General features: G+C 69.8%; 45 protein-coding genes (1 of these 45 running past the window's edge). 28 read left to right on the forward strand and 17 right to left on the reverse strand.

The features are described from left to right. The 7 genes from ACZ619_RS41370 to ACZ619_RS41400 all read right to left on the reverse strand — a co-directional run. Positions 1 to 436: DODA-type extradiol aromatic ring-opening family dioxygenase (locus tag ACZ619_RS41370; protein ID WP_469610767.1), on the reverse strand; the 436-nt coding region annotated here is incomplete at its 3' end. 88 nt (positions 437 to 524) lie between these two features. Beyond that, positions 525 to 2,168, reverse strand: coding sequence for a tannase/feruloyl esterase family alpha/beta hydrolase (locus ACZ619_RS41375; protein ID WP_469610769.1), 1,644 nt, complete (start codon positions 2,166 to 2,168; stop codon positions 525 to 527). Positions 2,169 to 2,210: 42 nt separating this feature from the next. Next, positions 2,211 to 2,678, reverse strand: a complete 468-nt coding sequence (locus tag ACZ619_RS41380; protein ID WP_469610771.1) for a nuclear transport factor 2 family protein — start codon at positions 2,676 to 2,678, stop codon at positions 2,211 to 2,213. Positions 2,679 to 2,798: 120 nt separating this feature from the next. Next, positions 2,799 to 4,454 carry an IS1182 family transposase gene (locus ACZ619_RS41385; RefSeq protein WP_469610773.1) on the reverse strand — a complete coding sequence of 552 codons (1,656 nt, stop codon included), beginning with the start codon at positions 4,452 to 4,454 and terminating at the stop codon, positions 2,799 to 2,801. 120 nt (positions 4,455 to 4,574) lie between these two features. After that, positions 4,575 to 5,288 carry a VOC family protein gene (locus ACZ619_RS41390; protein WP_469610775.1) on the reverse strand — a complete coding sequence of 238 codons (714 nt, stop codon included), beginning with the start codon at positions 5,286 to 5,288 and terminating at the stop codon, positions 4,575 to 4,577. A gap of 254 nt (positions 5,289 to 5,542) precedes the next feature. Continuing rightward, positions 5,543 to 6,958 carry an amidase gene (locus ACZ619_RS41395; protein WP_469610776.1) on the reverse strand — a complete coding sequence of 472 codons (1,416 nt, stop codon included), beginning with the start codon at positions 6,956 to 6,958 and terminating at the stop codon, positions 5,543 to 5,545. Positions 6,959 to 6,990: 32 nt separating this feature from the next. Beyond that, positions 6,991 to 8,694, reverse strand: coding sequence for a tannase/feruloyl esterase family alpha/beta hydrolase (locus ACZ619_RS41400; RefSeq protein ID WP_469610778.1), 1,704 nt, complete (start codon positions 8,692 to 8,694; stop codon positions 6,991 to 6,993). Positions 8,695 to 9,504: 810 nt separating this feature from the next. Between ACZ619_RS41400 and ACZ619_RS41405 the strand changes: the two genes are divergently transcribed. The 3 genes from ACZ619_RS41405 (at position 9,505) to ACZ619_RS41415 (ending at position 13,162) form a co-directional block, all read left to right on the forward strand. After that, positions 9,505 to 10,539, forward strand: coding sequence for an alpha/beta hydrolase (locus ACZ619_RS41405; RefSeq protein WP_469610780.1), 1,035 nt, complete (start codon positions 9,505 to 9,507; stop codon positions 10,537 to 10,539). Between the two features lie 90 nt (positions 10,540 to 10,629). Continuing rightward, the gene (locus ACZ619_RS41410) at positions 10,630 to 12,282 is read left to right on the forward strand and encodes a tannase/feruloyl esterase family alpha/beta hydrolase (protein WP_469610782.1); all 1,653 of its coding nucleotides are present in this window, start codon (positions 10,630 to 10,632) and stop codon (positions 12,280 to 12,282) included. A gap of 265 nt (positions 12,283 to 12,547) precedes the next feature. Continuing rightward, positions 12,548 to 13,162 (forward strand): TetR/AcrR family transcriptional regulator, encoded by a 615-nt coding sequence (locus ACZ619_RS41415; RefSeq protein WP_469610784.1) that lies wholly within the window; start codon positions 12,548 to 12,550, stop codon positions 13,160 to 13,162. A 149-nt stretch (positions 13,163 to 13,311) separates the two neighbouring features. Here the strand turns inward: ACZ619_RS41415 and ACZ619_RS41420 are convergent, their stop codons facing one another. The 3 genes from ACZ619_RS41420 to ACZ619_RS41430 all read right to left on the reverse strand — a co-directional run bounded on the left by ACZ619_RS41420 (position 13,312) and on the right by ACZ619_RS41430 (position 18,409). Further along, a complete protein-coding gene (locus ACZ619_RS41420; protein ID WP_469610786.1) occupies positions 13,312 to 14,172 on the reverse strand; it encodes a 3-hydroxybutyryl-CoA dehydrogenase in 861 nt (286 codons plus the stop codon). An 11-nt stretch (positions 14,173 to 14,183) separates the two neighbouring features. Further along, the gene (gene icmF / locus ACZ619_RS41425; protein ID WP_469610787.1) at positions 14,184 to 17,408 is read right to left on the reverse strand and encodes a fused isobutyryl-CoA mutase/GTPase IcmF; all 3,225 of its coding nucleotides are present in this window, start codon (positions 17,406 to 17,408) and stop codon (positions 14,184 to 14,186) included. Between the two features lie 191 nt (positions 17,409 to 17,599). Further along, complete coding sequence (locus ACZ619_RS41430) at positions 17,600 to 18,409, reverse strand: coniferyl-alcohol dehydrogenase (RefSeq protein ID WP_469610789.1); 810 nt, start codon at positions 18,407 to 18,409, stop codon at positions 17,600 to 17,602. A 937-nt stretch (positions 18,410 to 19,346) separates the two neighbouring features. Between ACZ619_RS41430 and ACZ619_RS41435 the strand changes: the two genes are divergently transcribed. Next, positions 19,347 to 20,258: an alpha/beta hydrolase fold domain-containing protein gene (locus tag ACZ619_RS41435; protein WP_469610791.1), complete on the forward strand. Its 912-nt coding sequence runs from the start codon at positions 19,347 to 19,349 to the stop codon at positions 20,256 to 20,258. A 145-nt stretch (positions 20,259 to 20,403) separates the two neighbouring features. Here ACZ619_RS41435 and ACZ619_RS41440 read toward each other — a convergent pair whose 3' ends face one another. Further along, positions 20,404 to 22,560 (reverse strand): glycoside hydrolase family 36 protein, encoded by a 2,157-nt coding sequence (locus tag ACZ619_RS41440; RefSeq protein ID WP_469610792.1) that lies wholly within the window; start codon positions 22,558 to 22,560, stop codon positions 20,404 to 20,406. 160 nt (positions 22,561 to 22,720) lie between these two features. On the opposite strand from ACZ619_RS41440, the gene ACZ619_RS41445 reads away from it, so the two are divergent. The 8 genes from ACZ619_RS41445 to ACZ619_RS41480 all read left to right on the forward strand — a co-directional run bounded on the left by ACZ619_RS41445 (position 22,721) and on the right by ACZ619_RS41480 (position 35,349). Continuing rightward, positions 22,721 to 23,794: a LacI family DNA-binding transcriptional regulator gene (locus tag ACZ619_RS41445; protein ID WP_469610794.1), complete on the forward strand. Its 1,074-nt coding sequence runs from the start codon at positions 22,721 to 22,723 to the stop codon at positions 23,792 to 23,794. A gap of 198 nt (positions 23,795 to 23,992) precedes the next feature. After that, positions 23,993 to 25,018: a LacI family DNA-binding transcriptional regulator gene (locus tag ACZ619_RS41450; RefSeq protein ID WP_469610796.1), complete on the forward strand. Its 1,026-nt coding sequence runs from the start codon at positions 23,993 to 23,995 to the stop codon at positions 25,016 to 25,018. A gap of 340 nt (positions 25,019 to 25,358) precedes the next feature. Next, the gene (locus ACZ619_RS41455; protein WP_469610798.1) at positions 25,359 to 26,684 is read left to right on the forward strand and encodes an ABC transporter substrate-binding protein; all 1,326 of its coding nucleotides are present in this window, start codon (positions 25,359 to 25,361) and stop codon (positions 26,682 to 26,684) included. After that, a complete protein-coding gene (locus ACZ619_RS41460) occupies positions 26,684 to 27,670 on the forward strand; it encodes a carbohydrate ABC transporter permease (RefSeq protein WP_469610800.1) in 987 nt (328 codons plus the stop codon). The genes ACZ619_RS41455 and ACZ619_RS41460 overlap by 1 nt, the downstream gene beginning before the upstream one ends. Then, on the forward strand, positions 27,667 to 28,554 hold the full coding sequence (locus ACZ619_RS41465; protein ID WP_469610802.1) for a carbohydrate ABC transporter permease: 888 nt from the start codon (positions 27,667 to 27,669) through the stop codon (positions 28,552 to 28,554). The genes ACZ619_RS41460 and ACZ619_RS41465 overlap by 4 nt, the downstream gene beginning before the upstream one ends. A 32-nt stretch (positions 28,555 to 28,586) precedes the next feature. Continuing rightward, entirely contained in the window at positions 28,587 to 30,572 is a 1,986-nt protein-coding gene (locus tag ACZ619_RS41470) for a hypothetical protein (RefSeq protein ID WP_469610804.1), read from the forward strand. 49 nt (positions 30,573 to 30,621) lie between these two features. Continuing rightward, complete coding sequence (locus ACZ619_RS41475; RefSeq protein WP_469610806.1) at positions 30,622 to 32,706, forward strand: beta-galactosidase; 2,085 nt, start codon at positions 30,622 to 30,624, stop codon at positions 32,704 to 32,706. An 18-nt stretch (positions 32,707 to 32,724) separates the two neighbouring features. Next, a complete protein-coding gene (locus tag ACZ619_RS41480) occupies positions 32,725 to 35,349 on the forward strand; it encodes an RICIN domain-containing protein (RefSeq protein WP_469610808.1) in 2,625 nt (874 codons plus the stop codon). A gap of 227 nt (positions 35,350 to 35,576) precedes the next feature. Here ACZ619_RS41480 and ACZ619_RS41485 read toward each other — a convergent pair whose 3' ends face one another. Then, on the reverse strand, positions 35,577 to 36,428 hold the full coding sequence (locus ACZ619_RS41485) for an alpha/beta fold hydrolase (RefSeq protein ID WP_469610809.1): 852 nt from the start codon (positions 36,426 to 36,428) through the stop codon (positions 35,577 to 35,579). A 336-nt stretch (positions 36,429 to 36,764) separates the two neighbouring features. Between ACZ619_RS41485 and ACZ619_RS41490 the strand changes: the two genes are divergently transcribed. Continuing rightward, on the forward strand, positions 36,765 to 37,661 hold the full coding sequence (locus ACZ619_RS41490; protein WP_469610811.1) for an SDR family oxidoreductase: 897 nt from the start codon (positions 36,765 to 36,767) through the stop codon (positions 37,659 to 37,661). Between the two features lie 50 nt (positions 37,662 to 37,711). On the opposite strand, the gene ACZ619_RS41495 is transcribed toward ACZ619_RS41490, so the two are convergent. Together ACZ619_RS41495 and ACZ619_RS41500 are read right to left on the reverse strand one after the other, a co-directional pair. After that, entirely contained in the window at positions 37,712 to 38,401 is a 690-nt protein-coding gene (locus ACZ619_RS41495; RefSeq protein ID WP_469610813.1) for a TetR/AcrR family transcriptional regulator, read from the reverse strand. Between the two features lie 389 nt (positions 38,402 to 38,790). Next, complete coding sequence (locus tag ACZ619_RS41500; protein ID WP_469610815.1) at positions 38,791 to 39,777, reverse strand: alpha/beta hydrolase; 987 nt, start codon at positions 39,775 to 39,777, stop codon at positions 38,791 to 38,793. A gap of 424 nt (positions 39,778 to 40,201) precedes the next feature. On the opposite strand from ACZ619_RS41500, the gene ACZ619_RS41505 reads away from it, so the two are divergent. Then, on the forward strand, positions 40,202 to 40,573 hold the full coding sequence (locus tag ACZ619_RS41505) for a transposase (RefSeq protein ID WP_469610862.1): 372 nt from the start codon (positions 40,202 to 40,204) through the stop codon (positions 40,571 to 40,573). Positions 40,574 to 40,752: 179 nt separating this feature from the next. Here ACZ619_RS41505 and ACZ619_RS41510 read toward each other — a convergent pair whose 3' ends face one another. Both ACZ619_RS41510 and ACZ619_RS41515 read right to left on the reverse strand, forming a co-directional pair. Next, positions 40,753 to 41,577: a carotenoid biosynthesis protein gene (locus tag ACZ619_RS41510; protein WP_469610817.1), complete on the reverse strand. Its 825-nt coding sequence runs from the start codon at positions 41,575 to 41,577 to the stop codon at positions 40,753 to 40,755. 195 nt (positions 41,578 to 41,772) lie between these two features. After that, the gene (locus ACZ619_RS41515) at positions 41,773 to 42,543 is read right to left on the reverse strand and encodes an SDR family NAD(P)-dependent oxidoreductase (RefSeq protein ID WP_469610818.1); all 771 of its coding nucleotides are present in this window, start codon (positions 42,541 to 42,543) and stop codon (positions 41,773 to 41,775) included. Positions 42,544 to 42,694: 151 nt separating this feature from the next. On the opposite strand from ACZ619_RS41515, the gene ACZ619_RS41520 reads away from it, so the two are divergent. The 3 genes from ACZ619_RS41520 to ACZ619_RS41530 all read left to right on the forward strand — a co-directional run bounded on the left by ACZ619_RS41520 (position 42,695) and on the right by ACZ619_RS41530 (position 46,147). Then, a complete protein-coding gene (locus ACZ619_RS41520; RefSeq protein ID WP_469610820.1) occupies positions 42,695 to 43,303 on the forward strand; it encodes a TetR-like C-terminal domain-containing protein in 609 nt (202 codons plus the stop codon). 869 nt (positions 43,304 to 44,172) lie between these two features. Beyond that, positions 44,173 to 45,030 (forward strand): mycofactocin-coupled SDR family oxidoreductase, encoded by an 858-nt coding sequence (locus ACZ619_RS41525; protein WP_469610822.1) that lies wholly within the window; start codon positions 44,173 to 44,175, stop codon positions 45,028 to 45,030. A gap of 142 nt (positions 45,031 to 45,172) precedes the next feature. Further along, positions 45,173 to 46,147, forward strand: a complete 975-nt coding sequence (locus tag ACZ619_RS41530) for an alpha/beta fold hydrolase (RefSeq protein WP_469610824.1) — start codon at positions 45,173 to 45,175, stop codon at positions 46,145 to 46,147. 297 nt (positions 46,148 to 46,444) lie between these two features. Here the strand turns inward: ACZ619_RS41530 and ACZ619_RS41535 are convergent, their stop codons facing one another. After that, the gene (locus tag ACZ619_RS41535) at positions 46,445 to 46,942 is read right to left on the reverse strand and encodes a FadR/GntR family transcriptional regulator (protein ID WP_469610826.1); all 498 of its coding nucleotides are present in this window, start codon (positions 46,940 to 46,942) and stop codon (positions 46,445 to 46,447) included. Between ACZ619_RS41535 and ACZ619_RS41540 the strand changes: the two genes are divergently transcribed. The 11 genes from ACZ619_RS41540 to ACZ619_RS41590 all read left to right on the forward strand — a co-directional run. After that, a complete protein-coding gene (locus tag ACZ619_RS41540; RefSeq protein WP_469610828.1) occupies positions 46,935 to 47,249 on the forward strand; it encodes a methylmalonyl-CoA mutase family protein in 315 nt (104 codons plus the stop codon). The two genes, ACZ619_RS41535 and ACZ619_RS41540, sit on opposite strands and share 8 nt — an antisense overlap. 233 nt (positions 47,250 to 47,482) lie before the next feature. Beyond that, positions 47,483 to 47,995 (forward strand): ATP:cob(I)alamin adenosyltransferase, encoded by a 513-nt coding sequence (locus ACZ619_RS41545; protein WP_469610830.1) that lies wholly within the window; start codon positions 47,483 to 47,485, stop codon positions 47,993 to 47,995. A 539-nt stretch (positions 47,996 to 48,534) separates the two neighbouring features. Continuing rightward, positions 48,535 to 49,746, forward strand: a complete 1,212-nt coding sequence (locus ACZ619_RS41550) for a CaiB/BaiF CoA transferase family protein (protein ID WP_469610864.1) — start codon at positions 48,535 to 48,537, stop codon at positions 49,744 to 49,746. Continuing rightward, positions 49,743 to 50,186, forward strand: coding sequence for a Zn-ribbon domain-containing OB-fold protein (locus tag ACZ619_RS41555; RefSeq protein ID WP_469610832.1), 444 nt, complete (start codon positions 49,743 to 49,745; stop codon positions 50,184 to 50,186). The genes ACZ619_RS41550 and ACZ619_RS41555 overlap by 4 nt, the downstream gene beginning before the upstream one ends. Continuing rightward, the gene (locus ACZ619_RS41560; protein WP_469610834.1) at positions 50,183 to 51,388 is read left to right on the forward strand and encodes a thiolase family protein; all 1,206 of its coding nucleotides are present in this window, start codon (positions 50,183 to 50,185) and stop codon (positions 51,386 to 51,388) included. Before ACZ619_RS41555 ends, ACZ619_RS41560 begins: the two co-directional genes overlap by 4 nt. 67 nt (positions 51,389 to 51,455) lie before the next feature. After that, positions 51,456 to 52,925, forward strand: a complete 1,470-nt coding sequence (locus ACZ619_RS41565) for an aldehyde dehydrogenase family protein (RefSeq protein ID WP_469610836.1) — start codon at positions 51,456 to 51,458, stop codon at positions 52,923 to 52,925. Next, entirely contained in the window at positions 52,922 to 54,151 is a 1,230-nt protein-coding gene (locus ACZ619_RS41570; protein WP_469610838.1) for an amidohydrolase family protein, read from the forward strand. The genes ACZ619_RS41565 and ACZ619_RS41570 overlap by 4 nt, the downstream gene beginning before the upstream one ends. Next, complete coding sequence (locus ACZ619_RS41575) at positions 54,151 to 54,936, forward strand: SDR family NAD(P)-dependent oxidoreductase (RefSeq protein ID WP_469610840.1); 786 nt, start codon at positions 54,151 to 54,153, stop codon at positions 54,934 to 54,936. The genes ACZ619_RS41570 and ACZ619_RS41575 overlap by 1 nt, the downstream gene beginning before the upstream one ends. Before the next feature lie 17 nt (positions 54,937 to 54,953). Next, the gene (locus ACZ619_RS41580) at positions 54,954 to 56,186 is read left to right on the forward strand and encodes a cytochrome P450 (protein ID WP_469610842.1); all 1,233 of its coding nucleotides are present in this window, start codon (positions 54,954 to 54,956) and stop codon (positions 56,184 to 56,186) included. A 44-nt stretch (positions 56,187 to 56,230) separates the two neighbouring features. Beyond that, entirely contained in the window at positions 56,231 to 56,665 is a 435-nt protein-coding gene (locus tag ACZ619_RS41585; protein WP_469610843.1) for a nitroreductase family deazaflavin-dependent oxidoreductase, read from the forward strand. Positions 56,666 to 56,904: 239 nt separating this feature from the next. After that, positions 56,905 to 57,671 carry the 5' portion of a TIGR03619 family F420-dependent LLM class oxidoreductase gene (locus ACZ619_RS41590; RefSeq protein ID WP_469610845.1) on the forward strand. It continues 142 nt past the right edge of the window, so 767 of the gene's 909 nt are visible here — the first part of the coding sequence; it begins with the start codon at positions 56,905 to 56,907; its stop codon lies off the right edge, out of view.

A 57,671-nucleotide genomic window follows, 5' to 3' on the forward strand; every position in this document is an offset into this window, starting at 1 on the left:
CGTCCGGGCTCAGCAGGACGTTGCCCAGCGGGCTGCCACGCCACCCGGAGGTGACGGCCTCGCCCAGGTCGAGGGCGTGCACCGAGCCTCCTTCGTCCGAGAAGCTGGCCTCGAAGCCGTCGTCGAGCAGGGACGAGATCAGGTGCCCGCTCAGACCGGGTGCGCCCCGCACCCGGTACAGCGGCATGTTGTCGGCCCATCCCTGGTAGAACGCCGCGCGGCCGACGCACCACTGCGGGAAGAGGTCGTAGAAGTAGCTGTTGAAGTGATCCGTGCCCACGAGGACGAGGCAGTCCGGCCGGAGATCGAGCAGATCCCGGCGGACCCTCTCGTAGGCGCCGTAGCAACGGGCACGGACGTCGTCCTCGACCAGCTCGGGCCGGCTCACCATCATCGACGAGTGCGAGACTGCGTAGCCGGCGACCAGCTCGGCCATGTGGGGCTCCGATCGTTTCGTCCTCAGGGCTTCGGTGCTGCCCTGCCTGTCATGTGCGTGAGTTCCCTCGCGTCAGGAGCCGTCGCCCTCAGAGTCGCCGGCCGGTGTAGCTGGCGGCGTCCGCGGGGTCTCCCGCGCCTCGGTAACGGGTGACCGTCGGGTACGGGTAGACCGGTCGCCGCGCCTCGACGGCCAGGCTCGCCGGGTCCATCCGCTCGGCGATGATCTCCTCGGGCGGCGCTCCGTGTTCGACCCAGCGCATCAACGCCGCCATGCCCGCCGCCAGGGTGAGCCCCGGACCGCTGCCGAGGCAGTTCCCGTGGCTGTCGCCGTCGGTGACGAACAGCCGGGCGAAGCGTGCGGTCGGCTCCTCCCCGCCCATGGCCTCCACGACAGCCTGGAAGTACGCGACGACGGACTGATAGATGAGGAGTTCGTCGTCCGCGGCCTGGGTGAGGATCAGCTTGGCGCCGCTGTCGCGGAACGCGGAGAGGTCCGGGTCGGCGGAGTCGATCTCCCCGAGTTCGGCCACGCCCCGGTCGAAGAGTTCCGCGAAGCGTTCGGTGGTCAGTGTGGTCCAGTCGAGGTCCCGGTCCCGGGTCACCCAGCGGAAGTGCGACGGTCCGAACATCAGGGGCAGCGGCTTCGTTTCGCCGTCGGCCTCGGTGGTCATGCACAACCCTGCCCCGGCCGTGGAGGTGGGTACGCAGGGCCGCGGCCCGTACCAGAGGAACGAGCCGTCCGCGCGGCGCGGGCCGTCCCAGATCCGGCGCATGACCTCGGCGTCGGCCTCGGTGATCGCTCCGGTCTCGGTGCGGGCGCCCACCAGCTTGTGGGGGTCGAACTCGCAGGGGTCGAAGGCGCCGACGATCCCGTCCCGCAGGCCGTCCACTCCGTCGTTGGCCTCGATCGCCGCCGCCCGGAAGGCGTCCAGCTTCGCCGGCACGAGCGGGTTGCGATGCTCGTTCATCACGAGCGCGGGCCACAGCGTGGCCGCCATCGTCCGCGTCCAGTTGATCGCCGGGTCGGACGACCAGACGCCGTCGTAGTCCCGCGGGTGCCGCTGCGCCGAGGCCAGCGCCTGGCGTCCGCCGCCCGAGCACCCCTGGAGAGGCGGGGATCCGTGCAGCGCCTCGGTGACCGCCTTGCCGACCAGGGTCATCTCGTGCGTACTGCGGTCCACCCAGTTGCGGATCAGTTCCCAGTCGAGTTCCGCGGTGTCCTCGCGCAGTCCCCAGTCGACCGTGCGCCGGTCCCGGTTCGCCCCGTCCGTGGCCGCGACGGCGAACCCGTTCCGCACCGCCGCGGGCAGCGTCGGGCCCCGCACGAAGGGCGCCTCGATCCACGGCGGCACGGTCCGGTTGCCGCCGCCGGTGGCCCCCAGGAACCGGCCGTTCCAGGCCAGCGGCACCCACACCATGATCTCGGCGGTATGCCCGCCGGGACCGTGCTGACGCACCCGGACATCACAGAAGGGCGGCAGATTCGTGATGGTCACGTAGGCGGGGACGAAGACCCCGGCGGGAACGTCGACCTCCATCGGCGGCGGGTCGAACTCACCGCTGCGGTTGACCGTCGCCGACACCACCTCGGCGCCGTGCAGGCCGCCGACTGCGGACCGCAGGTTCTCGACGGTGCAACGGGCGGCGGCACCTTCCGCCTCCGGCACCCCCTCCATCGCGACCCACTGGGTCGGGTCGTACTCGCCGATCGTCACGTCGTCCCAGGGCATGGGGGTCCTTCCTTTCCGTGGGGGAATACCGAGCACCTGCGGCTACTGGTCCCGGTAGGCCTCGTTGAAGTCCGAGAAGTCCTCGTAGCAGCGGATCCGCTCGATGAGCCCGTCCCGGAAGTCCATCAGGATGGCCAGCTGATGGTTCGCGATCATCAGGTCGGTCTTCCTGATCCGCAGAGGTGCCTCGATCAGCATGACGACGCGGTTCCCGTTCGCGACGAACTCCGGCGCCCTGTTCATGGGGAAGCCTCCCTGGACGTGGTCGCGCTCCAGTGCGCCGAGTTCGCGGACGGCGTCCTTCCCCACGACGCGGGTGCGGCCCCGGCGCGGCGGGGAGTACGTGGTGGTGCCGCCGTACACGGGCGTGTCCACCGGGAACGAGAACTCGAACACCACGTCGTCCGCGGCGAGATCCCACTCCATCGGCCCGCGGTCCTCGGGACCGAGGCCGAGTCCGTGGAACCTGCGTGCCGTCTCGACGTTCCGTTGCGCCAGTTCGTCCATCATCGCCCGTACCTGCCTGTCGTCGGCCGACCGGGAGGAACCCGTCGGGTGGTCTGTCGCTGCCGGGGCCGGTCGCGCCCGCTTAGACCCAATGCCGTGACTCTGTTGGCGATCTTGTGAGGGTCAGCTGGTGGCGGTGCAGAGGGCGTGGAAGTGGCTGGGTGCCCGCTGCTTTCGGGTCGGACTGGAGATCCAGTCGGCGATCCGGGTGACGTTGCAGGCCAGAGCGGTCAGGACGTGCTGGACGTGGGTCTTGCGCAGGCCCCGGTAGCGGGTTCTGCGGAGGCCGCAGGTGCGGATGTTCTGGGAGAGGGTGGCCTCGATGCCGGCCCGGATCGCGTAGCGGTCCTGCCACTGCCGGGTCCGTTGGTCGAGGCGGTTGGCCTGCTGGATGTCGTGCAGTTCGCGGGTGGGCAGCAGGGCGAGCGAGCGCGGACGGACTTCGGAGTTGGTGCACTGGGCCCGGTCCGTGCAGGCCCGGCATGCGGCCTCGCCGAAGCGGACCTGGATGTAGTCGTGGCCGGAGATCCGCAGTGGCTTCCAGGTCCGGCTGGTCTGCCCGCGGGGGCAGACGACCTGGTGGCCGTCCCAGTCGACGGTGAAGGATGCCTTGTCGAACCCGTTCTGTGCTTTGGTCTGGTGGCTGGGGTCGGGAGCGACCGGGCCGAGCAGCGTGATGTGGTGGACGCGCAGGGCGCGTTCGATCCGCTGCGCGGTCACGTAGGCGGCATCGACCACGTGCTCGCCCGGTGCCAGGCCGGACGCGGCGAGGTCGTCGTGCATCTGGTCGGTGAGCTCGCCGTCCTGGACCGGGGCGATCGTCGTGGCCACGTGCACCACAACCTCCGGCAGGCCTGACGTGCACGTTTCCGTGAAATGGGTGCGATAGCCGGACCACGCGGTGTCCCGCTTGACGCAGTAGTGCGCGTCGGTGTCGTACGGGGAGTCGAACCGCAGCGACGCCGGAGGCAGAGCGTGGCCGTCGCGCCAGCGCAGGCGTCCGCGTGCATCCCAGTAGTAGTGGTGCACCCACACCCGGCGCAGGATCTCCACCTGCGGCAACGCGCGCAGCCGGGGCGGGGCGTCTGGCGCCCAGGCTGCGGCCAGGACTTTGCATCCGTCCCGGCCGAAAGCCTCGGCCAGGGCGGTGACTCCGGCTTTCCCGCCAGGGACCTTGCCGATCTCGACCTTGCGTCCGTAGCGCTTGTCCCACTCCGGCTCCACCAGCGGCAGCAGCCAGTCCGGGGCTGCTTGGGCGAGTTGATCGAGTGCAGCCCGCAGGCTCTCGCCGGCCAACTCCAGGCGGCTGAGCCTGCGGACGGCGGCGAGCACGTGTGTGGCATCGGTGCGCTGGCGGCCTCCGGCCTTGAGCAGCCCGGCTTCGACCAGCCGGTTCAGCATCACCTGCAGCAGCCGGTCGGCCGCATCCCTCTCGGTCAGCCGGGCCCGGAACTCGCACAGCACCGAATGATCGAACCCGGGATCGTCCAACTCCATGCCGAGGGCGTATTTCCAGTCGATCCGAGTGCGGACCGCATTTGCGGCAGCGCGGTCGGACAGGTTCTCCGTGAACTGCAACACACTGACCAGCGCCAACTGCCCAGGCGACAGGCCAGGGCGCCCATCACGCGGGTACAGTTCCGCGAAGTCCTCGTCCTCGAACACCACGTCCAACCGGTCCCGCATCAGCATCGCCGGCGCCCCCTTCGGACACGCCGCCCACGCTGTCAGCACCGTCCGCGTCGGAATCCGCTGATAACTCCTCGGCCGCAACGACATCCCCGGGCCCCTCCCCGAGACACCACCCCGCCTCACTCCAGCGAACCGCAGAACAGACGTCGCGTCAGCACCCCTCACAAGATCGCCAACAGAGTCACGGCATTGCGCTTAGACCGTGTCCTAAGACCGTGTCCTACGTGGTGAGGCGGTCGTGGTGAACCCCCAGGGCACGCCCAGGCTGGTCGCCGGATCGGTGACCAGCGCGTCGTCCGACCGCGACCGGATCCGCACGCCCTGCGCCGTGAGGTGGGCCTCGGCGCGGTCGAGGTCGACGACCTTCCACGTGATGGCGTGGTAGGTGTCACGGCTTGGCGGACTCGGGTCCGCCGACGCGGGCGGGAATTCCTCCCAGTCCGCCTGTGCCGGGCTCCCGGGGTCCGGCACCGCGAACTCGAACACGGCGTCCGCGAGGTGCACATAGGAACTCGTCGCCGCGCGCAGTTCGTCGCGGCCCTCGTGGATCACCGTGCCGCCGAGCACGTCCACCGCCAGAGACAGGACGCGTGCGGGGTTCCGGGTCACCAGCGTGTGGTGGGCGCAGTACTCGACACCGAGCGGGTCGCGGTCGGAGACCGGCGCGAGCGACCATCCCGGTTCGAGCCGCTCGTCGGCCGCGACGTGGCTGACACGTGTGGGGTCCGCGCCGTGGCCACGGGAGGTGGGCACGAACTGGTAGGTGAGCCCGGCGTCCTCCTCCAGGGTCACGAAGGTGGGCCGCCCGGCGAGGGAGCCCGGCGCGGGTGTTCCGGGCGAGAGCGGCGATTCGTCACCCGCCGCGACCTCGCCCCCGGGACCGGCGACGCGGATACCGGCGGCCTTCAGCGCGCGGTACACGTCGGCGATCTCGTCCTGGTCGACGTACCAGCCGGCGAGGGCGAGATGGGGCAGGCCCGCAGCGGACGTCTCTCGCGTTCAACGCGCTCCTCCTCGTCCCCGACGGTGCCGAGACCAGCTACTACGCGGTGCAGGGCGAAGAGTCGATCCTCGGACAACAGGTTGGGCAGAGCCTCCTGGCGCATGCAGTGAACCTTTCGTCACGTGGAGTACTGGACGAACTGAATGGCGACGGCCGAATCAGGACGATCTCGTCAGGCCAAGCCAATGCCAAAGCCGTCGGCCCACGATTGAACAGCGCGTGCAACGGCCAGGATCCTCGGCTCGCTGTTCGGCGGACCCATGATGTGAAGCCCCGCGGGCATACCGGCCACAAGTCCGACGGGGACGGTAAGGGCGGGGAAACCCATCCAGTTCGCGAGCCTGGTGTGGGCGCACTGCTGATCCATCACCCACTGCGGCAGCTGGTTCCCATGATCGGTGAACTCGGTGAACTCCGCAGCGGTTGGCGCGACGAAGCGCACGGTGGTGCTGACGATCAGGTCGTGTTCCTCGAAGACCCCGGCAAAGGTGTTCCAGACCCGATCGCGCATCTCGACGGATTCGGCGAAGCGCTCGTTGTCGACCGGTGCCGGGCTCGTTGGGGTCACGCTCATCATGAAGCTCCAGAAGCCGTCTACATGCCCGGCCCATGAGTGGGTCAGCTCACTGAGTCGCGCTCCCTCGGACACGAGGGCGTCCACGGCACTCCTCACCAACTCGGACAGACCAGGAGTGTCCTGGTTCGACGGTGCGTAACCGAAGTCGTCGGTCCACGCCAGCCGAACGCCGTCCACGCCACCGTCCAAGAGGCCGGTGAAGTCGGGTGGCGCATCCGGCAGGGCGTAGCAGTCCCGGCCGCTCGGACCGGAGACGACGGCGAAGAAGACAGCGGCATCGCGGGTGTCCCGGGTCATCGGGCCGAGTTGGCGATGGGTCCACGGAGCGAGGTTCTCCCAGTCGACGACGGGAACGCGTCCACGCGTCGCGATCATGCCCACGAGACCGCACAGCGCGGCGGGGGCGCGCACGGAACCGGCGCCGTCCGCGGCAACTCCGATCGGAGAGAGCCCGGCGGCGGCCGCGGCGGCAGGCCCGCCGCTGCTCAGGCCCGGGATGCGGTCCAGATCCCACGGGTTCGAGACGCCGTCCTGCCCCGCCTTCGTCTGACCGAGCGGAATCGCCCCTGCGAGGCGCAGCCGTTCGGTCACGATTTCATTGCGGAGGCCGGTCCGCTGCTCCAGGCCGCGTTCGGGTCGCAGGGTCGAGTACGTATGGAACGGCCAGCCGGCACGTTCGACGACCTCCTCCAACAACACCGGGACGCCGTGCAAGGCCCCGAGTGGCCGACCGCTGAGCACGGCTGACTCGGCCTTCTTGGCGGCAGCGACGGCCTCGTCCGCGTGCACAGCGCTCACACACCCGAGGATCGGGTTGAGGGACTCGATCCTGTTCACGAAGTGGTGGACCACCTCGACCGGGGATACCTGTCGGCTTTCAATCAACTCACGCAACCGCCAGGCCGGCAGCCACGTCAGATCATCGGTATCCGCGGGTGCCGTGGTGGGCAGGCGGGCGAGGTCCTGGGACGACTTCTCTTCCGCCGGGGTGTCACTCTGTATCGATGCCATGTCATCTCCTCGTGTCGCTCCGGCCGCCGGTTTCACAGGTCGAAGGCCCGCAGGATGTCCTCAGCGACCGGAGCAGCGTGGTAGCTGCCTGCGTCGTCGGGATCGCCCACGCCGTCGTAGCGGGTGCGCGACGGGTAGGGGTAGACGGGGCGGGTCGCTTCGATGGCGCTGCCATCGAGGGCCCAGCGCTCCGCAGTGAGGGCTTCGGGCGCCTCGTCATTCTCGACCCATGCCATCAGGGCGGCCATGCCACGAGCGAGTGTGAGGCCCGGGCCGCGGCCATAGCAGAAGTTGTGCATGTCGCCGTCGGTCACGAAGAGACGAGCGAAAGGCTTGATGTCGTCCAGCCCGCCCATGGCCTCGATGACGCGCCGGTAGTAGTGGACACTCCCCTGAAACAGGATCACTTCATCGTCGCCCGCATGGGTGAGAAGAAGTTTTCCACCTGCGTCGCGGAAGGCAGTGAGGTCCGGGTTGTCGGTGGCGATCTCGGTGAACTCCGCGCAACCACGGTCGAAGAGTTCCTCGAACTCGGCGAACGTCAGCGCGGTGCCGGTGAAGTCCGGATCTCTCAGAACCCACCGGTACACCAACGGTGAAAGGCCGAACGGCGCCGAGGCCAACTCACCGTCGACCTCCGCGGTCACACACAGGCCGACCGGGATTCCCATCGCCGGGTGCGCACCCCAAGACCGCGTCCCGGGACGCGGTCCGAACCACAGACGCTCCCCGTTCGCTCGTCGGGGGCCATCCCAGATCATGGCCATCACCTGGGCGTCCCGCGCGGTGATCTCCCCAGCCGGCGTCGGCGTGCCGATCACTTTACGGGCGTCGAATTCCAAGGTGTCGAAGGCGCCGAGGAATCCCTGGGCGAGGCCGTCGGCCCCATCGAGGGCCTCAAGAACAGCAGAGCGGAATGCATCCAACTTTGCTTCCGGAAGTACGTCGCCCATCTCGTGCATCACGGTTGCCGGCCAGAGCCCGGCCGGCACAACGCGGGTCCAGTTGATCACCGGGTCCTCGGACCAGATCCCGTCGTAGTCGCCCGGGTGATACTGCGCCGAGGCCATGGCCTGTCGTCCGTTCACGGAGTCGCCGACCAAGTACGAGTACTGAGGCCCTGTTCCGTGGAGTGCAGTGATCACCGCCTTGGCAATCACCGTCATCGCGTGTAGGCCGCGATGTGCGAGATTCCCGATCAGTTCAGTGTCCAGGCTGCCGTCGGCGCGCACTGCCTCGCGTGCACTGGTGTCGACCCGTGTTCCATCGATCGTTCCTGTGGCGAAGCCGTTGCGCAGCGCGAACGGAGGCTGGACATGACGCTGCACGTGATCGCTCAGCGTCATGGTGAAGTCGCCGCCCGCGGTGCAGCCCAGGAACCGACCGTTCCAGCCGAGTGGCACCCAGACCATGGCCTCCTGGACCTGGCCGCCTGGCGTCACGACCTCGATCCGGACATCGCAGAAGGAAGGCAGCCCAGTGACGGGCGGGGCATCCATCGTGACTCCGGGCGGCAAGGCAACGAAGCGTGGTGCGGGCACGTCGAACTTACCGGTGCGGTTCACCTCTGCCGAGAGAACGCGGACTCGTCCGATGACCTCGTACACCTCGTCGAGAGCTGTCTGGATCGCCCCGGCCGAGCACCGCTCAGCGACTCCTTCATCATCGGCCGGAATCGACTGCGGATCGATCCATCGGTCCCAACCACTTACCGCTGTCTTCGCGCTCTGGGTCATGCGGCGTGATGATGTCAGACATGTAAACTCGCGTCTAGATACTGTGTCTAGAAAATAGGCAGCGCGGCCATTCGGGTCAAGAGCTGCCGAACGGCCGGAACCTGCAGACGGCAAGGCGGTTCGAGTTCACGCGCGCCCGATCACCGCGGTCCTGATCCTGGCGGCCGAGCATGCTCTCGGCCTCCGCCCGGGCCGCCCCCAGGTGTGGCTGCTGTCTGCCCGTACACCCGTCGTCGTCCTCGCCCACCCGCCGGGGGACACGATCTCGCCCAGTTTCCGTGATGCCAGCGGCAGCCGCCGGGCGGGAACGGGCAACTTCTCCTGACCCCTGAGTAGCGGCCCGCTGCCCGCCCTCGCCCTCGCTCCTCAGGCTCACCGTCTCCATCCTGGGCGATCGCACCCGCCAGGAACACCTCATCCGCACTCTCGTCCTGTCTGCCCCACGAGATCCCCGTCGCCGCTGTAGACGTGTTCTGACGGCTGATGTACGAGACCGGCCGCCCGGCGCCCAGCAGCCCCGCACTTCCGACGGCCCGCTTACCGAGGCCGCCCGCCTCGACGGCGCCGGCAAGAGGGGCGTCCTCGGCTCGTTGCACCAGCCTGTGGCCCAGCGCCCTGGTCAACACCGCCACCCAGTTGTCGAAGCGCAGTCCAACCGCGAGACAGTTGCGGAAACTTGACCATCCGTTGGTGATGACGCAACCGGATAGCGCATCTAGCATCTGGACACACTGTGCAGCCACTGAGGCCGCTGTCCAGCACTCCGTGTACTCATGGGAACAGCGAGTCAGTAGGACGAAAGGTGCCCGTATGCATGACGTGACCCGCCCCCGGATCGACGCGGAACTCAACGAATGGATATGGCGTGACGTGCCCGAGGGTGAATTGCCCCAGGTGTTCCAGACGATCGACGTGGAAGCCGTTCCGGCGATGCGTGAGGCGGCACGGTCGGGATGGCTGAGCGACGAGGAACTGCGGCACGGCGGCCGCCTCGACTTCGAGGAACGGGAGATCCCGGGGTACGAGGACGGACCGAAGGTCCCCGTGCTCGTCCTGCGCCCGTCGGACGCTCCGGGCCCGCTCCCGGCGCTCGTCTACACGCACTGTGGCGGCAAGCTGTTCAGCCAGCCCCGCAACCTCCGGGGCCTCGGCCTCGTGGAGATGGTCGCGGAACACCGCATCGTCATGGTCGTGGTCGGGATGCGGACCGCCCCGGAGGATCCGCATCCTGCCCAGGTCAACGACTCCTACGCGGCCCTGCGATGGACGGCGGAGAACAACGAGCAGCTGGGCATCGACCGCGACCGCCTCGGAGTGATCGGGATCAGCGGCGGCGGAGGGGTGGCGGCGGCGACCGCCCTGTTCGCCCGCGACCACGGCGGCCCGGCCATCAGCCACCTGCTGCTCCTCTCCCCGATGCTCGACGACCGTGACATCACCGTCTCGAACTGGTTCGACCTGGTGTGCCATCCGCACGACTCGAACGCAGCGTGCTGGACGGCGATGCTCGGCGACGCGAAGGGCGGGCCCACGGTCGACGCCTACGCCGCCCCCTCACGGGCCGCGTCCTTCGCCGGCCTCCCGCCGATCTACATCGAGACCGGGTCGGCCGACACCTTCCGCGACGAGTCACTGGACCTGGCGGCACGGGCCGGTCAGGCCGGTGTTCCCGTCGAACTGCACTCATGGGGCGGATATCTGCACTCCATGGAGTGCTTCGCGCCCGTACCGCTCTCCGACGCGATACGGCAGGCACGACGCTCCTACCTGCAGCGCATTTTCGGGGGCCCGGGAACCGGCTTCGTCGAGATCCGGCGACCGGACGCGGCGGTCCGCCAGGGCTGACCCGCGCAGCCCCCCCTCTCCCCCTCACTCGGGTTCACCCCTGGTCACAACGCTCTGTACGCAATGCCGCGTACGGGATGGAGCAGTTCCATGGTTCACTTCACCGACACCCCGCCCGTCGTCAAGACCGGGCTCGCGCACTGGATCGACCTCCGGGGGGTGGTGGAGACAGCGGGTGTCACCGACCGGTGCTCCGTGGCGATCCTCGGCGAGCGGCTGCGCCACCTGGACGGTCTGGAGGTCGTGTCGGCGACCGTGAACCGGACCGGGGAGTTCCACCCGCCTGCCCTGGCCCCCGAGTTCCTGCCCCCGGGCATGGCGGAGACGGGCATCCGTGGTCTTCCCGACTTCTGCGACGTCCGGCTGCGCTGTCACGGGCCGGGGGGACACGCGGCCGAGATCTTCGTCTGGGTGCCGCTCGCCTGGAACGAGCGATTCATGGGCACCGCGGGCGGCGGCAGCCTCACCGGCCCCGTGTGGCTGGACGTGCCGTACCTGCGCAACATGACGATGGCCCACGCCCTGCGCAACGGCTTCGCGACGGCGGCGACGGACGGCGCCAACCGGGACACCCGCATCATGGACTGGCCCCTGGACCCGGACACGCGCGAACTCGACCGGGAGCTGATGCTCAACTGGATCCACCGCAGCACCCACGACATGACGGTGGCGGCCAAGGCGGTGGTCGAGATCCTGCACGGACGTGCTCCGCGCTACGCCTATCTCGCCGGCGGGTCCGGCGGCGGCCGCCAGGTGCTGGCCTCTGCCCAGCGGCATCCCGAGGACTACGACGGGATCTGGTCCGTCGACCCGGCCGTGAACTGGAACAAGGTGATCGCGGCCGGCATGTGGCCCGCGGTCGTCATGAAGGAGCAGGGCAATCCGCTGCCGCCGGCCAAGCTCGAAGCGTTCCGCACGGCCGCGGTCGAGGCGCTGGACGGTGCCGACGGCCACCGGCGCGGCTTCATCCGCTCGTTCGACCCGTCCGACTTCGATCCGTTCGAGGTCGTCGGCCGCGAGACCACGGCCGGGACGATCACGGAGGCCGACGCCGAGGTCATGCGCCTCATCTGGGACGGTCCCCGGCGCGGCAACGGGGAGCGTCTGTGGTTCGGGATGCGCCCCGGCACATCGAGCTGGAACGAGATCGGCCAGTGCGCGACGACCGAGGAGGACGGCCGGCTGACACCTGTCCCCTGGGCCCTGGGCCTCGCGCACCTGCGTTGGATCACCCGGGATCCGGACTTCGACTGGACCACGGTTACCTACGAGCGCTACGAGGAACTCTTCGACCTCGGCGTCCGGGACCTGGCCGAGGCGGCGTCCGACGACCCCGACCTGTCCGGGTTCCGCGCGTACGGCGGAAAGCTCCTCCTCAGCCAGGCGGCCGACGACGAGGCTCTGTCGCTGCGCAACACGTTCGACTACTACGAGCGGGTCGTCTCGGCCGTCGGCGATCTGGAACAGACCCGGTCCTTCGCCCGCTTCTTCGCCACCGACGGCGACGTCCACACCTTCTGTACCGGGCCGGGGCCGGGAATCTCGGTCGCGGCCGGCATGGCCGCGCTGATGAGGTGGGTCGAGAACGACCAGGCCCCGGACGTCATCGTCGCCGAACGCGTGGATCCGGCGACGGGCAAGGTCGTCGCCACCCGGCCGGCCCATGCCTTCCCCTACGTCACGTCCTACTCCGGTACGGGCGATCCCGGCGACGCCGACAGCTACGTGGCCGAGAAACTCTGACGGTCGGTGCGGCCGGGGCACCCGGGCGGAGCAGCGTGGAGGCGCCCGGCACCTTGCTCCCCTGTCCGCCGTAGGCGCTCTCCGCCGACGGCGGGCATCGGCGTGTTCCCGCGCTCGGAAGGGCCTGGCGTTCCGCGCAGCCGCTCGGAAGGCCGGCCGAGCACATGCCCGGCCCTCTCACAGTGGACAATCGTCCGACCAGGGCGAAACGCTGCCCACAGCCCGCCGGCTGCCGAAGAACACGAACACCGACATCGAGGACCGTATGACACCGAGCCCCAGGCCCTCCAGCCTCCAGGAGCAGAAGCGCGACTTCACCCGTTCCCGCCTGCTCGACTCCGCGCTCACCGTGTTCAGTTCAAAGGGCTACCAGGAAGCCACCGTCGATGACATCGTTTCCACCACGGGCTGCAGCAGGGCCACGTTCTACCTTCACTTCACCAACAAGGCGCAGGTCGTCATCGCGTTGCTCCACAGGGAGACGCCGGACGTGGCAGGGGCCTACCGGACGCTCAACGAGTCGCTCGTCACCGGGATGAGCCGCGAGGAACTGCGCAGCCGCCTGGCCTCCGGGCTCAAAGCCTGGAACCTGCATCCGGGCGCCGTGCGCGCACTGCAGACCGCGACGCTGTGCGAGCCCGAGGTGGCGGACTGGATGGCGGCGCAGCACGCGCAGATGCTGGAGGCCCTCGACGGTTACTTCTCCCTGTTCCCGCGGAAGGAACGCGCCGAGCGCCGGGCCCGCTGCCTGACCCTCAGCTACATGACGCTCGCGGCGCTCGGCGTGACCACACAGCACCGGGACGAGGTGTCCGACAAGGCGCTTCTGGATTACCTCCTGGACCTGTGGGAGATGGTCTTCCTGAACCCGTCCGCGTGAGCATCACCGGTCCGCGCCCCTGATCGACTGCCGGCCGACGGGCGTCCCGCTCCCTCACCGCGGAGAGGCGGGACACGAGGCCGGTGGCACTCCGGGCGCCGAGGGCCATCGGCGCCGGACAGGACGGGTGCGGTCAGGCCCGTCCGGACTCAGGTGTCGTAGGTGTAGAAGCCCCGGCCGCGCTTGCGGCCCAGGTGGCCTGCGGTGACCATGCGGCGCAGCAGGGCCGGCGGGGCGTACAGCGGTTCCTTGAACTCCTCGTGCATGGACTCGGCGATGGCCTGGGCGGTGTCGAGGCCGATGAGGTCCAGCAGGCGCAGCGGACCCATGGGGTGGGCGCAGCCGAGTTCCATGCCCTGGTCTATGTCCTGCGGGCGGGCGCCGCCCGACTCCACCATCCGGACCGCGCTGAGCAGGTAGGGGATCAGCAGGGCGTTGACGACGAAGCCCGCACGATCGGGCGCCTTCACGGTCTGCTTGCCGAGCTGCGCGGCGAAGTCCCGGGTGCGGCGCTCGGTGTCCGCGCCGGTGGTGAGGGCGGGGATCACCTCGACCAGCTGTTGCACGGGCACAGGGTTGAAGAAGTGCATCCCGATGACCTGGGCGGGCCGCTCGGTGGCGACGGCCAGGTCGACGACCGGGATGGAGGACGTGTTGGTGGCCAGGATCGCCTCGGGGTCCTCAACAGCCTTGTCCAGGGCCCGGATGACGTCGGTCTTGATGCCGCGGTTCTCGGCGACGGCCTCGACGACGAACTGCCGGTCGGACAAGTCGCCGAGATCATGGGTGAACGAGAGCCGGGCCAGGGCCTGGTCCCGCTCGTCCTCGCCGAGCTTGCCGCGTTTCACGCCGCGGTCGAGGGAGTCGGTGATGCGACGGCGGCCGGCCTCCGCGGCATCGGGCGTGGCTTCGGCGACACGGACGTCGAGGCCGCGGCGGGCGGCGACCTCGGCGATGCCGGAGCCCATGAGGCCGCAACCGACCACTCCGAGACGGGTGACGGATTCCATGGAAAGTCCTCTCAGACGTTGCGGCGGTACTGGCCGCCGACCTCGAAGAAGGCGTCGGTGATCTGCTGGAGGGAGCAGACCCGGGCGGCGTCCATCAGGACCGCGAAGACGTTGTCACCGCTGACGGCCGCGTCCTTGAGCGCGGCCAGCGCCGCATGAGCCGGCTCCTGGTGGCGGGCCTGGAAGTCGTGGACGCGCCGCAGCTGGGCCGCTTTCTCCTCCTCGGTGGCGCGGGCCAGTTCGACGGCGCCGGGTTCGGCGGTGTCGGCGTGCGGGTTGCGGAAGGTGTTGACGCCGATGATCGGCAGGGTGCCGTCGTGCTTGCGCTGCTCGTAGAGCATCGACTCGTCCTGGATACGGCCGCGCTGGTAGCCGGTCTCCATGGCGCCGAGGACACCGCCACGCTCGCTGATCCGCTCGAACTCCTTCAGGACCGCCTCCTCCACCAGGTCGGTGAGTTCGTCGATGATGAACGACCCCTGGAGCGGGTTCTCGTTCATGGCCAGGCCCCACTCCCGGTTGATGATCAGCTGGATGGCCAGGGCCCGGCGGACGGAGTCCTCGGTGGGGGTGGTGACGGCCTCGTCGTAGGCGTTGGTGTGCAGGCTGTTGCAGTTGTCGTAGATCGCGATGAGCGCCTGCAGGGTGGTGCGGATGTCGTTGAAGTCCATCTCCTGCGCGTGCAGGGAGCGGCCGGAGGTCTGGACGTGGTACTTCAGCTTCTGGCTGCGCTCGTTCGCGCCGTACTTCTCCTTCATCGCGACCGCCCAGATACGGCGGGCGACCCGGCCCAGGACCGCGTACTCGGGGTCCATGCCGTTGGAGAAGAAGAACGACAGGTTCGGGGCGAAGTCGTCGATGTGCATGCCGCGGGCGAGGTAGGACTCGACGTAGGTGAAGCCGTTGGCGAGGGTGAAGGCGAGCTGGCTGATGGGGTTCGCCCCGGCCTCGGCGATGTGGTAGCCGGAGATCGACACCGAATAGAAGTTGCGGACCTGCTGGGCGATGAACCACTCCTGGATGTCGGCCATCATCCGCAGCGAGAACTCGGTGGAGAACAGGCAGGTGTTCTGGCCCTGGTCCTCCTTGAGGATGTCCGCCTGCACCGTGCCCCGCACCGTCGCCAGGGCGTGCGCCCGCAGTCCGGCCGCCTCCTCCAGCGACGGGTCACGGCCCTCCGTGTCCCGGAACCGGTCGGTCTGCTGGTCGATCACCGTGTTCAGGAAGAACGCCAGAATCGTCGGCGCGGGCCCGTTGATGGTCATCGAGACCGAGGTGGTGGGCGCGACGAGGTCGAAGCCGTCGTAGAGCGCCTTCATGTCGTCCAGCGTGGCGACCGAGACCCCGGAGGTGCCGACCTTGCCGTAGACGTCGGGGCGTTCGTGCGGGTCGCGGCCGTAGAGGGTGACCGAGTCGAAGGCGGTGGACAGACGGGTGGCGGGCTGTCCCTCGGAGAGCAGCTTGAAGCGGCGGTTGGTGCGGAACGGGTCACCCTCGCCGGCGAACATCCGGGCCGGGTCCTCGCCGTCGCGCTTGAACGGGAAGACTCCGGCGGTGAAGGGGAAGCTTCCGGGCAGGTTCTCCGCACGCCAGAACCGCACCAGCTCGCCGTGGTCGGTGAAGCGCGGCAGGGCGACCCGGGGAATCTTGTTCCCGGAGAGGGACTCGCGGGTGAGCTTGGTGCGGATCTCCTTGTCCCGGACCTTCACGACCTGTTCGTCGCCGGAGTAGGAGGCGATGATCGCCGGCCACTTCTCGATCTGCTCGGTGATCTCGTACGGCAGTTGCCGCCGGGCGCCCGCAAGCAGCTCCCGCACGTTCCCGGCGTCGGAGTCGGCCGCGACGAGCTCGCCCTCGACCGCTTCCAGACGCTGCACGCGCCGTGCCGCCTCGGCGAATCGACCGGTCTCGGCATGATAGGCGCGCACGGAGTCGGTGATCTCGGCGAGGTAGCGCACCCGCTCCGCCGGGACCACCTGCCGGATACCGGACGAGTGGCGTACGTCGACCGGGGCCAGCGTGCCCTCGGACAGCGGCAGCCCCTTGTCCGCGAGGACGGTCTTGAGGTGCTGGTGGAGCGCGGTGACGCCGTCGTCGTTGAAGGTGGCCGCCGAGGTGCCGAACACCGGCATGTCCTCCGGACGCTGCCCGAACGCCTCGCGGTTGCGGACCAGTTGACGGCCCACATCACGCAGAGCGTCCTTGGCACCGCGCCGCTCGAACTTGTTGATCGCCACCACGTCGGCGAAGTCGAGCATGTCGATCTTCTCCAGCTGCGAGGCGGCACCGAACTCCGGCGTCATCACATACAGCGAGCTGTCGACGAACGGCACGATCGCCGCGTCGCCCTGCCCGATACCCGGCGTCTCCACGACCACCAGATCGAACCCGGCCGCCTTCACGACATCGATCACGTCGGACAGGTGCTCGGGCAGCTCATGGCTGCCACGGGTCGCCAAGCTCCGGAAGAACACCCGGTTCCCGTCCAGGGAGTTCATCCGGATCCGGTCACCGAGCAGCGCACCGCCGCCCCTGCGACGGGTCGGGTCGACCGCGATCACCGCGACCCGCAGCTTGTCCTGCTGATCGACCCGGAACCGGCGCACCAACTCGTCCGTGAGCGAGGACTTTCCGGAGCCGCCGGTGCCGGTGATGCCGAGCACCGGCACAGCCCTGTCGGTGGCCCGCAACCGCTGCAGGAACTCCGGCGGCAGCTTGCCCAGTTCGGCGCCGGTGATCGCGCGGGCGATCGCGAACCGGTCGCCCGCGAGCACCCCGTCGGCGTCGGCCGGCTTGCCGTCCCACAGGTCGAAGTCGCAGTCCCGCACGACCGAGTTGACCATCCCGGCCAGGCCCATCCGCTGGCCGTCCTCGGGGGAGAAGATCGTCACCCCGCTCGCCCGCAGCCGGGCGATCTCCTCGGGCACGATGACACCGCCCCCACCACCCACCACCCGAACATGATCGGCACCCTGCGCACTCAACGACTCGACCAGGTACTCGAAGTACTCGACGTGCCCGCCCTGGTAGGACGAGACCGCCACGCCGTGCGCGTCCTCCTCCAGCGCCGCGTCCACGACCTCCTGGACCGACCGGTTGTGCCCGAGGTGGATCACCTCGGCGCCCTGCGACTGGAAGATCCGCCGCATGATGTTGATCGAGGCGTCATGCCCGTCGAACAAGGCCGAGGCCGTGACCAGGCGGACAGGGTGCGCGGGCCGGTGCAAGGTACTCATGGGATGCCTTCCCGAACAGGACCTGCGGAGCAGCTACCAGTTGAAATAGTAGGACGTCCAAGTAAATAACTGTAGGTGATCGCTCGGATGTGAATATGACCACAGCGGCGCCCGACTGCCCGGGGGGAGAGAGATCGTGTCTCCGACCGTCGGTAGTGCGGCCCGCCCGCAGCGGGCCGCACGCGGCCGGGTCACAGAGGCGGCAGCTTGACCTGAACCATCTCGTTGGTCATGCCTGCGATGAACCCACCGTCGACCAACAGGTCGGTCCCGGTCACATGGCGAGCCGCGCCCGAGCACAGGAACGCCATGGCGTGCGCCTGCACCTCCGGAGTCGCGGTACGCACCGCAAGCCCCTTCGCCAACTGCGTCAGCTGCTCGTCCGCGACGTCGACGAGCGCCTGCCACATGGGCGTCACCTTCGCGTGCGGGCTGACCGAATTGATCCTGATGCCCCGAGGCGCGAGTTGGACCGCCTTGAGCATCGTGTAGAGCGTGACGGCGCGCTTGGACCATCCATAGCCGTCGTTGGCGTCCTGCGGCGCGCGTTCCTCGGACCACGCCACGCCTTCCTCGAAGGTCACCATCTCCAGCATCGGCCGGATCTCGTCGACGTGCTCGCGCCAGCTGACGCCGGCCGTCGAGGACACCGTCACCACGGCGGAGCCTTCCGGCATCAGTGGAAGAACGGCCTCCGTCAGATGACGCGTACCGAAGAAGTTGCAGACCAGCACCTTGACCGGCGGCGCGGTGCCGCCGAGGCCCGCGCAGTTGAAGAGCACGTCCACAGGACCGCCGATCTCGGCCACCGCCCGATCGATGGACTCACGATCGAGCAGATCGACGCCCACGAACCGAGCCCCGACCTCGGTCTCGTCGACGTCCATCGACACGACCTCGGCGCCCAGTTCGACAAGCAGCTCGGCCGTCGACCTGCCGATCCCCGAGGCCGCTCCCGTCACGACCACACGCCGCCCGTCGTACCGCGGCAAATCCAGCATGTGCACAGCTTCTTTCCACAGTTCACCGGCCCGACGGCCGCTCCGCCCCGGCGGCGGGCGCAAAGACCACCACACAATCCCCAACGGCGCCACCTCTTCCGAGCGGACGGACAAACGCCGCGGATCCCCATGGCCGGCTCGCCGCCCGGGCGGACCGTGACGACGGCCACCGGGCGTCGCCGCCAACGGCTGCGGCGTGTTCCCACGTGCGTGCGGTTGCGGAAACGCGACAGGCAGGCGCGCCACCGCACTGGGCGGTGCCACCCCTGCCTGTCGCGGTGGCAGCACGGCGCCGGCCGATCCGAGACCCGCGAGCGTGAACGAGAAGAGTGCGGTGTGTCGTCGCATGACGATGTCCTCCTTCCTGGTGGTGAGTGACCTCACGGGACGGGCCGAGGTGCGCAGATGCCGGGTTCGGCTGCTTTCTGGACCACTGCGGTCACCCGGTTGTTGCAGGTCGCGGCAGAGTGACCGCACGCCTCACCATCACGGGCTTGGCAAGCCCCACCCATTGAATTACGTTCATGAGACAATAGGCCGGAGAGGGGGTGGGGCCACAAGCGGCACCGCACCCATTACGGGAGCGGTAGTGGTCAGTTGCGTTCAAGACATCGAGTGGCGCGCATCACGAAAGGCCCCCACAGGGCGGGTGGGCACCCGACCGAACGGGGGCACGCCACCTCGACCGCGGCACCCGAAGCGGGCAGACATGCACGCCTGCCACCCCGCACGCCCACCCCGCCACAGCGATCCGCTTGCGCAGACAGCGCCCGTACGCCAGGACTCCCGCCCCTCACCCACCGCGCTCACTCCAGGACATACAGGAAGCGCTTGCCAACGGTCGATCGGCATCTTAGGATTACGATCATCATTCAAACACCGCACGGCGTCGCTTGATGTTGGAGCAAAGCCGTGCACATGCAAAAGGAGCATCATCATGGCCGTCAGCCCAGAAGCACACGAATTCGTCAAGTTCCTGGACAGTGTCCGCGCCAAGGCGGAGGCTCCGGGCCTTGACCTGGCCGTCCTGCGCGATGTCGTCGACTCGTACCAGCGGGCGTCGACCGAGCCGGAAGGCGTCACCTACGCCGAGGTGGACGCCAACGGCGTCCCCGCCCTCTGGGCCATCCCCGAAGGCGCCGCCCCCGACAAGGCCCTGCTCCACTTCCACTTCGGCGGAGCGGTGGCGGCCTCGATGCACTCGGACCGCAAGGCGGCCGGCCACATCGCGAAGGCCGCCGGTGTCCGCTCCCTGGTCGTGGACTTCCGCCTGGCACCGGAGCACCCCTACCCGGCCCAGCTCGACGACATCGAGGCGGCCTACCGGTGGCTGCTCTCGCAGGGCTACGAGCCGCGGAACATCGGCAGCACCGGTCACTCCATCGGCGGTGCGTTCGCGGTGCTGCTGGCCCTCCGCCTCCTCGCCAAGGGAGAGGAGGCCCCGGGCGCGATTCTCAGCATCTCGCCCCTGGCCGACTTCACCCTGCAGTACGCCTCCATGGAGGAGAACGCGGACAACGACAAGATGCTGACCAAGGACTTGATGGAGTTCGGCCGCCAGGTCTATCTCCAGAACCCCGACCTGAAGTACACCGATCCTGAGGTCAGCATCGTGTTTGCCGACCTGACCGGTCTGCCGCCCACGCTCCTGTACTACGGCGAGCACGAGCTGCTCTCCGACGCGGGTGCCGAGTTCGGGCGCCGGCTCGCGGAATTCAAGATCCCCTCCGAGGTCCACGTGATGCCCGAGGGACAGCACTCGTTCATCCTGGCCGCAGGGCGCGTGCCCGAGGTGGACGAGGCGATCACTCACATGGGGCAGTGGCTCAAGCAGCACCTCGGCGCCTGAGCGGACACGGTCCGACTGATGCGGCGAGGGTGGCGGATCATCGCCGCATCAGTCTGGGCAGGTTGTCTCGCACGAGCGTGGCCACCGACGACAGGACGACGCCTTCGCAGGTGACGGTCTGTCGGCTGCTGCTGCTGCCCGGACCCTACGCCTCCGGCGTCGGATCGAGCCGGATGAGTACGGCGGTGCCGGGGCGTGGCAGGAAGACCGTGAGCCGTCCGGTCGCCGCCTCCCAGGCCACCGTGGCGTCGGACCGCAGGGGGTGGACCACCGCCGGACGAATGCCGGTACCGCGCAGATGGTGCAGCGTCACGGTGCGGGAGCCGTCGGCGGGGTCGTGCCGTTCCCGTGGATCCGGGGCACCGCCGTGTGCACCGATGACCGCAGGCCGGCGCCACACGGTGAGATGGGTGGCGGTACGGCCGCGCAGACCGGAGGCGATCCAGGTGTCGTCCCAACGGGGAAGTCCCAGCGGCCAGAACGGGGAAGCGCCGGGGATCTGCGCACGCATGGCCTTGTAGGCGGAGATGCCCGAGCGGACCAGTTCGAACTGCTCCGCGTTCATGCGGTCGAGGAAGCCGGACAGGTGGATGCGGCCCTGCATCGCGCCGGTGAGGGTGAAGGCGATCTCGTCGAGGCCGAACTCCGGCTGGGGGTAGGCCCAGACGGCGGCCTGTTCGGGGGCCACCGCGGTGGCGGCCGCAGCCGCGATGGGCGGACAGCACAGGGGGTCCTGCTGGTCGCTGGTGGACTGGAGCTGGGTGACGGCCAGTTGGGCGTAGTCCATGCGCAGCCCGCCCGAGGCGCAGTTCTCCAGCACCAGAGCGGGGTATCTGTCGAGCAGCGAGCCGAGCCAGTCGAGGTACGCGCGGTGGTGTCCGAGCAGTCCGGCGCCGGCGCCCGCGGTGCCGGTCTCGGTGCCGGGACCGATGTTGATGTTGTAGTCGAGCTTCAGATAGCCGACGCCCCAGTCGCCCACGAGCCGGTCGACGACCTGGTCGAGGTGGGCGCGGGCGGCCGGGTGGCGCAGGTCCAGCTGGTGGCGGCCGTGTTCGGTGACCCGGATCCCGCCCCGCTGGAAGAACGCCTCGGGCGGCAGGGTCCGGGCCAACGGGCTGCGGACTCCGACGACTTCGGGCTCAAGCCAGAGTCCCGGGGTCATTCCGTGCCGCCGAATGGTGTCCAGGATCTGCCTGATGCCGCCGGGAAAGCGGCTGCCGGAGGCCTGCCAGGCGCCGACGGCGTCCCACCAGCCCTGGGCGTCGTCGTCGTACCAGCCCGCGTCGATGACGAAGACCTCGGCCCCGGACAGGGCCGCCGCCTCGACGAGCGGCATGAGCTTGTCGGTGGTCGGATCACCCATCAGGGTGTTCATGTAGTCGTTGTAGACGACGGGGAGCACGGTGTGATCGGGGTGTGCGCGGCGTATCAGGCGGCGGTAAGCGGTGAGTTCGCCGAACGCGGCGTCGAGGCCACCGCTCCCGACTCCGACCAGGGCGGCCGGGACCGTGGTGAACTCCTGGCCCGGCGCCAGTGTCTCGCGCCACTGGTGGTGCGCGTCGTCCGGCCCGAACAGCGCCACATAGGCGGCGCCTTCCCGTTCGCCGATCTCGTAGCGCCAGCCCGCGCCGGACTCGATCTGCCAGAGCCAGGCACGCCCGGTCGGATCGGTGAGGGCGGCGACCGGCAGGTGCCGTCCGGTGGACCAACTGCCCTGTGAGCAGCGCTCGAAGCAGCCGCGTCCTTCGTGGCCGTGAGCGGACCGGGCGAGGTCGACGACGTGGTCCCGGAACGCGGCGTGCCGCCAACGGCATTCGGCGAGCCAGTCGTTGTCCGCCCAGTGGAGGGTCAGGCCCTCCACTCCGCCGGTGGCGTCGGTGATGCCGCCGAGGGTCAGGCTCGACACGCTCTCCAACTGCAGTGGAGCGCCGCCCTCGTTGACGAGGCGCACCTGCGAGCGGAGGAAGCCGGTGCCCGCACGGGTCCGCAGGGTGACCTCGGCGGCCAGGCCGGTCACCGGATCCGCCAGGCCGATGGTCGTGCACCGCCAGTCCCCGTCCTGGACCGCCTCGTGACCGCGGTAGAGCAGCCGCTCACCGATCGCGGTGTCGATGAAGCGCTCCCCCGACCAGGTACGGCCGTGGCCGGTGGCGGTGACCTCGACCAGGGGGAGCAGCGAGTTCCAGTCCTGCCCCGGGGATCCGAGCCGTACCGATCCGGCGGCGTCCGCGAGGGCATGCAGGCCGAGGATCTCGTGGGACCAGAGGAGGGATCTCTCCGCTGTTTCGACAGCACTGATCAACTGGGGTTCCCCTTCTGTGGTGTGGGGCCTCTCGCAGAACGTCCGAAGGCCTCCGTCCGGTGCGGTACCGGACCCTGGAGCGAGGTGCCGGTGTGATCGTCGCGTAAATGCCTGGTTTCAATCTCTTGACGGCACCGTTGTGACCGCTCACAATCCTGGCATGGATGTGACCGGTCACACAAGCGACGGCGACCGTCCGGGCCCCGTACGGGAATCCCGGAAGGCGGCCAGTATTCGCGACGTCGCCCAGGCGGCGGGCGTCTCCTACCAGACCGTCTCCAGGGTGATCAACAGTCATCCGAACGTCCGCGAGGAGACCCGCAGGCGCGTCGAGGAGGCCATCGACGCCCTGGGGTTCCGGCGCAACGCCACCGCGTTCGCGCTGGCCAGCGGAGTGACCCGGTCCGTCACCGTGCTGACGTCCAACACCACCCTCTACGGCTACGCGGCCACGCTTCAAGGGCTGGAGGAGGAGGCCCGCACGACCGGCTACTCGCTGGGCGTGCGGGTACTGACGCCCGAGGACGACCTGGGCCGCACGGTCTCCTCGGCCGCAGCCGGGGCAGGGGGGCTCCTGGTCATCGGCTTCGACCGGCTCGGGGCGTCGGCTCTGCGCCGGGTCCCTGCCGATGTGCCCTGCGCCGCGGTCGTCGAAGCGCCCCCGCACGGCCGGAAACCTCCCCGGCCGGCCGTGTGGGCCGACGACCGCGAGGGGGCCCGCGCCGCCACCGCGTACCTGCTGGGGCTGGGGCACCGGACCGTTCACTACGTGGCGATCCCCACGTCCGCCGGCTCCCGGCGCTCGGAAGGGCCGCGTGCCCAGGGCTGGCGCACGGCACTGGAGGAGGCCGGCGTCACCCCGCCGGCGCCCCACGGCGGCAAGGGCTGGGACGCGCAGGCCGGTTATGAGGAAGGACAGGGACTGGCCCACGACCCGGACGTCACCGCGATCCTGTGCGGCAACGACGACCTGGCGCTGGGCATGCTCCGCGCGTTGCACCACGCGGGCCGGTCGGTGCCCGGCGACGTCAGCGTGATCGGTTTCGACGACGCTCCCCACGCGGGTTTCCTGACGCCCGCTCTGACCACGGTCCGCATGGACTTCCCGAGGCTGGGCCGCGACGCGTTCGTGCTGCTGCGCAGTCAGATCGAGGGCGGTCACCCGCCTCCGCCACCGGCCTTCGGCGGCACCGAACTCATCGTCCGCGAGAGCTCCGGAGGGATCGGCCCATGACCGCGACGCGACGACCGCCCCCGAGCCTCCCGCACGTCCGGCGGTCCCCGCACCCGCCCGACGGCCGTGCGCGCCCCGCCCGTCGCGTCACGTCTCTCTCCCCCACCGTCCTGCCCGCTCACCGCGTCCGGTCCCGCGCCCGCGAACCCCGTCGATGCCCATCGATACGCATCGACGCCGACGGAAGGAGGTGCACCCGTGTTCACCAGCAGGGACGTAGCCCGTCTCGCCGGGGTCTCACAGAGCACCGTCTCCTATGTCATGACGGGCAAGCGCCCGATCTCGGAGGAGACGCGCAGACGGGTCCAGGCCGCGATCGGTCTGCTGTCGTACCAACCGAACGCGGGGGCGCAGGCACTGGCCGGCCGGCGGACGCGGGTCATCGGGCTGGTGGTGCCGGTCGGCGGGGACTTCGGCGACCAGGGTGTGGTGCCGTTCCTGGAGACGATCACCCAGTGCGCCCGGGAGGCCGACCACGACGTGCTTCTGGTGACGGCGGACGAGGGGGCGGCGGGGCTGACCCGGCTCGACAGCCGATCCCTGTGCGACGCGATCGTCATGATGGTCGTCACCGCCCATGACGCACGGATCCCGGTACTCTCCTCGCTGCGCGTGCCGGTGGTCCTGATCGGCGTCCCCGACGATGCCACCGACCTCCACTGCGTGGACATCGACTTCACGCAGGCCGGCCGGCTCGCGGTGCGGGAACTGGTCGGCACCGGGCACCGGCGCGTGGTGGTCGTCGGACACCCGCCGCACACGGTGGCGCGGGACAACAGCTTCGTGGGCCAGTTCCAGCACGGCGTCGACGAAGCGGCGGCGGCGGCCGGCATCCGCACCGGCCTCGTCCAGCTGCCGGAGTCCTCCCCGTCGGGCGCCCGTACGGTGGTGGACGCGGCGCTGAGCGACGCCGTGCGAGCCGACGGGCTGATCGTGCCGCACACCTCGGCCATTCCCCATGTGCTGGGAGCCCTGCTCCGGCGCGGGACGGTGCCCGGCCGTGACATCTCGGTCGTCGGTCACTGCACCGACTCGGCCGCGGCCGAGATGGAGCCGCCGGTCACGAACGTCTCGCACGCGCCCCGCGAGATCTCCCGGCGCGCGATGCGCACCCTGTTCGCCCTGCTGGACGACGGAGGCGGGAACCCGCCGCCCTTCGGCGTCGAACTGGTCCCCTCGCGGTTGACCCGTCGCGCGACCACCGTCCTCACCCACCTTCCCTGACCTGACCCGCCTTCCCCGACCTGCGCGGCCGACGGCTGCGGAGCAACAGGTGGCACGCTCCGAGTCCAGCATGGCCCCTCCGTCGATGCGTATCGACGACCGCACACGGTCCACTCGTCGATACGCATCGACACCCACCCCTCACACTCCACAGTTCCGCACGCACCACACGGGTCGGACTGCGGCCGTGTCGGCCGCAGGTCCCGACCACAGCCAAGAAACGCCCCTCGCACTGAAGGTAAAGGAGCCAACGGTGTCCGAGCACGACAACGAAACTTCCACACGGCCCGTCAGAGCGGCGCTCGCGTCCGCGGTCCCGGGCCGCCGTCACCGTCCGGTGGTGACGCGGCGGCGTCTGGCCGCGACCGCCCTGACGATGGCGGTCGCCCTGACGGGTGCCGCCTGCGGCTCGGGCGGATCGAGCGACGCGGCGAAGGGCCCGGTCACGCTGACGTTCTGGGTGAAGTCGCCGTTCCCCGACAGCAAGGTCCTGCTCGACCGGTGGAACAAGCTGCACCCGGACATCCACGTCAAGCTGGACGTCGTGGCGGCCAGCGGCAACACCATCCCGCAGGCCAAGCTGCTCCTCGACGTCAAGGCCGGCAAGGCTCCCGATGTCGCGATCTTCGACACCGAGTACCTGCCGCAGTTCGTCACCACGGGCTCCGTGCTCGACCTGGACACCGTGTCCGGCGGGCACGCCTCCGCACTGGGCACGAACTTCGAGTCGTGGGCATGGGACACCGTCCACGTCGGCGACGGCCTCTACGGCCTGCCGATCGACTCGGGCCCGCTGAACCTCTACTACCGCAAGGACCTGCTCGCCAAGTACGGCCTGAAGGTACCGACGACCATGGACGAGTACGTGCAGGTGGCGCAGGCCCTGCACAAGAAGGACCCGAGCGTCTACCTGGCGGACTTCCCGACCAACGACGCCTCCCCGTTCAACGCGATGGCCTGGGCGGCCGGAGCGACCCCGTTCAAGGTGAAGGGCAACACCTGGGTCGTGGACATAGCCGGCAAGGAGTCGCTGAAGGTCGCCGACACGCTGCAGAAGCTCCTCGACTCCAAGTCGATCATGACGCTCCCCCAGTTCTCCAGCGAGTGGTCGCAGGCCCTCAACACCGGCAAGCTCGCCACCTGGATGAGCGCTGCCTGGGCGCCCGGCCCGCTGAAGTCGGTCGCCCCGAAGACGGCGGGCAAGTGGGCCGTCGCCGCCATGCCGCAGTGGACCCCGGGGGTGGCGTCGACCGGCAACTGGGGCGGTTCCTCGGCGGTCGTCTTCAAGAAGACCGCGCACCCCGCACAGGCCCTGGAGTTCGCCAAGTTCCTCACCACCGACCAGGACGTGTGGACGAAGTACTGGATCCCCAAGATCACCATCTATCCCACCGACCTGAAGGCCCAGAAGTCCGAGGTCCTCGGCAAGCCCGACAGCTTCTTCGGCGGACAGAAGATCTACCAGCAGATCTCGGCCTCCAACCACACGGTCGCGCACGACTTCAACTACGGACCGGTGGCCCACGAGTGGTTCACCACCGAGCAGGACTACCTCAGCCAGGCGGTCAACGGGAAGATGACCATGGCCGAGGCGCTGCGGGCGACACAGAAGTCCGTCGTGGCGTACATGCGCAAGCAGGGCATGAACGTGACCGAGGCGTCCTGATGACGTCCACCATCGACAGCGCTCCGCCCACGCGCCGGTGGGCGGAGCCGGTGGCGGGCAGGCCGCGACGGATCCGCCGGAACCGCGGACACCGCATGGCCGCGTACGGGTTCCTCGCGCCGTTCGGGCTGGTCTTCGCCGGCCTCTTCTTCTTCCCGATCGGCTACGCCCTCTACACGAGCCTGTACCGGCAGACCTTCAGCGGCCTCGGCTTCGGCGGGTCCCAGCTGAAGTTCGTGGGCCTGAGCAGCTACGTGACCGTGTTCACGACCCCGGAGTTCTACCACGGCGTCCTGCGGCTGCTCGCGTTCGGCGCCGTGGAGGTCCCGCTGATGCTCGGCCTGGCGATCGTGCTCGCCCTCCTGCTCGACTCCCGGCTCGCGGTGTTCAGACGGCTGTTCCGGGCCGCCTACGTCCTCCCCTACACCGTGCCCGGAGTGATCGCGGCCCTGCTGTGGGGATTCCTCTACCAGCCGGGCCTGAGCCCGATCGACTCGGCGACCCGGGCCATGGGGTTCGGCGAGGTGAACCTCGTCGGGACCGACCTGGTCCTGCCCTCGATCGGCAACATCATGATCTGGGCGGGTGCGGGCTTCAACATGCTGATCATCTACGCCGCCCTGCAGTCGATCCCCGCCACCGTCGTCGAGGCGGCCCGCATGGACGGGGCCGGGGAGATCACGATCGCGCTGCGCATCAAGCTGCCGATCGTCCTGCCGGCCGTCGTGATGACCGGCCTGTTCACCATCATCGGCACGCTGCAGCTGTTCAACGAGCCCGTCATCCTGTCCAACATCTCGAACGCCATCGACAGCAGCTACACGCCGAACATGATGGCCTACGACGCCGCCTACGGGAACAACGACCAGCCCCTGGCGGCCGCCATCTCCGTCTCCCTGGCACTGATCACCTTCGTCCTGTCCTTCGGTTTCCTGCGCCTGACCTCGCGCGCAGCGGGCCTCGCCGCCCCCCGGGAGGGATCATGAGCGCCGTCGTCCGGACGGCCGCCCCGAACCGCTCGAAGTGGACGCTCGGACGCGTCCCGGTCGGGCTGGTGATGGGCCTGTTCGCCCTGTACTTCGTCCTCCCGGTCTGGTGGCTGATCGTGGCGGCCACCAAGGACTCGGGGACGCTGTACTCCAGCTTCAGCCTCTGGTTCGCCGGGCCGGACCGGCTCCTGCACAACCTGCGGCTCACGTTCACCTACGAGCACGGCATCTACCTGCGCTGGCTCGCCAACAGCATCGGCTACGCGGTGATCGGCGGGGTGCTCGCCACCCTGCTGGCCGCCGCGGCGGGCTACGCGTTCGCCAAGTTCCACTTCCGGGGCCGCTCGTTCCTCTTCACGCTCGTCCTCGGTGGTGTCCTGGTCCCCCAGGCCGCCCTGGTGCTGCCGCTGTTCCTGATGATGAGCGCGGCCCATCTGACGGACACGTACTGGTCCGTGCTGCTGCCCTCGGTCGTCGACCCGTTCGGGGTGTACCTGGCGCGGATCTACGTGCAGTCGATGGTTCCGGACGACCTGATCAGCGCGGCCCGGGTGGACGGCGCGAGCGAGTTCAGGATCTTCCGGTCGATGGTGCTGCCCACTCTCACTCCGGGCCTGGTGACCATCTTCTTCTTCCAGGTCGTCGCCATCTGGAACAACTTCTTCCTCGCACTGGTGATGCTGAAGAACTCCTCGCTGTACCCCGTGACCCTCGGTCTGGACGTGCTGAACGGCCAGACCCAGACCATCGGTGCCTCCGCCGACCTGATCAGCGTCGTGATGACGGGGTCGCTCGTGTCGGTCCTGCCGCTCGCGGCCGGTTTCTTCTCCCTGCAGAAGTACTGGCGTCCCACCCTCGTCGGCACCGGCTTCAGCGGATGACCTCACCTGGCTCACTTCTTCGAGGAGCACCTGTGACACGGCGGTTCGAGTTCGGCGGCGGGCGGGTGGACCTCGGCCCCGAAGGCTCACCGGTGGCATTCCGGCACCCGGCGGATCCGGACCGGCTCTATCTGCTCGACCCGGCCAGGGACACCTGGCACGGGCCGGACCACGGCTGGGGCTCGGGCTTCGCGATCACCTCGCGCGGCTCCGGCCGCTGGCAGGCACCGCGGGAGACCGAGTGGCGGGCCGACGGTGTGACCGTCCGCCACCGGCCGCTTCCCGGGCTGGAGTTGGAGGTCCGGCGCCGGGTCGAGGGGGACCACTACACCGAGCGCTGCACCTGGACGAACACCGGCAAGGAAACTCTGCGCGTCACGGGGCTCGGCCTGAACGTGCCGGTCGGGGACGTCTACGACACCGCGTCGGGCGCGCTGGCCCGGAGCTGTCACGCGCATGTGTTCACCGGCGGGGCCTGGTCGTGGGTGCTGGCCGAGCCGATGGCCGGCACTCCTCCGCTCCTCGGCGTGATCGTCCGCACGGGCGCGCTGTGGGCCTACTCGATCGAGTCGCGCAACTCCGCCACCTGGTCCGACATCCGCGGCCACCTCGTCGTCCATCCCACCGACCACGCCCGCAACCCCGAGGCGTTCGGCGGCCAGCCGGTCCTGGAGCTGGCCGCCGGGGAGGCCTACGTCCTCGCGTGGGAGGTCGGCTGGTACGACGACCGGAAGACGTTCCTCGCCGCCACCGACGCACCCGCCGAACTGCCGTCCCTCACCGCTCCGTCGGGGGCGGACCTGGATATCCGTCTCGCCGAGGGCGCGGTACTCGCCTCCCCGTGCGACGACGGCGTCCCGTCCCACCCCCACGGCGTGCGGCACATCGAGGTCGAGCGCGCCGGCCGCCGCAGCCGGACGGCCGTCGCCACACTGGCCCCGGTACGGGAACTGGTCGAGGCCCGGCTCCCCCGCATACTCGGCGAACACCGCCCGCACGAACGCCCGGAGCCGAAACGCTACGCGTTCCTGCCGGTGGACCGGCGGACCGGCCTGACCCAGACGGAGAACGGCTGGGGAGACTGGACCGACGGTGCCGAACGCGTCTGCATGCCCGTGCTGTTGCAGCAGGCCCGGCGGCGGGGCTGGGGGGACGCGGACGCGATCGACGACGCGCTGCGGGGCTTCGCCCGGTTCGCCCGCGGGCACCTGATCGAGCCCGACGGTTCGGTCCGCCGGAGCAGCCGCCCGGCATCCGAGCCACTGCGGCTCTACAACACACCTTGGCTGGCGCACTTCTTCCACGACCAGTTCGCCCTGTACGGCGATCCGGCGGACCTGGACACCGCGGCCCGGCTGCTGGAGTCGTCGTACGCCCTCGGCGCCGGCGGCCACCTGCTCATCGGGCAGCCCGAGGCGATGGCCGCGGTGGCCGACTCGCTCGACGGGCGGGGCGAGACGGCACGGGCGAGGCGGCTGCGGACGTCGCTGGCCGAACACGCGCTGGGGTTCGCCGACCGGGGCACGGCCCTTCCCCGGCACGAGGTGAACTACGAGCAGTCCATGGTGGCGCCGCTGGTCAGCCTGCTGGCGACGGCATACGGCATGGCTCCGGACGAACGGCTGCTGACGGCGTTGCGTACCTCCCTGCCGTGGCTGCGCGCCTTTGGCGGGCCCCAGCCGCACGTACGGCTCCGCGACATCGGGATCCGGCACTGGGACGGGTACTGGTTCGGCGCCGACCGGCTGTGGGGCGACACGTTCCCGCACTACTGGAGCGTACTCACGGCGGTCGCGCTCCGGCAGCTTCCCGAGCCCCTGCGGGACGCGGACACCGAACGGACGGCCGACGCGATCTTCGCGGCCAACCTCGTCGACTTCGCCCCCGACGGCCTGGCGACTTGCGCCTTCGTGCTGCCCAGCTGTGTGGACGGGCGTCCCGCGCACCGGGCGGATCCCCTCATGAACGACCAGGACTGGGCTCTGGCCCTGTTGCTCCGATCCGACGAGAGCCGCTGAGGCCACACCCCACCTTCCTCGACTTCCCCGACCATCTGAAGGAGCACCCGTGTCCCGTCCCGACTCCGCCGACGCACGCCTGGCGGGCCTGCGTCAGCGGCTGCAGGGCCTCGCCTACGGCGGCGACTACAACCCCGAGCAGTGGCACGCCGCCACCTGGCGGGAGGACGTCCGTCTGATGCGCGAGGCGGGCGTCAACCTGGTGACCGTCGGCGTGTTCTCCTGGGGCACGCTGGAACCGAGGCCCGGCGTCTTCGAGTTCGGCTGGCTCGACGAGGTGATGGACCTGCTGGCCGAGGCGGGCGTCGGCGTCAACCTGGCCACGCCGACGGCCGCGCCGCCCTCCTGGCTCGCCCACGAGTTCCCCGAGACACTGCCCGTGGACGGTGAGGGCCGCCGGGTGGCCTTCGGTTCCCGGGTCCACTACTGCCAGTCCTCCCCGGTCTTCCGCCACCACGCGGCCCGGATCACCGAGCGGCTGGCCGAGCGCTATGCCGGCCATCCCGCGCTGGCCATGTGGCACATCGGCAACGAGTACGTCGGCTTCGGCTGCCACTGCCCCGCCTCCGTCGCCCACTTCCGCCGCTGGCTCGCCGACCGCCACGGCACGGTGGACGCGCTGAACGAGGCGTGGGGCACGGCGTTCTGGGGCCAGCGCTACGACTCGTTCGAGCACATCGGCACTCCCGCTCCGCGCTCCCGGCTGATCTCGGGTCCCAACCCGGGCCAGCTGCTGGACTTCGCCCGCTTCTGCGACGCGGCGGCGCTGGAGTGCTACACCGCCGAACGGGACATCGTCCGCCGGCACACCCCCGGCGTTCCCGTCACCACCAACTTCATGGGTTCCTTCAAGCACCTGGACTACTGGCGGTGGGCGGCGGAGGAGGACGTCGTCGCCCTCGACATCTACGCGGGCCCGCGCGATCCCGAGGGCCCGCTGGCGGCCGCGTACAACTTCGACCTCATGCGCTCCCTGCGCGGTGGCAAGCCCTGGCTGATGCTGGAGTCGGCGACCGGGAACAACCTCACCGACGGCCGCAACCACGCCCGTCCCGCAGGGCAGTTGAGGCCCCGCTCGCTGCAGGCGGTGGCCCGGGGCGCGGACTCGGTGATGTTCTTCCAGTGGCGTGCCTCCCGGGCCGGTGCCGAGCGCTACCACTCGGCGATGGTCCCGCACGGCGGCACCGGCACCCGCACCTGGCGGGAGGTGACCGCGCTGGGCCGGGACGTGGCGAAGCTGGGCGGCCTGGCCGGAGGTGCCAACGACCGCGCCGACGTGGCCGTCGTATGGGACTGGGAGAGCTGGTGGGCCCTGGAGGGCCCCGACCACCCCGCCAACGACCTGCGTTTCACCGACCGGCTGATGGACCACTACCGCCCGCTGTGGCACGCCAATGTCCCGGTCGACTTCGTCCGCCCGGACGACGACCTCACCGGCTACCGGCTGGTCGTCGTCCCCAACCTCTACCTGGTGGACGACGCCGGCGCCGCCAGTCTCACCGCATACGTCCGCGCGGGCGGCCACCTGCTGATGTCGTACTTCTCGGGCATCGTCGACGAGTACGACCGGGTCCGTACCGGCGGCCATCCCGGTGCCTTCCGCGAACTGCTGGGCATCGGCATCGACGAGTTCGCCCCCATGGTGCCGGGCGAGACGTGCGGGCTGAGCCACGCCGGCCACGGCGGCACCGCCACCGACTGGCAGGACGTCATCGAGCTCGCCGGGGCCGAGGCCCTCGCCACCTACACCGACGGCGACCTGAAGGGATCCCCGGCCGCCACCCGGCACCGCTTCGGCACCGGCACCGCCACCTACATCGGCACCGCGCCCGACCGGGACAGCCTCCGCCGTCTCGTCCTGGACTGCGTCTCCGGCGCCGGGGTCGCCCCCGTCCTGGACACCCCCGAGGGCGTCGAGGCCGTCCGCCGCCGCGCCGCCGACGGGACCGGACACCTCTTCCTGCTCAACCACACCACGGACCAGGTGACCGTCGACCTCGGCACCGGCCCGGCCCGGCACCTCGACGTACTGACCGTCGAGACCGCGACGACCGCCGACGGGAGCCTGCACCTGCCGCCGTACGGCGTGGCGGTCCTGCGCGACACAGCCCCCACCCCCCGTGAAAGTCGATGAGGAAGGACGAGCACAGCCATGTGGAGACCCTCGGCCGCCGACCGGCGGCACACCCCCGGTGACGCGATACGTCACGTCGCATACGGACTCCTCGCCAGCCTGCTCCTGCTCAGCGGGCTGCTGTTCCCCGGCACCAGCTACGCGGCCAACGCCCAGCTGGGCGTCGACCTCTCGCAGAGCACCGGGGACATCCTCCACGGGGCGTCCGGGTTCCTGTACGGCCTGGGCGACCCCGGTGTCCCGACCGAGAACGTGCTGCAGCCCCTGCACCCCCAGCAGGCCGCGCAGAAGCCGCAAGGGGGCCTGCAACACCCCAGCGGCGACGCGTTCGACGTGGCTCCCGAGTACGTGGACAGCGGCGTCAAGGAGATCCAGATCTACCTCCAGGACGACTACCGGTACTGGCCCTACGAGAACGACGGCCTGACCGACTACCTCGGCAAGATCGACTCCATGGTCGCCGCCGTGAAGGCCGACCCCAACTACGGAAAGTACGTCTACGTCCCGTTCAACGAGCCGGACTGGATCTGGTACAGCGGGATGTTCACGAACTCCACCACGGAGCAGCAGTTCTTCGCCGACTGGAAGACCGTCTACGACCACATCCGCGCGCTCGACCCGACGACGAAGATCGCCGGCCCGAACTTCAGCAGCTACAACAGCGGCGTGATGTCCGACTTCATGACGTACGCGAAGGCGAACAGCGTCCTCCCGGACGTCGTCACCTGGCACGAGCTGCAGAACAACTCCTTCACCGACTACTACACCCACTACAACGCCTTCCGCGCCCTGGAGACCTCGCTCGGCCTCTCCGCGCGCCCGATCACCATCAACGAGTACACCCGCTCCTCCGGCGACCTCGGGGTGCCCGGCCAGCTCATCCAGTGGATGACCCGCCTGGAGAACACCAAGGTGAGCGGTGACCTCGCGTACTGGGTCACCGAGGGCACCCTCAACGGCCTGACGACCCACAACAACGAGGCGACCGGCGCCTGGTGGCTCTACAACTGGTACGGCGAGATGACCGGCAAGACGGTCACCGTCACCCCGCCGACCCAGAGCGGTTCGCTCCAGGGCATCGCGACGCTCGACTCCGCCAAGAAGCAGGCGCGCGTCGTCTTCGGGGGCACCTCGGGCTCAACCGACCTGGTCGTCAAGGGATTCGGCTCGGCGTCGTACCTCGGCAGCACCGTGCACGCCATCGTCGAGACCACCGGCAGCACCGGCACCGAGGACGCCGGGGGCCGCCCCTCGGTGGTGGAGGAGGGCGACTACACCGTCAGCAACGGGCAGATCACCGTCAGCGTGCCGAACATGACGGCGACCTCCGCGTACCAGGTCATCATCACCCCGGCCACGAGCCTGTCCGCGGCGGACGTGCCGACCCGGTACGAGGCCGAGTACGCGGACCTCAGCGGCAGCGCCCGCGTGACCTACGGCTCCAACACCGGTTACTCCGGCACCTACTTCGTCGACGGCTACGCCGGTTCGAGCAACGCGAGCACCAACTTCGTGGTCTCCGCCCCGAGCAGCGGCTACTACGACGTGACGCTGCGCTACTCGGCGGGCCCGTCGAGCGGCGCGCCGACGAACAGAACCACCCGCGTCACCGTGAACGGGTCCAAACTGACCGACCTGGCCCTGACCGGCACGGCGAACTGGAACACCTTCGGCACCAAGACCGTCACGATGTTCCTCTCGCAGGGCATCAGCAGAATCGACTACGGCGCCTACACGAGCGACGACAGCGACAACATCACCGTCGACTCGATCGACGTCACGTCGTCGACCTCGGGCACGATCAACAGCTACGAGGCGGAGTCCTCCACCAACACCCTCGGCGGCACCGCGACCACCGAGACGGACACGGCGGCCTCCGGCGGCGGTTACGTGGACTGGCTCGGCAACGGGGCGGCGAACACCCTGACCTTCAACGGTGTCACGGCGGCCTCCTCCGGCCTCTACCGCATGGTCGTCACCTACGCCAACGGCGACAACCGCGGGGACGGCGGCAACGACTACAACATCATCAACCGTTACGCCGACATCTCCGTCAACGGCGGTACCGCGCAGCGCGTGTACTTCCGCAACACCCGCGGCTGGTCGAACTACTGGACCACCACGGTCGACGTGAACCTGACCGCCGGCAGCAACACCGTCGCGTTCGGCAACAGCTCCGCCTACGCCCCCAACATCGACCGGATCCAGATCGCACCGGCCATCGGCGACGGCAGCACGTCGTACGTCAAGCTGGCGAACCGGACCACGGGGCTCGACATCGACGGGGCGGGACGCACGGCCAACGGGTCCGACGCCGGCCAGTGGCCGGCCGGATCGACGGCCAACCAGGAATGGTCGATCGTCCCCGACGGCGGCTGGATCCGCCTCAGGAACCATGCCACCGGGCTGTATCTCGACGGCCTCGGCGCCACCGCCAACGGCTCGGCCACCGGCCAGTGGAGCGACCGCACCGACACCAGCCAGGAGTGGATGGAGGTGACGGCGGGCGACTACGTACGGTTCCGGAACAGGGCGACGGGCCTGTACATCGACGGCATGAACCGCACCGCCAACGGCTCCGCCCTCGGCCAGTGGAGCGGTAGCAGCAGCACCAACCAGCAGTTCCAGATCATTCCGCAGTAGCGGAACCCCATGGCAGCAGGGGTGACCGCCGCACTCGGTCACCCCTGCTTCGCCGTGCGGTCCCGCCGACGCGCGAGGGGGCTCCGGCTGTCGGCCGATGACCGGCAGTCGGCGGTTTCCCCGGACCGGCGGCCGGCCTCACGGGCGCACCCCAGCGGTACCGGGACGCCCCGGCCGCACCCGTCGTCACCGCGGCGGTGGACACCGCCGCGTGCTCGCCGTCGGGGTCAGGCCTCCAGGAATGCCAGGGTCTTCGCGACGAAGTCGTCGTGGTACTGGAACACACCGCCGTGCCCGGCATCGGGGTAGAGCACCAGCTCGCTGTTGGGCAGGCGCCGGGCGAGATCGACCGAGTTGCTGGTGGGGACCATCAGGTCGGCCTCGCCGTTGGCCACCAGGACAGGCTGCTGGACGACCGACAGATCGGCCGGCTTCTCACGCCCCCAGGCGTGGATCGCCTTGAGGTGCGCCCGGGTGGTCTGCGTCGAGCCCGCCGCGTCGCGGTTCGTCTTGCGCTCCTCCAGGCGGGCCAGGTACTCGCGGGCCGCGAGCTGACCGTTCTTGGTCTGGGTGAAGAAGAGGTAGCGCTTGGGGTGCCGGAACGTCAGCGCCGCCTTCACCACGTTCAGGATGGAGATCCGGCCGACCTTGTCGATGCCGACACCGCCGGCCGGACCCGTACCGGCCAGCACCATCCTGCGGATGAGCTGCGGCTCCTGTTGCACCATGGCCTGCGCGACGAAGCCGCCCAGGGAGAAACCGACCAGGTCGACCTGGTCGAAGCCGAGGGCCCGGATGAACGCGATGGCATCGCGGGCCATCTCGGCCACCGAACCGGGGGTCGCCCCCTCCGACGAGGCGACGCCCCGGTTGTCGAAGGCGATGACCTCATGGCGGGCGGCGAGGCCGTCGATGACCCGGGGGTCCCACTCGTCCAGGTTCGCATTGAAGTGGTGCAGGAAGACGACCGGAACACCACCTTCCGGGCCGAGCCGCCGGTAGGAGAGCCGCACCCCGTTGACGGGAATGGTCTTCGTCGGCGTGTCGATGTAGGAGTTCGTCGCGTTCTGTGTCGCCATGATGCTGCCTCGATTATTTCGTGGTGGTCGTAGGGGACGGCCGGCAAGGAGCCCACTCTGTGCAGCCGCGGAGTTCGACCGGGGCGCCACGCACCGGCCGGGGAGGCGACGGCGAGAAGGTGCCGTTCACTCGCACGACGGCCGAACCGTGCTCATCACGGGCTGACCAAATTAGATTACGGTCGAAATATATGGCATCGCAGAAGGATCGCGTCAAGAGGCCTGCTCGACCCTTCGGCACCCCGTGGCCGAGGTGAGCGGCCACACCCGCCTCCCACCCATTCCCCTTACAGGGATCTGTTGCGCGCACCAAATAACGAAGTTATGTTACAGGCCATGAAACAAGACTTGGCAGGCCGAAGGCTGGTCGTCACCGGAGCGGCGCGCGGTATCGGGGCACAGGTGGCACGGGTCGCCGCGGCCCGGGGTGCCCGGGTGGCCCTGCTCGGGCTCGAACCGGACCGACTGCGTGATCTCGCCGACGAGCTGGGCCCCGACGTGCCCTGGCAGACGGCGGACGTGCGCGACGGGGCCGCCCTGAAGTCGGCGGTCGACGAGTGCGCGCGCAACCTGGGCGGAATCGACCTCATCCTCGCCAACGCGGGGGTCGTGGCCTTCGGGACCGTACGGCAGACGGACGACGCGTCCTTCGAGCGCGTCATGGACATCAACGTGAACGGTGTCTTCCGCACCCTGAAGCACGCGACTCCCCACCTGGAGCGCAGCCGGGGCCATGCGATGGTCGTGTCGTCGGCGCTGTCCTTCATGCCGCTCGGGGGAATGGCCGCGTACGGCGCGAGCAAGGCCGGAGTGGAGATGCTGGCGCTGGCCTACCGCCAGGAGGTGGCCCATCTCGGCGTCACGGTCGGCCTCGTGCACCCGTCGTGGATCGACACGGACCTTGTCCGGGGTGCCGAGGGCGACCTGCCCTCCTTCCAGGACCTGCGCAGGCGGCTGCCGTACCCCGGCAACGTCACCACCAGCGTCGACCGGGCGGCGACCGCGATCGTCGACGGACTCGCCCGCCGGCGCGGCCGCGTGTACGTCCCCGGTGCGATCGCCGTGGCCAACTGGGCCAAGGCGGCCATGAACTCACCGCTGGCATGGCCCTGGGCGAGGCGTTTCGCAGCGAAGACCGTGCCCACGCTCGAACGCGAGGTGGCGGCACTGGGACGGCACGACCAACTCGTACCGGGTACGGACACCTCCACCCGGGGGGCGAGTTCGTCCTAGCCCGGTTCGCCGCGGGCGCGCGCTGCCGGACCCCGCGGGTGGAGCGTCGATCAGCCCGGTGTCTTCGCGTCGAAGCGGCGCAGTCCCGCTTCGTGCGAGGCCTGGGCACGCTCCCGTTCGTCCCCCAGGCCGACGGTGAAGTTCACCCCCATCGGCAGCAGGACCCGCGCCACCGGGTCCTCGACATCCGTGAAGTGCTCGGCCAGTTCGAGCGTGACGTAGCCGTGCACATAACTCCACAGCTGGGCGGTCACGACGTCGGCGTCCTGTCGCGTCACCCGGCCGGAGTCCAGGAGCCGTACGCACGCTTCGCGGATCGGGGCGTAGGCGCTCCGGAAGGCCGCCGAGCGTCCGCTGAACCGGAGGTCGGCATCCGCCAGCGGTCGGTATGTCGCGCGCGTGGACAGTCCGAACATCAAGTCGTACAGGTGAGGGTTCTCAGCGGCGACGCGTCGGCAGGTCAACGCCGTGACGAAGAGATCCGCGACCGGATCGTCGGACACCGGCAGCCGGGAGAACCTCCGGCCGAGCTCCTCGAATCCGTGATCCACGACGGCCCGGACCAGCTCGGGGATGCCGCCGAAGTGGCTGTACACCACCATCGTCGACAGGCCTGCGGCGGACGCCACCGAGCGCGCCTTGACGGCCGACGGCCCCTGCTCCGCCAGCAGACCGATCGTGGAGCCGATGAGCCGCTCCCGTACTCCCGGTGCCGCCGAGACTCTCGACGCGTCTCCCATATGCCCACCAGACACGGATAACCTAGTTATAAGATCTTGAAGCATCAGAATACACGTCACACGCGGCTCGGCGTCGCGGGCGCGGGACCGCTCACGGCCGCACTCCCGCCGGCACTGACCACCGCACTCCACGAAACTCGGTGCAGCCCGAGGACGGCAGGGAACACTGCGGGCCCGTGCCGAGGTCAGGGGCGCGGAAGGGAGACCGGACTCCGGCTTTCCGGCTTCAGCCGTCCGGGCGTCGAGGTGCGGCAGGATCGGGGGGCTGAGACCGCGGGCGACATGGGAGAAGACCATGGCGCGGCCGAGGATGCGGAAGGCGCACGAGGCCGTGTCGGTCACCTTCGCGTTCCGTCGGCCGTGCCCCGTCCGCACCTGCGGCCCGCGACTCACTTCGAGGTGTGCTTCTCCTCGAACCGCCGCACCTCCGCGGCGAGTTCCGCGTCCTCGGCGGTGTGTCCGCCGAATCCGGCGTGCGGCATCGCCTCGAAGACGTGGAGCTCGGCCGCCACCCCGGCGGCCAGCAGCCTGCGGTGCATCCGCACGGTGTTGGACAGGAACAGATCGCGCGTACCCGTCTGCAGGAAGGTGGGCGGGAAACCCGTCAGGTCGCCGAACAGCGGCGAAAGGTACGGATGCGCCAGGTCGTGCCCGCCCGCGTAGAGCAGATTGGGTCGCATGAGCGATCCCGCGTAGTCCAGCCCCAGGTTGGTCCGGAAGGAGTCCCCCGACTCGGTGAGATCGACTTCCGGGGTCAGGAGCACGAGGGCGGCCGGCATCGGCAGCCCCTCGTCCCTGGCCCGGAGGAGCAGCGCGGCCGCGAGGTTCCCGCCCGCCGACAGGCCACTGACGATGATCTTCTCAGGCGGACGCTCCTCCAGGGCCCGGCGGTAGACGGCGAGGCAGTCGTCGAGCGCGGCCGGGTACGGAGACCGCGGCGGCATCCGGTAGTCGGGGGCCCAGGTGATCCCGTTGCGCCGTGAGGCCTTCTCCGCCGCCATCATCCACGCCAGATCGCCGCCGCACATGACGAGTGCGCCACCGTGGATCTCGATGAACAGCGGCGCCTCGCCGTCCTCGGCGACAGTGCTCGGCCTCAGTACGTACGTGGTGACGCCACCCCGCTGTTCCTCCGTGTGTGTCAGCAGATCCTCGGAGGGCAGACGCGAGGAGTACTGCTCGCGTGTCAGCGTCTCCCCCAGCTCGATCCATGCCGCCCACCCCTCGTGGTCGTCGAGGTCCGGCGGCGAGGGCGCCTCGGGCGCGCCGGGGGGCGGCGCCGTGGAGAGTGCCGTGAGCAGTTGCTGCGCCGGTTCGCTGACGCTCACGGGTGTCGGCACACGCGGGTCCCGGGCCATCACGGTTTCTTCGGCCACAAGCCACTCCTGATCGTTCTTGTTTCACTTGTAGATGCGAGGTCGTCGGGTCTGCCGGTGCCCTGGGAGGGCTCCGTCGCGCCGGGCGGCCGCACGCAGGCTCATCCCGCGCGGGGGACCGTGCGGGGTCGACTGCGGACCGAGTGTCCCGGCGGGCCACGACCCTGCTGCGCGGGATCACGACGGTCCACGGGTGATCCCGAACCAGGAAGCACCCGACGTGCTTCTTCCTCGACTCACCACGTGAGCAAGATTATGAGCGGAGCGGGTTCGGGGTACGCCCCGCCGTCCGGCGGGGATTTCGCCGAGATGAACCGACACCCGGCGGGCCGCCCGAGCCGAATGACGCGCCTTCCCGCCCGAGCCGTCTCCCGCCCGCGCTCTGGTGAGACTGGAGGCACAGGTCGCAGCGGCTCTGGGCAACGTGGGTTTTCCTCCACGCGAACCACGCGACCTGCAACTTCGCATTCGAACCGAGCGGCGGACCGCCGAGTGGAAGGCCCGCTATGCGGTCCGGTCCGGGGTCGAGGACACGGTCAACGAGTTCGCCCACGGCCACGGCCCGCGACGCTGTCGCTACCGAGGGCAGAACGAGGCCCGCCTCCAACACGTCCTGACCACCATCGCCGTCAGCATCGAGCGCCTCAGCCGACTGCCACCGACCGGAGAAGGACCCTCGCCCCGGCAGCGGACCGCCTTCCAGGGCTACCTTGATCAACGCGAGATCCCCCGCTTCAAGTCCTGGCGAACTCTCGGCAGCCGGCCTCTCCCGTTCCAGGATTCCCGACATGTGTGAGCGACGAGAACCGAACCCGCGCTTCAGCGTGAGGATGTAAGGAGCTGAGTTCCGCCGGTTGGCATCAGGATCTCCGGGCCCGAGGGCCGGGGTCCGGGGTCCGAAGTTCCTCCGCGTCCGCACCTCGGCACCGGCCCGGAACGCCCCCGGAGGGCCGAGCCTCCGGGGTTTGCGCCCTGTCAGGAGGCGCTCGGCGGATCGTTCGCCGGCTCCGTGCCGGGGTGATGCCCGGCCAGGGCCCTTGCAGCAGCGAGGATCCCCGTGAAGGTCATGGTGAGGATGCCGCCGATGGCCGACGCCTCGTACACGTCGGAGATGACGAAGACCCGGCCGCCGACCTCCACGGTGGCGTCGGAGGCGGTGAGGTAACCCGCGACGCCTTCGAGCGGGAGCAGGGCCCACATGAGGCTCGGCCATATCACGAACGTGCCGGCACCATCCGCTTCGGGCCGCAGCCAGCGCGCCTCCAGCAGCGCGAGGATCTGGAAGATGACCCAGCCGGTGAGCAGCCAGCCGAGAAAGTTCACCAACGGCACCCCCATGAAGCCGCTGGGGTGCGCGTAGGACGCCTTGGCCGTCGCGGTGGAGGAGATCGCGTCGTAGTGGAGATCCCATCCCGCGAGGACGAAGCTTGCCAGCACCGGCGTGACCAGGCGCTGTGCGGGACCGAGCGTCCTCGTGCGGGCAGTCAGGATGACCTTGGAGAGGGTCCAGGCGAGCCAGCCGTAGAACACGTACACCGTCGGGACGAGCGGCGGGACTCCCCAGAGCCGAGGACCCCCGAGGTTGTGGTGATAGGAACCGAACGGGAAGCCGACGGCGACGCTGCTGGCTTCCAGGAGGAAGGCCACCCCGTAGGAGATGACGACGTACCAGCCGAAGCCTCGCCAGCCCAGTGTCCGGGCGCCGTGCAGGGTCGCGAACAGGTACAGCAGCAGCATCGACAGGCCGGACAGGGCCGTCGCCGCGCCGGTTCCGGCGAAGAGCTGGGCCGCGGCGAACACGACTGCCCACGCGACGGCCGTCAGCCAGAGCGCCGCCGGCTTTCCGCTTCCGTGTCGGCCGGCCCCGTCATCGGCCGGCGCGGACGCCGGTGCAGTGAGGCCGGCATCGGTTGAACTCATTCCGTTCGGGCTTTCTCGGTGGGCGGGACAGGGCAAGGCCGACGGCCGTGGCTGCGCCGCGGTCCTGGGCGGGGCTCAGTCGCGGAAGGTTCCGCCGCCGTTGACGGACCACACCTGGCCGGTGATCCATTCGGTGTCGCCGGACAGCAGGAAGACGATGGTCTGCGCCACGTCCTCAGGTGTGCCGAGCCGGCCCAGCGGGCTCGCCGACCGCAGGTACGCCTGCATGTCGTCGTCGAACGCCTTGAGGGCCGTTTCGCTGAGCACCGCGCCCGGGCTCACCGCGTTCGCGCGTATGCCGCGGTTGCCGTAGGTGCGGGCCACGTGCCGGGTGATGGAGTTGATGCCCGCCTTGGAAGCGCCGTAGGCGACACGGATCTCCTCACCGTGGTTGGCTGCGCCCGACGTGACGTTGACGATGGCACCGCCCTGCGCCTCGAACAGGTGCGGAAGAGCGTGCTTCATGAGCAGTGCGGTACCGATCAGGTTGGCGCGGTTGGTCTTCTCCCAGATCTCGATGTCCATGTCGAGCAGTCCGACGTCACGCCCGGCGACCGCCGGGGACACCTCGGCGGCCACGTTGGCCATGCCGTCGAGCCCTTGCATCGTCTCCGCCGCGGTGGCCACGAACGCCTCGATCGAGTCCGCGTCGTACAGGTTGAAGTAGCCGCTGCCGGCCCTGCCGCCGTTCGCCTCGATCCGCTTCGCCACCGCTGCGGCGCCGTCGGCGTCGATGTCGCCGAGGAAGACGTGTGCCCCCTCCTCGCCCAGCCTGACAGCCGTTGCCGCGCCGATGCCGCTCGCGCTGCCCGCCACCACGATCCGAGCGTCCTTCAGACCTCGCATGCCTTGCCTCCACAGCATGTGCCGGCACCCGCCGCCCGGTCCGGCGGCGGATGCGGTTCTCTGCGGCCCGCGTCAAGGGCCGCTTGCCACGACCACCATATCCAACAGGTGTCGGATTGCCAACATCTGTCGAACGAAGTAGGGTGGCGACGTGACCACACAGCAGTCGCTCGATCGTCGTGTCCACCGCAGCAGGGCGGCGCTGGAGCGCGCCCTGCTGGAACTCCTGCAGGATTGCGACCTGACCGAGATCTCGGTGCAGGACATCACCCGGCGGGCCGACGTGAACCGGTCGACGTTCTACGAGCGATACAGAAGCGTGAACGACCTTGCCGTCAGCGCATGCGAATCGATGTTCAGCGAACTGGTCACGTCCGCGCCGCCCGTCGGCAGAAGCCCTTACAGTGCCGAGAGCTACCGCAAGGCCGTCGGTGCACTGACCGGACTGTTCGCGCACATCGCCGAGAACGCCCGCCTCTACCAGGCCCTCGTCGGCGACGGAGGCAGCGGCTATCTCGTCAATCACATGCTGCGGCAGTTGACCTCCGCAGTGCGCACCAACCTGGAATTCCCCGAGGCCGACCCGGTGGAGGACAGCGACGAACCGATGGCGACGTTCTTCGCCGGCGCGCTGCTCGGCGTCATCCTCGACTGGCTGCGACACGGCTGCCCAGGCACTCCCGAGCAGAGAAGCGCAGCCGTCTGGCCCCTGTTCCACGGCACCACCGGCTCCCGGTCGGACAGGCCTCAGGAAACCTGAACCAGCGGCATCCCCACGGGCGTTGCGCCGGACGTCGTCTGCCGAACCGGCCCCGAGCCGCGAAAACATTCTCGACTTGCGCCGCGCCAGGCGACTGCGTGCGGTTGTTCACGCGAGGAGGCCGGCTGCGTGCGTTGCCGTGCCGGGGGACCTGCTACCGCAGCCGACCGCGGTACAGGTCGAGCGTGTCGAGGCCGGCGAGGACGTACCGCGGATCACCGCCCGGACCAGGGATGACACCTCGGCGGCAGGCCCGGGGTGCAGGCAGCTGCCGGACTTGGCGCATTCACGTTACGTGTGGGATGTCGCGGACGAGGCGGTAGGCGAGCGCCCGGTCGTGACCGACTCATCGGTACGCCGCCTGTACTGCGAGAACCCCACCTGCCAGAAGGTCACCTTCGTGAAGCAGGTCCCGGGGCCCACCCGGCGGACCGGCCACGTCCGCCGGAATGGTGTAGCAGCGATCAACGCACAGCCCCTGCTCATGGGGCAGCCATCGCTCAACTCTGCGCGCAGAGAGGCTCGTTGAAGTCGCCGTTGACGATTCATCACACGATGGTCAGTGCATCCAGTCAAAGGTCTTACTGCTCAGACACTTGTCACTCGGTCAAGGTTCCTCTGTAATGTGCGATACGGCTTGGACGGCGAGAGGACGACGGCCCCGTCACGGCACATCCCGGTGTTGCCGCCGGGCGGGCGGACACGACAGCCGAGGCGAACGACCTGTTCAACTCGCCCACGGACCTCAGGAGTTCTCATGGAGGCCGCACTCTCGGCGCCGGCCTCCGGACCCCTCACCCCGGTACCTCTGGCGCTCCCCGTCCCACGAGTGACCGGAGTCGACTCACCTACGGCGTAAGGACCTCACCATGAGCGAACGGCTCACAGGGAAAGTCGCCCTGATCACGGGCGCGGCCCGGGGGCAGGGACGCGCGGAGGCACTCCAGATCGCCAAGGAGGGTGGGCACCTCATCCTCTGCGACATAGCCCAGCAGATGACGACCCCGCATTATCCACTCGGTACCGAGGCGGAGCTGGACGAGACCGCCGCCCGGTGCCGTGCCCTGGGGGCCCGGGTCCATGCCGATGTCGCGGATGTGCGCGACCTCCAGCAGATGGAGGACCTGGTGCGGACCGGCAGCACGGAACTCGGTTCGCTTGACATCGTCGTGGCCAATGCCGGCATCTACAGCATCGGCCGGCTCGCCGTCCCCGACGAGCGGACCGGGGTGGGCGTGGTCTCCCGGCAGCAATGGACAGAGATGATCGACGTCAACCAGACCGGCGTCTGGAACACCGTGCGCGCCGCCGCACCCGTGATGGTGGAACAGGGCCGGGGCGGGGTCATCCTGATCACCAGTTCCGGCGCCGGTCTGACAGCCTCGCCGAACATCGGGCACTACGGGGCGACCAAACACGCGGTCGTCGGCCTCATGCGGACCCTCGCACACGAACTGGGCACGCATCGGATCCGGGTCAACTCCATCCACCCTGGACAGTGCGACACAACCATGATCGACAACGTCGAGACCTGGCGCCTGTTCCGGCCGGACCTCGACAGCCCCACCCGGGACGAATTCCGTGACGTGGCCCTCCGTGTCAACGCTCTTCCCGTGCCCTGGGTCGAGCCGGTGGACATCGCGAACGCCGTCGTCTTCCTCGCGTCCGACGAGGCGCGGTACATCACCGGTGTCCCCCTTCCGGTGGACGCGGGCACGCTCGTCTGACGGGCCGCACCGCCGCCCCTCACGGCTTCGGGCATTCGCGTGTGTACCGTGTCGATCACCCGTCCCGGGTCCCCGGCCACAGGTCACAGGTCACAGGTCACAGGTACGGAAAACCCGTCGGAACGGAAGGCTCTGCCGAGTCATGGATATCGCGCACCGCCGAGTGAGGACCAATGGAGTGACCCTGCACGTGGCGGAGCTGGGCGAGGGGCCGCTGGTGGTCCTTCTGCACGGCTTCCCCGAGCTGTGGTACGCCTGGCGCCATCAGATCCGGAGCCTGGCCGCCGCCGGCCATCGAGTCGTCGTACCGGACCAGCGCGGGTACGGCTCGTCGGACAAGCCCGAGTCCGTCGACGAGTACACGATCCTCCATATGGTGGGCGACGTCGTCGGGCTCATCAAGGCGCTGGGGGAGACGAGTGCCGTGGTCGTCGGTCAGGACTGGGGTGCGCCCGTCGCCTGGACGACCGCGCTGCTCCGGCCCGATCTCGTACGGGGGGTCGTGGGTCTCAGCGTGCCGCCGGGTGGTCCCCTGCAGCCCATCCGGCGGGGGCCGACGCCGCCCGTCGCCGCTCTGCGGGAACAGCACGGGGACGATTTCTACATCGTCCGGTTCCAGCGCCCCGGTATGGAGAAGTTCTTCGAGAAGGACGTGCGGGCCAACATACGCGCCATGTTCAGCGACACCGGACACGCCGACCCCGGCGACCCCGCCCCCTCGTTGGGCGGCGCGCGGCGGAACCGGGCGCCGTCAGGAGCTCTTCCGGACTGGCTCACCGAAGAGGATGTCGACGCCTTCGCCGAGGCGTACGCCCACGACGGCTACCGTGGCGGCCTCGACTGGTATCGCAACATCGACCGGAACTGGCAGCTCCTCGGGCCGTGGGACGGTGCGGACATCACCCCGCCGTCCTTGTTCGTGACCGGGGAGCGGGACAACGTACGCACGTTCTTCCCGGTCCCGGCCACGGTCGAGGAGCTGCGCGAGGTGGCACCGAACGCTCGCGGCATCGTCATGGTGCCGGGGGGCGGCCACTGGCTGCAGCAGGAGTGTCCACAGGAGGTGACGGCGGCGCTGCTCGACTTCCTGCGGGGACTGCCGCAGGAAGTCGGCTGACCGGCCCGCCGCGCCGCTCCCGCCACCGGACCAGCTCAGGACAAGCCGGTCCTGGGCCCCGCCTGGGCAGCACAGCCCGGCCTGCTCCCCCGCACGGCCCGGGAACCGAACCGGCCAGGGCACCACAGAGCACCGCACGACAACACGAGAACGGGTCTTCGCCGTCGAGCCCGGCCAGGTCCCGCACCAGGCCGGGCGGGCCGCAGGAAGGCGCGCGGGCCGCTGATGGGCACGCGAGCAGGCGGACGGACAGCACGGTCCGTCGCCGAGGACCGGTTCCGGGGCCGCGCCTGCGGATCAGCCGACGCTGCCGTACCGCTCGTAGAAGCCGCGGATGTGGCCGGCGACGAGCCCTGTCGCCTTCTCGGCGTCGCCGGCCTCGACCGCGGCGAGAATGCCATGGTGCTCGGCAGCCAGGACCGCAACCGTGGCATCCCAGTCCTCCACGCGCGCGAACGCGGCCGTCATCTCGCTCCTGACCGCGTCCCGGAGCGCCTGCATCAGGTCCGCGGCGACGTCGTTCTGGGACGCGCGGGCGAGCCGGATGTGAAATTCGCTGTCGAGTTCGTGGAAGCGGTCATGGTCGAGACCCGGGCGGGCCATCTCCTCGGTGAGCGCGCGCAGTTCCGCCAGTTCCCCGCCGTCCGCCTCCGTGGCCGCCCGGCTCACCGCCAGCCGCTCCAGTTCGATACGTACGTCGATCAGGTCCCCGAGGCGGAACTGCGCCCGTGCGAGGTGCAGGCGCAGCAGATTGCCCAGCGCGTCGGTGGACCGCCCGGTGATCGGGGTGAACAAGTATGTCGACGACGGCGAGAGCGAGAAGATCGAGACACATCAGCTTGACCCGGCCTCGGAGGCACGGCAGATCGCCCGCCTGAAGCAGGTCCGCGCCGACCGGGACCCCGACCGCGCCGCAGCCGCCCGGGAGCGGTTGCTCGCCGCCGCGAAGGACGACGGCGCCAATCTCATGCCGGCCACCATCGAGGCGGCGGGCCCACCTGTCCATGGGCGAGATCACCGGCGCACTGCGGGAGGTGTTCGGCACCCACACGGAGACGCCGGTGTTCTGAAGGGTGATGTGCAACGGCGGGCAGGTCCGTGACGGCCGGGGAGCCCGGCGGGGTCGTCGGCGGAGAAGGCCGCGTTCCCCTTCCCCTCACGGATGACGGACGGGCTGACCCGCCTCCGCGAACCACCGCGATCGACCGGCTCCGGCTCCCGGGTGACCCCGGTACCAGGGCCACGGCACGCACGCGGCGCTTACGCCCCACCCGCCGCCGTGCCCGCTCGGCCATCGGCTCCAGCCGCTACTCCCCCACTCTCACGGAGGGTGTCGTGATCACTCCCCTTCACCTTCACCGTCGCACCGCCTGCGGTGACGTCGACGAGGACAACGCGGCGATCGGCGCGGCGGTGTCCACCGGTTCGGTGCCGGCCCCCTACGAGCGGCTTCTGGCCGCCGTCCAGCGCGACCTCCTCGATCTCACGGCCGACCTGGACCATCCGGACACCGCACCCCGGCTCACCCGGGCCGCTGCCGAACGTCTCACAGCGGCCATCGCCCGCCACGGCATACCCGATCCCGCACCCGGCAGCCACGTCCTGTCCGGAGGCAGCGACGCGGCGGGGCTCTTGCGTCTGGCCCTGGCCATCACGCGGCGGGCCCAGCGGTCGGTGGACGCCCTCGGGGCCGCGGTGCCGGGCAGCGTGTCCGAGCCGGCACTGGCCTATCTGCGAGATCTCGTGGAGTTGCTGCCGGCGGTGGCCCTTCACATCGAAGAAGAAGATCCGCTCAATGTGGCGATGGGTATGTGCGGGGACCGTCCGCCCACGGCGCACCGGGCATGACCGAGCCGGGGATCCGGCCGGCGCGCACCTGAGACCCGCTCCCGGTGACGACTGGTCAGGTTCATTCGCCGGTGGCACGTCTGTGGAGTGCCGCCCCCCGTCAGACGCCTGAGTACCGCTCCCCGACCGACACACCGGGCGGGGAGCGGGCTTGCGTGCGTCACGTGCCCGCTGCCTCTGCCCTCCGGGCCGGGCCGGGAGGATCTGCCGCGGTCGGCAGCCGAAGGCATACGGCGACCGGCAGCCGGAAAGCGTCCCGCGAGGTGGCACAGCCGACCGACCGCCACGAAGACACACGCCACGGCCGCATCGACGGCCCTCGGGGCCACCCGTGGCGCTGACGGCAGGTCAGCCGCGAGTGGTCCGGCCGGCGGTCCAGGTCACCGACGTACGGCCGGCCAAGGCCCGGCCGCGCGGTTCCGTGCGGCCGGCGGTCCCGCCGGCTTCTCGATCCGCTCTCGCCCGATGCCTTGACTTGCGACCCTCTCAATGCAAAGTTAACCATCATAGATATGTTAAAAAACTTGGCGGTGACGCAGATGACACTGGACGCGTTCGAGGGTGTACGCGTCGTGGAACTGGCGCAGTGGGTGTTCGTCCCCGTGGCGGGGGCGCTACTGGCCGACTGGGGCGCCGATGTCGTGCGCATCGAGAAGCTCGACGGCGACCCCTATCGCGGACTGGCCACCCAGGGCATCGGTACGGACGGTGGAAAGGTCAACGTCTCGGTGGCACTGGCCAATCGGGGCAAGCGATCCATCGCGCTCGACCTGCGCAAGGAGGACGGGCTCGCCGTCCTGCACGAACTGCTCGCCTCCGCCGACGTCTTCCTCACCAGCCTGCGCCCCGGCGCGCTGGAGCGCCTCGGACTCGACGCGGAAACCCTTCGTGAACGGTACCCGCGCCTCGTCTACGCCCGAGGCAACGGGTACGGCATGCGCGGTCCGGATACGGACCGGCCCGGCTACGACGCGTCCGCGTTCTGGTCCCGCGGCGGGCTCGCCCACACCCTCACTCCGGCCGGCCTCGACTACCCGGTCGCCCAGCGGGGCGCGCTGGGCGACCGCAACGGCGCCACCGCTCTGGCGTTCGGGATCGCGGGAGCGCTGCTGAGGCGGTCGAAGACGGGCACCGGATCGGTGGTCGACGTGTCGCTCCTGGCAACGGCCATCTGGACGCTGTCGTCGGACATCCTGGCCGTCCTGAACGGGGGTACCGTGCACCGGCCGGGCGAGCGCGGCCAGACGCCGAACCCGCTCACCGCCACGTACCGCACCAAGGACGGCCGGCATCTCCAGCTCGTCTTCCTGGACGCGGACCGGTACTGGGCGGACTTCTGCCGGACCGTCGGACGTCCGGACCTGATCGATGATCCGCGCTTCGCCGACCTTGCCGCCCGCGGACGCAACAGCGCGGCCTGCGTGGCCGAACTCGACCGTGAGTTCGGCCGGCGCACACTCGCCGAGTGGAAGGACCTGCTGGCCTCCCTCGACGCTCCGTGGGCGCCGGTGCAGTCGGTCGAGGAACTGATCGAGGATCCGCAGGTGACCGCCAACGGCTATGTGGGGACCGTCGAGTCCGACAACGGCGACACCTACCGGCTCCCCGCCGTCCCGGTCCAGTTCGACCAGCGACCGCCGCGGCTGCGGCGCGCGCCCGAACACGGCGAGCACACCGAGGCCGTACTGCTGGAACTGGGCTACGACTGGGAACGGCTCCTGCAGCTCAAGGACGAGGGGGTGATCCCGTGACGGATCCGGTCAGCACGGTCCGCCCCACCCGACGGCCGGTGCCGGTCCCCGACGAACGGTCGGCGCCGTACTGGGCGGCTGCCGCCCGGCACGTCCTGGCCATCGCCCGGTGCCGGACGTGCGAGATGTACTCGCTGCCCGCCGACGTGGTGTGCGCGCACTGCGGATCCTGCGATCCCGGCTTCACGTACACCGCGGTGAGCGGCCGGGGGGTGATCCGCTCGTGGACCGTTGTGCGCAGGTCGTTCCTGCCCGGATTCGACGGCGAACTGCCGTTCGTGCTGGTGGACGTCGAGCTCGCGGAGCAGCGGGAGCTGCGCCTGATAGGCCGGCTGACGAACGGCCCGCAGGCGGGTCTGCGCATGGCGGCTCCCGTGGTCGTGACCTTCGAGGACCTCCGGCCCGGAGTGTCCGTGCCCGCGTTCGAACTCGCCTCATGAGCGGCCGGTTCCGGGCGCGCAACCGGGTCGCCGTCGCCGGATACGCCCAGAGCGAGGTACGCCGCCACGCGCCCCTGCCGCTGGGCGCACTCGCCGTCGACACCGCGCGCCGCGCCATCGCCGACGCGGGGCTGAGGGTCGACCAGGTCGACGGGTTCGTCGGTTCGGCGCTGCTGCCCACCGCCGGCGATCACACGGTGGAGGACGGGGTGTCCGTCGTGACGCCGCACTGGCTCGCCGGGCATCTCGGTGTCGATCCCCGGTACGCGGCCGGCTTCCAGGGGATCGGGCAGCTCAGCGGTGCGGTGGCCATGGCGGTCAACGCGGTGGCCGCGGGCGCCGCCGACCATGTGCTCGTCCACCGCGCGCTGTACAACCCGCCCCGGGGCCAGTACCACGAGAGCCGCCTCGTGGAGGCGCGCGGCGCACATCAGTGGACGGCGCCGCAGGGGTACTTCGGGCCGCTCGCCATGATCGCGCTGCCCTGCAACGAATACCTTCAGCGTTATGGCGCGGACCGGGAGGCGCTGGCCGATGTCGTGCTGGAGGCGCGCAAGAACGGCGCGCGCAATCCCTGGTCGTACTGGCACAGCAAGCCGCTCTCCTTGGCCGAGTACCTCGACGCTCCGTCGCTGTTCGACCCGGTCTGCCGCTACGACTGCGACATCCCCGTCGACGGTGTGGCCTGCTTCGTCCTCACCTCCGCCGAGCGGGCCCGGGACCTCCCCCACCCGCCGGTGCACGTCGCGGGGTTCGCCCACGGCGCTCCCACCCGGCCGCGGCTGCCGACCCACTGGCCGCTGGACGACATCATGGAGGGCGGCCGGGAGACGGCGCGCCGTCTGTGGGAGCACGCCGGAATCGGCCCGGACGAGATCGACCTGCCTCAGGTGTACGACGGGTTCTCGCCCTTGGTGTGGTTCTGGCTCGAAGCCCTCGGTCTGTGCAAGACCGGCGAGGCGCACCGTTTCGTCGCGGACGGCGGGATCGACAGCGACCGTCCTGGAGGTGTCCCCGCGCTGTCCGGCGGCGGTGCTCTCGGCAACGGCCGGCTGCACGGTGTGCCGCAGATGCTCGAGTGCTACCTGCAGTTGTCGGGACGGGCCGGCGACCGCCAGCGGGACGACGCGACCACGGGCATCGCCTGTCATTCCTCTCCCCACTTCGGCGGGGCCGTCGTGTACAGCGCCGAACCCTTCTGAAACGGACGGACGGGCGATCGGTCGGAACACGCAGTCAGATACCGAACTCGACAAGACCGAGGTAACTGTGGACATCATTTCCGAGCGACGCAGCTACGTGGCCGGCCACTGGCTGACCGGCGAGGCCACGGTCGCGGTCGAGAACCCCGCGGACGGGACCGTCGTCGCGGAGGTGTTCGCGACGCCTCTCCCAGAATTCGAACGGGCTGTCCAGGAGGCTCGGCGCGCCTTCGACGCCGGACTCTGGGCGGGTCTCGCGAAGACCGACCGGGCCCGGCTGCTGCACCGGTTCGTGGACCATGTGGAGGCGGCGCAGGCGACGCTCGTACCCACCCTCGTCGCCGAGGCCGGCCAGCCGCGCGCCTTCGCCGAGATGAGCCAGTTCCTGGGGGGCATCTCCCTCGCCCGCCAGTCGATCGACCTCTGTCTGCGGACGCCGGACGAGGAGAGAACCCCGGTCCCGGTCGACGAACTCGTGCGAGGCAGGGTCGCGCTGAGCGTCCGCCGTCACGAGCCGGTCGGGGTGGTGACCGCGATCACCCCCTACAACGCGGCGCTCCTCATGGCGTTCCAGAAGCTGGTGCCGGCGCTGATGACCGGCAACTGCGTGATTCTGCGCCCGAGTCCGCTCACCCCGCTGTCCTCACTGGTCCTCGGCGCGGCGGCGGACGCCGCGGAGCTGCCGGACGGAGTGCTGAGTGTCGTCGTCGAGGAGGGGTCCGCCGGTGCCGAGCTCCTCACCAGCCATCCCGCGGTCGACATGGTGTCCTTCACCGGTTCGACGGCGGTGGGCCGGATGATCCTCGCGCAGGCGGCGCCCACGGTGAAGCGCGTCGCGCTGGAGCTCGGCGGGAAGTCGGCCCAGGTGTACCTTCCGGACGCGGTGGACCGGGCCGCCGCGGGCGCGCGGGCGGTGGTGGCGTACACGTCGGGGCAGGCGTGTGTCGCCGCGACCCGCATGCTGGTCCCCCGGGAGCGCAAGGCCGAGGTGCTGGAAGCCGTCGGCGCGGCGTACGAGTCACTGGTGGTCGGCGCGCCCACCGATCCCGCCACGACCATGGGCCCGGTGATCAGCGGGGCCCAGCGCGAGCGCTGCGAGCGGTACGTCGAGCTGGCGGTGAAGCATGACGGCCGCGTGGTCACGGGCGGGTCCCGGCCGGCCGGCCTCGACGAGGGGTACTACTTCCAGCCCACGGTGCTCGACCTGCCGGACAACGGCAGCCCGGCCGCACAGCACGAGATCTTCGGTCCCGTCCTCTCGGTACTGGGCTACCGCGACCTGGACGACGCCGTGGCCATCGCCAACGACAGCGTCTACGGACTGTCCGCGCAGGTGTACGGACGCGACGTCGAGGCGGCGACGGCCGTCGCCCGGCGGCTGCGCACCGGCGCCGTGAACGTCAACACCACCGTCTTCAGCGCGTACGCGCCCAGCGGTGGCTACAAACAGAGCGGCCTCGGCCGTGAACGGGGCGTGGAAGGAATACGGGCCTTCCAGGAGATCAAACACCTTGCCATAGGGGAGTTGCAGCGATGAACGCACCGATGTCCAGGGCGGCCGACTCGGCCGGACCGAACCTCGACTGGCTGATCTCGGTCGACGACCACATCCTCGAACCGCCCACTCTGTGGACCGACCGGGTCCCGCGCAAGGACCGGGACCGTGCCCCGCACATGGAGAAGGACGACAACGGCCTCGACGTGTGGGTCTACGAGGGCATGCGCATGCCCAGCTCCGGTCTCAGCGCCGTCGCGGGCAAGGAGAAGGAGGAGTTCAGCCCCGAGCCGCTCAACTACGCGGACATGCGGCCGGGATGCTACGACCCGGTCGCGCGACTGGAGGACATGGACCGCAGCGGGGTCCTGGCCTCCCTGTGCTTCCCGACGGTGACCCGGTTCTGCGGCCAGCTGTTCTACGTGGGCAAGGACCGGGACCTCGGCCTCACGTGCCTCAAGGCCTACAACGACTGGCTCATCGAGGAGTGGTGCGGAGCGGCACCCGGCCGGTACATCCCGCTCGTCCTCATCCCCCTGTGGGATCCGCAGCTGGCCGTGAAGGAGCTGGAGCGCTGCGCCGCCAAGGGGGCCACCACCTTCGCGTTCTCGGAGAACCCGGAGCCGCTGAACCTGCCCACCATCCACGACGCCAACGGGTACTGGGAACCGGTCATGGCCGCGGCCAACGACCTGGAGATGGTCGTCTCGATGCACGTCGGGTCCTCCTCGACCCTGCCGCAGATCTGCTCGGACGCCCCGTTCATGGCGAACCTCGCCTGGGGCGCCATGCGTACCTCCGGCACCATGCTGTCGTGGCTGTTCAGCGGCATGTTCCAGCGGTATCCGAAGCTGAAGATCGCCCTGTCGGAGGGCGAGGCCGGCTGGATGCCGTACTTCCTGGAGCGGGCCGAGCAGGTCCTCGACAAGCAGCGGTACTGGGTCCAGCGCGGCCAGACCTTCGAGGGCCATGCCGGGAGCGGGCAGATCGACCTGGACAACCTGGACCTGCGGGCGAGCTTCCGCGACCACGTCTACGGCTGCTTCATCGAGGACGCCCACGCCGTCGCGAGCCTGGGCGAGATCCCCGAGGACAACCTCATGTGCGAGACCGACTACCCGCACTCGGACTCCACCTGGCCGCACTGCCTCGACGTGGTCAAGAAGCACATCGGCCGGCTGTCGCCGCAGACCCAGTACAAGATCCTGCGCGGCAACGCCGAGCGTCTGTACCGGTTCACTCCGGCCGAGCCCGCGGTGCGCGCGTGATGGGATCGGCACTCGCGGGTAAGTCCGCCGTCGTCACGGGCGCCGCGTCCGGCGTGGGGCGCGCGTCCGCGCTGCGTTTCGCCGCGGAAGGAGCCCGCGTCGTCTGCGCCGACATCGACCTGGAGCAGGCCAAGGAGACCGTGCGCCGGGTCGAGGCGGCCGGCGGGATCGCCTCGGCGGTGGCGGCCGACGTGTCGCTGGAGTCCGACGTGGTCGCGGTGCTCGACGCGGCCGTGGCCCGGTTCGGGCGGCTCGACATCCTGTTCAACAACGTCGGCATCCCCACGCCTCGTCCGGGTGCCCGCCTGGAGGACCACACCGCCGAAGACTTCCAGCGGCTTGTCGCCGTGAACTTCGGCGGGGTGTTCCACGGGTGCAAGCACGCCGTCATACGGTTCAAGGCACAGGGCGAGGGAGGCGTCATCCTCAACACCGGCTCGGTCGCCGGTCTGGTGGGGTGGGGCGGGACCGTGTACGGCGCCACCAAGGGCGCGGTGCACCAGCTCACGCGTGCGATCGCCGTGGAGGGAGCGCCCTTCGGAATCCGGGCCAACGCACTGTGCCCGGGGGCGATGCCCCATACCAACTTCATGGCCGCGGGCGGTGTCGACACCTCGGATGCGAGTATCCCGAAGCTCGTCGAGCGCGTGAAGGCGATGCACCCGCTGGGACGGCCCGTGACCGCCGCCGACTGTGCCGAGGCAGCGGTGTTCCTGGTGTCCGACCTCGCCCGCAACATCACGGGCGTGCTGGTCCCGATCGACGGGGGGTACGTGGCCCAATGACCGGTTCCCGTGCAGCCATGCTGGACCCTGACCGGATCAGGGAGCTGTTCGACCTGCGCGGCTCCTTCCTGGCCGACTCCGGCAGCCATGTCGAGCTGGATCCCTACCCGGTGTGGCACAGGCTGCGTGAGCAGTCCCCCGTCCACCCCGGCACCGTGCACGAACTCACCGGGATCGACGAGCCGCTGCGCTTCCAGGGACTGCCCTTCGCCGACCGCCCGCATTTCTCCGCGTTCAGCTACGAGGCCTGCAGCGCCGCGTTCCGCGACACGGACGTCTACGCCTCGTCCGCCACGGCCGTGGACCTGAACAACGGTGAGGTGCACGCCGAGAACAGTCTGCTGTCCATGGGCGGCAAGGAGCACCGGCGCTATCGCGGTCTGGTGCAGCCCTCGTTCGTACCGGCGAAGGCCAAGTGGTGGATCCAGAACTGGATCGAGCACACGGTCCACAGCCTGATCGACGGTATCGCCGGCGCCGGGCGCGCGGAGCTCAACGTCGACTTCTGCGCGGCGATCCCGATCCTGACCGTGACGGGAAGTTTCGGTGTCTCGGTCGAGCAGGCCCTGGACATCCGCGAAGCCCAGCGGGAGCCCGCCAGGATCGTCGAGATGCTGGCACCGATCGTCGCCGCCCGCCGTCAGCGGCCGATGGACGATCTGATCAGTGTCCTGACCGAGGCGGAACTCACCGACGAGGACGGCCGCACCCACCGGCTCACCGACGCGGAGATCTACTCCTTCTCCGTACTCCTGCTGGCGGCCGGCTCGGGCACCACGTGGAAGCAGATGGGCCTCGTACTGACCGCACTGCTGCAACGGCCCGAGGTGCTGCGGGCGGTGCGGGATGACCGGACGCTGCTGCGTCGGGCGATCGAGGAGACACTGCGCTGGACACCCACGGACCCGATGTTCTCGCGGCATGTCACCCGGGACGTCGAACTCGCGGGTGTGTCCCTGCCCGAGGGGGCCGTGGTGCACCTGTGCGTCGGCTCGGCCAATCGGGATCCGGCGCGCTGGGAACGGCCCGACGAGTTCGACATCACACGTCCGCTGCTCGGCTCGCTGGCGTTCGGCGGCGGCCCGCACGTGTGCCTGGGCATGCATGTGGCCCGAGCCGAGATGGCGGTGGGCATCGGAGCGCTTCTGGACCGGCTGCCCAACCTCCGCGCCGACCCCTCCGCCGAACCCACGCGCGTCATCGGTATGTACGAACGGGGGGCCACCGCCATCCCGGTCCTGTTCGACTGAGCGTGCGGCCGAGGCACCGACTCATGATTCGACCGAGGAGCAACGTGCCCGAGTCCCCTTACCGCCCACCGGACCTCACCCTGCTCGGTGAGGAGCACATCCGTGCCTACCAGGAGACGGGAGGCGAGGTCGGCTACCTCTGGAACGGGGTACCGACACTTCTGCTGACCACCACAGGGCGTCGCACCGGCCTGTCCCGGACCTCGCCCATGATCTTCGCGCGGGACGGGGACGACTACCTGGTGGTGGCGTCCTACGGCGGTGCGCCGAGGCACCCCCAGTGGTATCTCAACCTCCAGACCACGCCCGAGGCGCGGATACAGGTGAGGGCCGACCACCTGCCGGTCGTCGCGAGGACGGCCGCGGAGTCGGACCGGTCGCGGCTGTGGCGGATCCTCACCGAGGTCTGGCCGAACTACGACACCTACCAGACCCGTACCGATCGCCGCATCCCGGTGGTCGTCCTGTCTCCGTCCTGAGCGGGAGACACCGCCCATGCCCCGGCGCGGCCGACCGCACGGACCGCCGGCCGCGCCGAACTCGCGATCCTGGCGTGACCGCGCGGGCACGGGCGGTGGACGGCACGCACCCGATGCCGTCCCACCGGCGTCCTGCGGTGTCTGCGTGCAAAGCCCCGGTGCTCGGAGCGTCCGTCGCCGTCCGATGCGCGTCCTGCCCGGCGGCCTCCGGGCGCCCCGAACGAGAGCCGAACTCCAGAATGCGTTTCTACCTCGACATCCCACAGGCCGACAGCAGTTGGCTCGAACCCGCGCACCTGGCCGAACTCGCGCGTGCGGCCGAACGCGCCGGCATCACGGCCGTGGCCCTCAGCGATCACCCCGCTCCTTCTCGCAAGTGGCTGGAGCAGGGCGGGCACAGCACGCTGGACCCGTTCGCCGGCCTCGCCTTTCTCGCGGCGGCCACGACGACACTCCGGCTGATGACCAACCTGACCGTGGCCGCCTACCGCAATCCGTTCCTCATGGCGAAGTGCATGACGTCGGTGGACGTCCTCTCCGGCGGCCGCAGCACGTTCGTGCTCGGGGCGGGTTACCTGCGCTCCGAGTTCGCGGCGCTCGGTGTCGCGTTCGACGAACGCAACTCCCTCTTCGACCAGGCCGTCGACGTGGTACGGGGGTTGTGGCACTCCCCCGAGGAGTTCCATGCGGACTCCGCGGGTCTCGTCGCACACGGCGTGGCACTGTCCCCGCCTCCGGTACAGCGACCGCATCCGCCGTTGTGGGTGGGCGGCAACTCACGGCGGGCCCGGCTGCGGGCGGCGCGCTGGGGCGACGGCTGGGCTCCCCTGACCCGCGGTGGGACCGCACTGGCGGCCACGGCACGCACCTCGGCGATCACCACGCAGGACGAACTGCGTGGCCACATCGCGCAGATCAAGGGGTGGATGGCCGAGGAGGGACGCGATCCCGAGGGCCTCGACGTGGCCTGCGCGGGCGTCGACGAGCCGGCCCCCGGCGCCCGCGC

This window comes from Streptomyces sp. NPDC104367, from assembly GCF_055583825.1.

Coding starts and splice junctions, on each gene's coding strand:
- ACZ619_RS41375 (WP_469610769.1), bottom strand. CDS start 2,168: ATGCCCTGGGACGACGTGACGATCGGCGAGTACGACCCGACCCAGTGG.
- ACZ619_RS41380 (WP_469610771.1), bottom strand. CDS start 2,678: ATGATGGACGAACTGGCGCAACGGAACGTCGAGACGGCACGCAGGTTC.
- ACZ619_RS41385 (WP_469610773.1), bottom strand. CDS start 4,454: ATGTCGTTGCGGCCGAGGAGTTATCAGCGGATTCCGACGCGGACGGTG.
- ACZ619_RS41395 (WP_469610776.1), bottom strand. CDS start 6,958: ATGGCATCGATACAGAGTGACACCCCGGCGGAAGAGAAGTCGTCCCAG.
- ACZ619_RS41400 (WP_469610778.1), bottom strand. CDS start 8,694: ATGACCCAGAGCGCGAAGACAGCGGTAAGTGGTTGGGACCGATGGATC.
- ACZ619_RS41405 (WP_469610780.1), top strand. CDS start 9,505: ATGCATGACGTGACCCGCCCCCGGATCGACGCGGAACTCAACGAATGG.
- ACZ619_RS41410 (WP_469610782.1), top strand. CDS start 10,630: ATGGTTCACTTCACCGACACCCCGCCCGTCGTCAAGACCGGGCTCGCG.
- ACZ619_RS41415 (WP_469610784.1), top strand. CDS start 12,548: ATGACACCGAGCCCCAGGCCCTCCAGCCTCCAGGAGCAGAAGCGCGAC.
- ACZ619_RS41420 (WP_469610786.1), bottom strand. CDS start 14,172: ATGGAATCCGTCACCCGTCTCGGAGTGGTCGGTTGCGGCCTCATGGGC.
- icmF (WP_469610787.1), bottom strand. CDS start 17,408: ATGAGTACCTTGCACCGGCCCGCGCACCCTGTCCGCCTGGTCACGGCC.
- ACZ619_RS41430 (WP_469610789.1), bottom strand. CDS start 18,409: ATGCTGGATTTGCCGCGGTACGACGGGCGGCGTGTGGTCGTGACGGGA.
- ACZ619_RS41435 (WP_469610791.1), top strand. CDS start 19,347: ATGGCCGTCAGCCCAGAAGCACACGAATTCGTCAAGTTCCTGGACAGT.
- ACZ619_RS41445 (WP_469610794.1), top strand. CDS start 22,721: ATGGATGTGACCGGTCACACAAGCGACGGCGACCGTCCGGGCCCCGTA.
- ACZ619_RS41460 (WP_469610800.1), top strand. CDS start 26,684: ATGACGTCCACCATCGACAGCGCTCCGCCCACGCGCCGGTGGGCGGAG.
- ACZ619_RS41465 (WP_469610802.1), top strand. CDS start 27,667: ATGAGCGCCGTCGTCCGGACGGCCGCCCCGAACCGCTCGAAGTGGACG.
- ACZ619_RS41480 (WP_469610808.1), top strand. CDS start 32,725: ATGTGGAGACCCTCGGCCGCCGACCGGCGGCACACCCCCGGTGACGCG.
- ACZ619_RS41485 (WP_469610809.1), bottom strand. CDS start 36,428: ATGGCGACACAGAACGCGACGAACTCCTACATCGACACGCCGACGAAG.
- ACZ619_RS41490 (WP_469610811.1), top strand. CDS start 36,765: ATGAAACAAGACTTGGCAGGCCGAAGGCTGGTCGTCACCGGAGCGGCG.
- ACZ619_RS41495 (WP_469610813.1), bottom strand. CDS start 38,401: ATGGGAGACGCGTCGAGAGTCTCGGCGGCACCGGGAGTACGGGAGCGG.
- ACZ619_RS41515 (WP_469610818.1), bottom strand. CDS start 42,543: ATGCGAGGTCTGAAGGACGCTCGGATCGTGGTGGCGGGCAGCGCGAGC.
- ACZ619_RS41525 (WP_469610822.1), top strand. CDS start 44,173: ATGAGCGAACGGCTCACAGGGAAAGTCGCCCTGATCACGGGCGCGGCC.
- ACZ619_RS41530 (WP_469610824.1), top strand. CDS start 45,173: ATGGATATCGCGCACCGCCGAGTGAGGACCAATGGAGTGACCCTGCAC.
- ACZ619_RS41550 (WP_469610864.1), top strand. CDS start 48,535: ATGACACTGGACGCGTTCGAGGGTGTACGCGTCGTGGAACTGGCGCAG.
- ACZ619_RS41560 (WP_469610834.1), top strand. CDS start 50,183: ATGAGCGGCCGGTTCCGGGCGCGCAACCGGGTCGCCGTCGCCGGATAC.
- ACZ619_RS41570 (WP_469610838.1), top strand. CDS start 52,922: ATGAACGCACCGATGTCCAGGGCGGCCGACTCGGCCGGACCGAACCTC.
- ACZ619_RS41575 (WP_469610840.1), top strand. CDS start 54,151: ATGGGATCGGCACTCGCGGGTAAGTCCGCCGTCGTCACGGGCGCCGCG.
- ACZ619_RS41580 (WP_469610842.1), top strand. CDS start 54,954: ATGCTGGACCCTGACCGGATCAGGGAGCTGTTCGACCTGCGCGGCTCC.